The organism is Pontibacter ummariensis, assembly GCF_900188175.1.
Lineage (GTDB): Bacteria > Bacteroidota > Bacteroidia > Cytophagales > Hymenobacteraceae > Pontibacter > Pontibacter ummariensis.
Genome location: NZ_FZOQ01000014.1, coordinates 112,372 through 170,042, shown reverse-complemented (window position 1 = coordinate 170,042; position 57,671 = coordinate 112,372). Strand labels below are relative to the sequence as shown.

Annotated in this window: 45 protein-coding genes (2 of these 45 only partly in view); 18 read left to right on the top strand and 27 right to left on the bottom strand. The window is 50.4% G+C overall.

From position 1 onward, the window contains the following. Together CHB92_RS15790 and CHB92_RS15785 are read left to right on the top strand one after the other, a co-directional pair. Positions 1-2,721 carry the 3' portion of a hypothetical protein gene (locus CHB92_RS15790; RefSeq protein ID WP_089320188.1) on the top strand. Its footprint begins 477 nt before the window's first position, so only the last 2,721 of its 3,198 coding nucleotides appear in the window; the start codon falls outside the window, past its left edge; the stop codon is at positions 2,719-2,721. Positions 2,722-2,730: 9 nt separating this feature from the next. Beyond that, positions 2,731-3,879, top strand: a complete 1,149-nt coding sequence (locus CHB92_RS15785; RefSeq protein ID WP_089320187.1) for a serine hydrolase domain-containing protein — start codon at positions 2,731-2,733, stop codon at positions 3,877-3,879. Between the two features lie 87 nt (positions 3,880-3,966). On the opposite strand, the gene CHB92_RS15780 is transcribed toward CHB92_RS15785, so the two are convergent. Then, positions 3,967-5,511: a SulP family inorganic anion transporter gene (locus CHB92_RS15780; RefSeq protein WP_089320186.1), complete on the bottom strand. Its 1,545-nt coding sequence runs from the start codon at positions 5,509-5,511 to the stop codon at positions 3,967-3,969. A gap of 750 nt (positions 5,512-6,261) precedes the next feature. Between CHB92_RS15780 and CHB92_RS15770 the strand changes: the two genes are divergently transcribed. Further along, on the top strand, positions 6,262-7,140 hold the full coding sequence (locus tag CHB92_RS15770; RefSeq protein ID WP_089320184.1) for a YicC/YloC family endoribonuclease: 879 nt from the start codon (positions 6,262-6,264) through the stop codon (positions 7,138-7,140). 79 nt (positions 7,141-7,219) lie between these two features. On the opposite strand, the gene CHB92_RS15765 is transcribed toward CHB92_RS15770, so the two are convergent. The 17 genes from CHB92_RS15765 to CHB92_RS15685 all read right to left on the bottom strand — a co-directional run bounded on the left by CHB92_RS15765 (position 7,220) and on the right by CHB92_RS15685 (position 31,665). Continuing rightward, entirely contained in the window at positions 7,220-8,488 is a 1,269-nt protein-coding gene (locus CHB92_RS15765) for a M28 family metallopeptidase (RefSeq protein ID WP_089320183.1), read from the bottom strand. Positions 8,489-8,556: 68 nt separating this feature from the next. Continuing rightward, positions 8,557-8,934, bottom strand: a complete 378-nt coding sequence (locus tag CHB92_RS15760; protein ID WP_245842630.1) for a VanZ family protein — start codon at positions 8,932-8,934, stop codon at positions 8,557-8,559. Between the two features lie 21 nt (positions 8,935-8,955). Next, on the bottom strand, positions 8,956-9,336 hold the full coding sequence (gcvH, locus tag CHB92_RS15755) for a glycine cleavage system protein GcvH (RefSeq protein WP_089320182.1): 381 nt from the start codon (positions 9,334-9,336) through the stop codon (positions 8,956-8,958). A gap of 60 nt (positions 9,337-9,396) precedes the next feature. Further along, entirely contained in the window at positions 9,397-16,563 is a 7,167-nt protein-coding gene (gene sov, locus CHB92_RS15750; RefSeq protein WP_245842628.1) for a T9SS outer membrane translocon Sov/SprA, read from the bottom strand. A 15-nt stretch (positions 16,564-16,578) separates the two neighbouring features. Continuing rightward, positions 16,579-17,169, bottom strand: a complete 591-nt coding sequence (gene ruvA, locus CHB92_RS15745; RefSeq protein WP_089320181.1) for a Holliday junction branch migration protein RuvA — start codon at positions 17,167-17,169, stop codon at positions 16,579-16,581. Continuing rightward, positions 17,170-19,443, bottom strand: coding sequence for an NADP-dependent malic enzyme (locus CHB92_RS15740; protein WP_179223071.1), 2,274 nt, complete (start codon positions 19,441-19,443; stop codon positions 17,170-17,172). Between the two features lie 228 nt (positions 19,444-19,671). Beyond that, positions 19,672-21,171: a lytic transglycosylase domain-containing protein gene (locus CHB92_RS15735; RefSeq protein WP_089320180.1), complete on the bottom strand. Its 1,500-nt coding sequence runs from the start codon at positions 21,169-21,171 to the stop codon at positions 19,672-19,674. An 8-nt stretch (positions 21,172-21,179) separates the two neighbouring features. Then, positions 21,180-22,616, bottom strand: coding sequence for an Asp-tRNA(Asn)/Glu-tRNA(Gln) amidotransferase subunit GatA (gene gatA, locus CHB92_RS15730; RefSeq protein ID WP_089320179.1), 1,437 nt, complete (start codon positions 22,614-22,616; stop codon positions 21,180-21,182). A gap of 1 nt (position 22,617) precedes the next feature. After that, positions 22,618-22,830: a Sec-independent protein translocase subunit TatA/TatB gene (locus tag CHB92_RS15725; RefSeq protein ID WP_089320178.1), complete on the bottom strand. Its 213-nt coding sequence runs from the start codon at positions 22,828-22,830 to the stop codon at positions 22,618-22,620. Positions 22,831-22,863: 33 nt separating this feature from the next. Beyond that, the gene (locus CHB92_RS15720; RefSeq protein ID WP_089320177.1) at positions 22,864-23,079 is read right to left on the bottom strand and encodes a Sec-independent protein translocase subunit TatA/TatB; all 216 of its coding nucleotides are present in this window, start codon (positions 23,077-23,079) and stop codon (positions 22,864-22,866) included. 838 nt (positions 23,080-23,917) lie between these two features. Further along, a complete protein-coding gene (locus tag CHB92_RS15715; RefSeq protein ID WP_089320176.1) occupies positions 23,918-25,153 on the bottom strand; it encodes a murein hydrolase activator EnvC family protein in 1,236 nt (411 codons plus the stop codon). Positions 25,154-25,230: 77 nt separating this feature from the next. Then, the gene (locus tag CHB92_RS15710) at positions 25,231-25,983 is read right to left on the bottom strand and encodes a DUF4292 domain-containing protein (RefSeq protein WP_089320175.1); all 753 of its coding nucleotides are present in this window, start codon (positions 25,981-25,983) and stop codon (positions 25,231-25,233) included. Continuing rightward, positions 25,976-27,736: a tetratricopeptide repeat protein gene (locus CHB92_RS15705; RefSeq protein WP_245842626.1), complete on the bottom strand. Its 1,761-nt coding sequence runs from the start codon at positions 27,734-27,736 to the stop codon at positions 25,976-25,978. Before CHB92_RS15705 ends, CHB92_RS15710 begins: the two co-directional genes overlap by 8 nt. Before the next feature lie 4 nt (positions 27,737-27,740). Then, positions 27,741-28,748, bottom strand: coding sequence for a sugar phosphate nucleotidyltransferase (locus CHB92_RS15700; RefSeq protein WP_089320174.1), 1,008 nt, complete (start codon positions 28,746-28,748; stop codon positions 27,741-27,743). A gap of 134 nt (positions 28,749-28,882) precedes the next feature. Beyond that, positions 28,883-29,332: a dUTP diphosphatase gene (gene dut / locus CHB92_RS15695; RefSeq protein WP_179223070.1), complete on the bottom strand. Its 450-nt coding sequence runs from the start codon at positions 29,330-29,332 to the stop codon at positions 28,883-28,885. Between the two features lie 18 nt (positions 29,333-29,350). Next, complete coding sequence (locus tag CHB92_RS15690; protein WP_089320173.1) at positions 29,351-30,847, bottom strand: oligosaccharide flippase family protein; 1,497 nt, start codon at positions 30,845-30,847, stop codon at positions 29,351-29,353. Between the two features lie 35 nt (positions 30,848-30,882). Continuing rightward, positions 30,883-31,665 (bottom strand): enoyl-CoA hydratase/isomerase family protein, encoded by a 783-nt coding sequence (locus CHB92_RS15685; protein ID WP_089320172.1) that lies wholly within the window; start codon positions 31,663-31,665, stop codon positions 30,883-30,885. A 170-nt stretch (positions 31,666-31,835) separates the two neighbouring features. Between CHB92_RS15685 and mscL the strand changes: the two genes are divergently transcribed. From mscL to CHB92_RS15670, 3 genes are all read left to right on the top strand, one after another. Continuing rightward, entirely contained in the window at positions 31,836-32,285 is a 450-nt protein-coding gene (gene mscL, locus CHB92_RS15680; RefSeq protein WP_089320171.1) for a large-conductance mechanosensitive channel protein MscL, read from the top strand. A gap of 116 nt (positions 32,286-32,401) precedes the next feature. Then, positions 32,402-33,274 (top strand): DUF3078 domain-containing protein, encoded by an 873-nt coding sequence (locus CHB92_RS15675; RefSeq protein ID WP_245842625.1) that lies wholly within the window; start codon positions 32,402-32,404, stop codon positions 33,272-33,274. Positions 33,275-33,366: 92 nt separating this feature from the next. Further along, the gene (locus CHB92_RS15670; RefSeq protein ID WP_089320169.1) at positions 33,367-33,705 is read left to right on the top strand and encodes a hypothetical protein; all 339 of its coding nucleotides are present in this window, start codon (positions 33,367-33,369) and stop codon (positions 33,703-33,705) included. 143 nt (positions 33,706-33,848) lie between these two features. Here CHB92_RS15670 and infB read toward each other — a convergent pair whose 3' ends face one another. From infB to CHB92_RS15655, 3 genes are all read right to left on the bottom strand, one after another. Next, positions 33,849-36,878 carry a translation initiation factor IF-2 gene (infB, locus tag CHB92_RS15665; protein ID WP_089320168.1) on the bottom strand — a complete coding sequence of 1,010 codons (3,030 nt, stop codon included), beginning with the start codon at positions 36,876-36,878 and terminating at the stop codon, positions 33,849-33,851. Between the two features lie 120 nt (positions 36,879-36,998). After that, entirely contained in the window at positions 36,999-38,255 is a 1,257-nt protein-coding gene (gene nusA / locus CHB92_RS15660; protein ID WP_089320167.1) for a transcription termination factor NusA, read from the bottom strand. Positions 38,256-38,262: 7 nt separating this feature from the next. Next, positions 38,263-38,736 (bottom strand): ribosome maturation factor RimP, encoded by a 474-nt coding sequence (locus CHB92_RS15655; protein WP_245842623.1) that lies wholly within the window; start codon positions 38,734-38,736, stop codon positions 38,263-38,265. 378 nt (positions 38,737-39,114) lie between these two features. Here CHB92_RS15655 and CHB92_RS15650 point away from each other — a divergent pair, with 378 nt between their 5' ends. From CHB92_RS15650 to CHB92_RS15620, 7 genes are all read left to right on the top strand, one after another. Further along, positions 39,115-40,212, top strand: coding sequence for an endonuclease/exonuclease/phosphatase family protein (locus CHB92_RS15650; protein WP_245842620.1), 1,098 nt, complete (start codon positions 39,115-39,117; stop codon positions 40,210-40,212). Positions 40,213-40,316: 104 nt separating this feature from the next. Next, positions 40,317-41,810 carry a cysteine--tRNA ligase gene (gene cysS / locus CHB92_RS15645; protein ID WP_089320164.1) on the top strand — a complete coding sequence of 498 codons (1,494 nt, stop codon included), beginning with the start codon at positions 40,317-40,319 and terminating at the stop codon, positions 41,808-41,810. Continuing rightward, positions 41,800-42,804 carry a M28 family peptidase gene (locus CHB92_RS15640; RefSeq protein ID WP_089320163.1) on the top strand — a complete coding sequence of 335 codons (1,005 nt, stop codon included), beginning with the start codon at positions 41,800-41,802 and terminating at the stop codon, positions 42,802-42,804. Before cysS ends, CHB92_RS15640 begins: the two co-directional genes overlap by 11 nt. Before the next feature lie 379 nt (positions 42,805-43,183). Next, complete coding sequence (locus tag CHB92_RS15635) at positions 43,184-44,242, top strand: class I fructose-bisphosphate aldolase (RefSeq protein ID WP_089320162.1); 1,059 nt, start codon at positions 43,184-43,186, stop codon at positions 44,240-44,242. 162 nt (positions 44,243-44,404) lie between these two features. Continuing rightward, entirely contained in the window at positions 44,405-45,307 is a 903-nt protein-coding gene (gene accD / locus CHB92_RS15630) for an acetyl-CoA carboxylase, carboxyltransferase subunit beta (RefSeq protein ID WP_179223073.1), read from the top strand. A 233-nt stretch (positions 45,308-45,540) separates the two neighbouring features. Beyond that, the gene (locus CHB92_RS15625) at positions 45,541-46,287 is read left to right on the top strand and encodes an OmpA family protein (protein ID WP_245842618.1); all 747 of its coding nucleotides are present in this window, start codon (positions 45,541-45,543) and stop codon (positions 46,285-46,287) included. A gap of 311 nt (positions 46,288-46,598) precedes the next feature. Beyond that, positions 46,599-47,306, top strand: a complete 708-nt coding sequence (locus CHB92_RS15620; protein ID WP_179223069.1) for an OmpA family protein — start codon at positions 46,599-46,601, stop codon at positions 47,304-47,306. 80 nt (positions 47,307-47,386) lie between these two features. Here CHB92_RS15620 and CHB92_RS15615 read toward each other — a convergent pair whose 3' ends face one another. Continuing rightward, positions 47,387-48,076, bottom strand: a complete 690-nt coding sequence (locus CHB92_RS15615) for an MBL fold metallo-hydrolase (protein ID WP_089320159.1) — start codon at positions 48,074-48,076, stop codon at positions 47,387-47,389. 236 nt (positions 48,077-48,312) lie between these two features. Between CHB92_RS15615 and CHB92_RS15610 the strand changes: the two genes are divergently transcribed. Together CHB92_RS15610 and CHB92_RS15605 are read left to right on the top strand one after the other, a co-directional pair. Continuing rightward, a complete protein-coding gene (locus tag CHB92_RS15610; RefSeq protein WP_089320158.1) occupies positions 48,313-49,020 on the top strand; it encodes an endonuclease III domain-containing protein in 708 nt (235 codons plus the stop codon). A 413-nt stretch (positions 49,021-49,433) separates the two neighbouring features. Continuing rightward, on the top strand, positions 49,434-49,655 hold the full coding sequence (locus CHB92_RS15605) for a cold-shock protein (RefSeq protein ID WP_089320157.1): 222 nt from the start codon (positions 49,434-49,436) through the stop codon (positions 49,653-49,655). 235 nt (positions 49,656-49,890) lie between these two features. Here the strand turns inward: CHB92_RS15605 and CHB92_RS15600 are convergent, their stop codons facing one another. After that, positions 49,891-50,784 (bottom strand): S66 peptidase family protein, encoded by an 894-nt coding sequence (locus CHB92_RS15600; protein ID WP_089320156.1) that lies wholly within the window; start codon positions 50,782-50,784, stop codon positions 49,891-49,893. Between the two features lie 116 nt (positions 50,785-50,900). Next, positions 50,901-51,509, bottom strand: coding sequence for a porin family protein (locus CHB92_RS15595; protein ID WP_089320155.1), 609 nt, complete (start codon positions 51,507-51,509; stop codon positions 50,901-50,903). Between the two features lie 463 nt (positions 51,510-51,972). Between CHB92_RS15595 and CHB92_RS15590 the strand changes: the two genes are divergently transcribed. Then, positions 51,973-52,962: a radical SAM protein gene (locus CHB92_RS15590; RefSeq protein ID WP_089320154.1), complete on the top strand. Its 990-nt coding sequence runs from the start codon at positions 51,973-51,975 to the stop codon at positions 52,960-52,962. 102 nt (positions 52,963-53,064) lie between these two features. Beyond that, positions 53,065-53,583, top strand: a complete 519-nt coding sequence (locus CHB92_RS15585; RefSeq protein ID WP_089320153.1) for a gamma carbonic anhydrase family protein — start codon at positions 53,065-53,067, stop codon at positions 53,581-53,583. Here the strand turns inward: CHB92_RS15585 and CHB92_RS15580 are convergent, their stop codons facing one another. From CHB92_RS15580 to CHB92_RS15570, 3 genes are all read right to left on the bottom strand, one after another. Then, the gene (locus tag CHB92_RS15580; protein WP_089320152.1) at positions 53,584-54,039 is read right to left on the bottom strand and encodes a hemerythrin domain-containing protein; all 456 of its coding nucleotides are present in this window, start codon (positions 54,037-54,039) and stop codon (positions 53,584-53,586) included. Between the two features lie 9 nt (positions 54,040-54,048). Continuing rightward, a complete protein-coding gene (locus tag CHB92_RS15575; protein ID WP_089320151.1) occupies positions 54,049-55,362 on the bottom strand; it encodes a hemolysin family protein in 1,314 nt (437 codons plus the stop codon). Between the two features lie 213 nt (positions 55,363-55,575). Continuing rightward, positions 55,576-55,887 carry a hypothetical protein gene (locus tag CHB92_RS15570; protein ID WP_089320150.1) on the bottom strand — a complete coding sequence of 104 codons (312 nt, stop codon included), beginning with the start codon at positions 55,885-55,887 and terminating at the stop codon, positions 55,576-55,578. Positions 55,888-56,443: 556 nt separating this feature from the next. Here CHB92_RS15570 and CHB92_RS15565 point away from each other — a divergent pair. After that, positions 56,444-57,671: the 5' portion of a protein-disulfide reductase DsbD family protein gene (locus CHB92_RS15565; RefSeq protein ID WP_089320149.1), read on the top strand. Its footprint extends 965 nt past the window's final position; only the first 1,228 of its 2,193 coding nucleotides appear in the window; the start codon lies at positions 56,444-56,446; its stop codon lies beyond the right edge, outside the window.

Sequence of the window (57,671 nt, the reverse complement as noted above, 5' to 3'; positions counted from 1 at the left end):
GCCTTGCAAAGCAGCTACTTGCTGCGCCTGCCAGAGTGGTTTGTAAGTGGCGCGGCAGCATACACGGCAGAAGGCTGGAGCATTCGCATGGACAATTACATGCGCGACATGCTGCTGGATGAGGACAGACCGCGCCTGGAGAAGCTGTTTGCCAGAAACCCGGAACTTACCGGCCAGTCCGTGTGGAACTACATCGCAGAGCGTTATGGCTATACCGCTATCCAAAACATTCTGAACCTGACCCGCATTACCCGCGACGTGGAGATCGGCATTACCAGCAGTCTGAACATCCCGTACAAGCGCTTTTTGCAGGATTGGTACAATTACTATGTACAGATTAACAACAGTGAGTCTAACCCGCTCACTTCTTTACCGGAAGAGGCTAAGCTCTTTAAGCGGAATAAAGAAAATCACTACTATGGGCAAGCGGTGCTTAACCCGGCGGGTACCCTGTTAGCTTATGTAAAAAACGACAATGGCATCTACAAGATCTTTGTACAGGATGTGCGCCGCAAGAAAGACTGGGTCGTGTGGCGTGCAGGTTACAAGAACCTGGACCAGCAGATAGACTACGTAATGCCGGCCCTTGCCTGGAGGTCGAACAGCCAGCTGGGCTTTATCGAATCCCGGCGCGGGAAAATGATGCTACGGCAGGTAGATGCGCTGGATAACTACTCGTTTATTCCATTCTATGAGAACCTGTCTACAGCCGCCGCTGTGCTGCCGGATTTCGATGAGGTGCATAGCATGAGTTACTCCGAGGACGGGCAGAACATTGTGGTTAGTGCCGTGCGCGACGGGCAGTCGGACCTGTTCCTGCTTCGTGCCAACGGCCGCCTGCAAAAGCAGCTGACGAATGATATCTTTGATGATATACAGCCCGCCTTTTTGAAGGACCAGGGGGGAATTGTCTTTAGTTCTAACAGGTGGTTAGATACCGTCGGGACAGAGGCCCCAGCTTTTAGCAGCATTGTCAACAACTATGATATCTTCCTGTTGCAGGAGGAGGGACCTAATGTAAACTTGCGCCAGCTAACTGAGTCTATTGCGAGTGAACTGATGCCAAGGGCGACGGAAGACGGTAACTTTGTTTACCTCAGTGAAGAAAGCGGTATCCGGAGCCTTTACCGCTATGATCTTAGCACCGGGGCCAGCGTGCCGCTTACAAATTTTGCGCAGGGCATAGAGTTTTATGATTATGTGCCCTCGGCTAATGTGCTGGCACTAGTGGCAAAGGATGCATCATACAACTTCGTGTATTTGCTGCCAAACTTCACGCCGACCACCTTAAGTACGCTTCCTAAGACATCGCGCCAGATTATTTTAGAGACACGTGCCCGAACAACGCAGGCGGCCGTTAACAACAGCAGAAAACTCCTGCAGAACGAGACGAAGAAAACAAACAGGAAGCCCGCCCGAAAAGAAGGGGAGGTTGACATAGAGAACTACGAGTTCTCTGACGAGGGAATAGCAGAGCAGGAGGCGACCCCGAAAGTGCCTGCCGCTACCCGTAGGGCCGATGCCAGTTCTATACAGGTGTTGGGCCCACTGGATTACGACCTGCGCTTTAGCGTGGAGGAAATCATGACCTCTGTAGAGGCAGACCCTTTACTGGGCTTTGGCATCGTGGCGGGGGTAAGCATGACTGACCTCTTCGAGAACCACCAGATACAGGGCAAAGCTTTTGTGCATACAAACTTTGAGACTAGCAACTTCTGGGCAGAGTACATGAACCTGAAAAGTAGGGTAGACATGGGGCTGCAGTTCGAGCGGCAGACACTGCTCGGCAGCCTGCTGAATGCTCCGGGATCTGTGGTGCGCTTCACGAAAAACGAGTTAAGCCCTGTGCTGGTGTACCCGTTCACCCATAGCACTAGTATTCGCGCTATGCCAAAGTTTGTCACGACCCGCTTCACTTACATCAACGACTTCTTTATCCCGGACACGGTGGCAAGCTTCTACGGCGGTAACGTGGAGTTAGTGTATGACAACAGCGTGACAACAGGCATCAACCAACTGGAAGGAACGCGTTTCAGAGCCGGATTACTCTCATTAAAAGGCTTTGAGGGATCGGCGGGTAACTTCAGCAAGTTTTACGTTGACTTCAGAAATTACCTGAAAATACACCGCGAAATAATCCTGGCTACCCGCATCAGCTATGGTGCTTTCTTTGGCAACTCAAAAAAGCAGTTCCTGATAGGGGGGATGGATAACTGGCTGTTAGCTGACGAGGCCGATGATGCTGAACTGAATGACGTGGAAATAGCATCGCCAGCCGACCTGTTCTACCTGGAGTATGTAACGCCACTAAGAGGCTTTAACTATAACGTGCGTAGCGGTAACCGCCACTTGCTGGCCAATGCCGAACTTCGCATCCCCGTTGTTCAGTACCTGTATAACGGGCCGATCGCTTCCGGCTTCTTCCGTAACCTGCAGCTCACAGCCTTTGCTGATGCAGGCTCCGCCTACAACGGGGCCAACCCTTTCAGTGGGAACAACTCCATTAACACCCGGGTAATTGGAGGCGTAGTGAGTCCGACGGAGCGCGACAACTTCGAGATTACGGTTGTGAACTACCGCAATCCTTTCCTGGTAGGCTACGGCTTTGGTGCCCGCACCACGTTGTTGGGCGTATACGGCAAGCTAGACGTAGCCTGGGGCGAGGAAGACAGCAGACGTACAGGGCCTAAGTTCTACGTAACGCTGGGCTACGACTTCTAAACGACAAACATGAGGAAAGCCAGACGCTTTGGCTTCGGAGCATTACTGGTACTGGGGCTGATAGCGGCTTGGATACACACGTTCGAAAAGGACTATGTGTACAAGGCGCTGTTCTACAACTTTGCTGATATTGACGATAACGAGATCTTTGCGCAGCGCGAAATAGAAGCGCCCGCTGTACCGCAGCCCTGGCCTTTGGCCGAAAACTATAATGAGCTGCAGATGCCACAGGAACTGGCACAGCTGCATGAGGAGTTAGAGTCTGTCGCTTTCCTGGTTATCAAAGACGACTCTATCCTTTACGAACAGTACTGGGATGGCTACTCCGATGAGTCCCTGAGCAACTCCTTCTCTATGGCCAAAAGCGTAGTGAGCATGCTGGTTGGCGCGGCAATAAAAGAGGGTAAGATCAAGAGCGTAGAACAGCCGGTAGGCGACTTCCTGCCAGATTTCAGAGAAGGCGATAAGGCTAAGATAAAGATTAAGCATTTGCTTTGGATGAGTTCCGGCCTGAATTGGGATGAGTCGTACAGCAGCCCTTTCTCGATGACAACCGAAGCCTATTACGGTACAGACCTGAAGCGCTTAATTGGTAGGTTAGAGGCTGTGGAAGAGCCCGGAAAAGAGTTTAGCTATAAGAGTGGCGACACACAGGTACTAGGCTTTGTAGTGGAGGCTGCCACCGGCGAGAGCCTGAGCGCCTATGCTGAAGAAAAGCTTTGGAAGCCGCTGGGGGCTGTTCATGATGCGGAGTGGAGCGTAGACCGGCCTGATGGAATCGAGAAAGCTTATTGCTGTTTTTTCTCCAACGCACGCGACTTTGCCCGGTTAGGAAAACTGTATCTGCAGCACGGCATTTGGAATGGGGACACTATTGTGCCGCCAGCCTACGTGGAGGTCTCACTTACGCCCAGTGGCTTAGTAAAAGAGTCGGACGGAGAGGAAGTGGATTTCTACGGGTACCAATGGTGGTTGCTGCCCGATTATAGAGGCCAAAACGTCTTTTACGCCAGAGGCATTTTAGGGCAGTACGTTATCGTAGTGCCAGAGGAAGACCTGATTATCGTGCGCTTGGGGAAGCAGCGGGGGGAGCGTGTAGGCGAGCATCCAGGGGAGGTGCTGGCGATGCTGGATGCCGTAACCGAAATGATAGAGTAAGTAATAAAAATAACTTCAAGAGCTACAAGTGTAAGCAAAGAGGGCCTGTACGTTCAAGTACAGGCCCTCTTTGCTTACATCATATTCTTATTGAGACAACTCATCTGTAGCCACAGCATAATGCGGGTCTTCCATTACATTTACCTCGATAACCTGTTCAGCGTTTTTGAGCAGTATTCTACAATCCTGGCTTAAGTGCTTTAAGAGTAGCTTCTTACCCGCTTTGTGATACCGCTCAGTTAGTTTATTAAGAGCATCAATGCCAGACATGTCCGCAACCCTGCTTTCCTTAAAGTCAATAATTACTTCTTCCGGATCATTCTGGACATCAAACTTCTCAGAGAAAGCAGTAGTGGAGCCAAAGAAAAGTGGGCCGTAAATTTCATAGTGCTTTACGCCTTTTGCGTCAATGTACTTTCTGGCCCTGATGCGTTTGGCACTCTCCCAGGCAAAAACTAAGGCAGAAATGATAACGCCAATTAGTACAGCGAGTGCCAAATTATGAAGCCACACCGTTATTACAGCCACGAGAATACCTACGAACACATCCTGTTTCGGCATCTTATTGATGATCCTGAAACTAATCCATTCGAAAGTTCCAATGGCTACCATGATCATGACACCTACCAAAGCTGCCATAGGTACTTTTTCAATAATGGGGGCTCCCAGAAGGATGACTGCCAGAATAGCTAGAGCGGCTATAATGCCCGCCAGACGGGTTCTGGCGCCAGCAGAAAGGTTAACCAAGGTCTGCGCGATCATGGCGCAGCCACCCATTCCGAAGAAAAAGCCATTTAAAAGGTTCGCTCCACCCTGGGCCAGACACTCTCTGTTTCCCTGGCCTCTGGTGCCCGTAATTTCATCAACCAAGTTTAGTGTCAACAAGCTTTCCGTTAAACCCACGCCGGCCATAATCAGGGCATAGGGGAATATTACCTGCAGCGTTTCCAGGGTAAAGGGTACATCCGGAACATTAAAAGGAGGGAAGCCGCCACTTACCGAAGCAATGTCTGCGACTGTTTTGGTGTCTATGCCAAAGCCAAGCACCACCAGGAAAACAACAATAATGGCTACTAATGAGGGGGGAACAGCCTTGGTTAACCGTGGCAGCAGGATTATAATTGTTAAGGTCAGAGCCACCAGGGCGACCATGATATAAAGCGCACTGCCTGCGAGCCAGGAAACCTCACCGTCCGATACAACTTTAAACTGTTCTATCTGAGACATGAAAATGATGACAGCAAGGCCGTTCACGAAGCCATACATGACAGGCTGTGGCACCAGGCGAATGAACTTTCCTAGTTTAAAGACCCCTACCAGTATCTCCAAAATACCGGCCAGCGCTACAGCGGCAAACACATAGTCGAGCCCGTGCGATTGCATGAGGGCTATCAGTACGACCACGGTGGCCCCGGCGCCCCCTGAGATCATGCCAGGCCTGCCGCCAATTATAGCTGTAACCAGCCCCATGATAAAGGCGGCATACAAGCCTACTAAAGGCGGAAACCCTGCCAGTATAGCAAAGGAAAGGGACTCGGGAATCATGGTCATGGCTACAGTAAGGCCAGCCAGTATTTCTACTTTATAATCGATCTTTTGGCTAAAACTGAAGAGCCTGAGATATTGCTTCATTGCAAGTAAAATAGTTAAATCCGTGTCTGTACTCCAGACATCGCTTTTAGGATATATACACGAGTAGTAACGGAGACCTGCAGCTGCTTAATCACAAAAGGTAGCTGTATCAGCCGCTTTTTAAAGAGGCATCACGAAAGGCCGAAGTACATATACCGCCACACAGACGCTTTATAAACGTTTGGCGTCATTGTGTTTATAGTACTGAATAAGAGTAAGTGCTTGTGCAGTAAGCATAAGTAGAGTGCATACTGAAGCGAAGTGACCAGGAAGTTGTGGACATGTTGAAAGCAACCTGCCTCTTGCAGCATCAAGGTGGAGTAAGCGATATGAAGGGAGTTGCTTTTCTCATGAAGCTGCAAAAGTACAACTTTTCTCTTAAAATGAGAAATAACCTGTGAAACTGCTTGCTGAAAGCGACAGTGCGGTAGGCATGTGGCTACCAGAAAGCCGGACAAGAAAAACTCTGACATTGTCCGGCGCCCGGGTTTTCTTTGGGAAAAGAGTTAAAGCCCCTGCCTTAAGCGTACACAGAATCAAGATCGACTTGAGAGCGCTATACAACTAGGAGGCCCTGACCTTTAGAGATGAACTGTGAGAAACGGTTACACCGAACTTCATAGTGCAGGTTGCACAAATTAGGAATGGTTTACAGCACAAAAAGCTGCTTTGAAGAGCTTTCATAGCCTTGGCTGGGCAAAAGTGAATAATTATCCCTAATTTGCCAAAGTATCATTTTATAAAGAGCTTATGTTGCAGTCAATGACAGGCTTTGGCAGTGCCCGCCTCGATGCCGACCAGTACTCAATTTCGGTGGAGATCCGCTCACTGAACTCCAAAAGCATGGACCTGAGTGTGCGCGTACCCAAGTTTCTTTCCGACAAAGAATATGACATTCGGAATATGGTGCAGAAGGCACTGGTGCGTGGGAAAGTAGGGGTTAACGTAGAGTTTACCAGAAATAAAGCGCAGAAGGCGAAGAGCACGATCAACAAAGAGTTGCTGCAGGCATACTTCCGGGAACTAAACCAGGTAGCCGATGTGGTAGGTGCCGAAAAGGGAGAGTTGTTCCGCCTCGCGCTTCATATGCCGGACGTGCTGCAGCAGGAGCAGGAAGAAGAAGCTGAAGAGGCTGATTGGGATGTAGTGCAGCCCTTGCTAGAAGAGGCCCTGCAAAACCTGAATTCCTTTCGGGCAGACGAAGGCAAGGCTTTGGCAACTGAGATCATGTCGTACATCGACAGGATCCGGATTCTGCTGGCCGAGGTGGACAAGCAGGACCCCGTGCGCATGGAGCATATCCGCAACCGAATCAGAGGACACATTACAGAACTCTCTTCAGCTGAGCATTTCGACCAGAACCGTTTTGAGCAGGAGATGGTCTACTACATGGAGAAGCTGGATATAGCAGAGGAGAAAGTACGCCTGGTAAACCACCTGCACTATTTCACAGAGACCGTGTACCTGCCCGAGCCGACGGGCAAGAAGCTCGGTTTTATTTCACAGGAAATAGGTCGGGAAATTAACACCATTGGCTCTAAGGCAAATGATTCTACCATCCAGCATCACGTTGTGGAGATGAAGGAGGAACTGGAGAAGATTAAAGAGCAGATCAACAACATCCTGTAGAAAGCACAACTTAAACAGATGAAAAGGCGCAGCCGCTATTGCACAATAGCGGCTGCGCCTTTTTTACGAGCTAGGGTACTTACTGTAAAGTTTCGACGAAGTCTGTTAGCAGCTTGAACACTTCCGGGTACTTTGTAAGGGGCAGCTGAGAGGCATCGTCTTTCGTGTTATGGTAGGCGGCAGTGCCACCCAGGGTGTAAAAAAAGAAAGCAGGCACGCCTTTTTCAGAGAAAGGGTAGTGGTCGGAGTTAGCTGCCTTTCCACGGCTTTTGATCTGGGGCAGGTACTGTTGTTGCTGGTTGAGCTGGCGCAGTTGCTCAAACGCCTGCTCGTGCACTTTCCCGTTTACCACCATCAACCCTTCGCTTCCGGTACCCAGCAAATCCAGGTTAAGCAAAAAGCGAATCTGCTCCAGGGGGAACAAAGGGTGCTGGGTATAGTAAAAAGAGCCAAGCAGGCCTGCCTCTTCGGCAGCAAAGGCGATAAAAGCCATGCTGTATGTAGGCTTGTGCTGTGGCTGACTGTAATAGCTTGCCAACTCCAGTAACATAGAAGTGCCACTGGCGTTGTCGTTAGCTCCCGGAAAGTACACATCCTTCCCCTGCCCGCCGAGATGGTCATAATGGGCAGAAAAGACGATAACGGAATCAGGCTGTTCTGAGCCCCGGATAAAGGCAATAACGTTTTGCGTCTGGTGATTTGGATTCAGAGAGGCCTTTACCTCGAAAGAGAGTTTGCGAGCGTCCTGTGGCCAGGCGCTCTCCAGTACTTCCAGCACAGGTACCTCTGCCTGTTGCCGGGCCACGGAAGTAAGCAAGGCCTTAGGCTGGAGCACCACGTTTACCTTTGCCTGTTGCAGTTTCTGAGCGTAAGGAGCCGGTAGCTGGCCAAGCTTTTGCTGGTCCTGTTGGCGGATGACAAGTGCTTTGTCTTTAAAGTTTTGAGAGAAGAAGCCGCGGGCGACAGCGGCATCTGTAAAAACAAGCGTGTCGAGTGGAAGAACGCTTGCCTTTCCACCACCTGAAGAGGAGGCTGCGTTAGCCACAAAGTCTGTGCCTGCTATGAGCTTTTTACCATTTACCTGTAATTGTGGCGTTTCTACTATACGGTTTACCGGAAAGCTGAACGGTTGAAAGTAAGAGTTCCCTAAAGGCTGCAGCCCTAGTGTCCGGAACCTGTCACGAAGGTAGTTCGCTGCTTTTTTATCCCCATCAAAAACATACCCGCGGCCATGCATGGCAGGAGATGTCAGCGTATCAATGGTATGGCGCACGCGCTGCATGTCCTGCGCCTGTAAAGCGGGCACCAGCAAAGTAAACAGCAGCAGAAGGGTAGGAAATCTGTTCATCTCCCTAAGATACAAATCTTGAGGAAGAGCTCGTAATTGAAGTAATGAGGGGCCGAGTTGTGGCAGCCTTACCAGACGTAAATCCACTTGAACACGACCAGGCCAAACAGGCAACCGATGGTGTTCGCCAGCACATCAAAGATATCGCCGTGCCGGCCATAGATGAGAAAGTGCTGAAGCAGCTCCACTAATATGCCGAACCCGGTGCTGATAAGCAGGGAGGCCCGTACGGCATAATGCCGGAGCCAGGGTGAAGTGTACTGTTTGGTGAGACCCACGATCATCAGAAAGACGAGCACGCAAAACAGGAAGGCGTGGGCAAAGGTATCAACCGAGAAAAAAAACTCCCAGCCAGAGAAGGTGGGCAGGGAAGAAGAGGGCAGCAGTGTCGATAGCAGGATCACTGCTGCCCAAAGTATAGTAAATAGGTTATAACGTAGTATCAAACCTACTTGTGTTTGGTTGTGTTACTGTCCGATTACTTCACGGTATCCGTCAGCTGTCAGCAGGCCTTCTACCTGGCTGGCATCATCGATCGACATTTTTATGATCCAGCCTTCGCCGTACGGATCAGAGTTTACCAGTTCAGGGCTTCCCTCAAGGTTCTCGTTAAACTCCAGTACAGTACCGCTCAGTGGGCTGAAGAGGTCAGAAACTGTCTTCACAGCCTCTACTGTTCCGAACACGTCGTCCTGGTTGATCTGCTTATCTACTGTGTCAATATCTACATAAACGATGTCACCCAACTCGCTTTGGGCAAAATCAGTGATGCCTACATAGGCTATATCGCCTTCGATACGTACCCACTCGTGGTCTTTGGTATACTTTAGGTTTTCAGGTAGGTTCATTTGTTTTGTCTGTTAATGATTATGCCCCAAAAGTACGGCCTTTTTCGCAACAGGAAAATTTTATTGTAAACTAACCCGTAGCTGAATACCTCCTTCGGTAACACTGTTGCGGAACGAAGTCGAGATTTTAGGCTCTGATACAGTACGTAGCACATAGAACTGCAGGTTCAGGCGCTGGCTCAGTACATAGTCGATAGTCGGGCGCAGCTGTAGCTGGCGCGAACCATTGATAATCTGGTTCTGGCTTCTTTCCACGCCCGCATCGTCCCTTGAGATGGCCCGCTGCACGGTCTGGTTATCCCGTACCGAGAAGTCCAGTCGCATGGTCAGTTCATTATCCAGTACGATTCGTTCTCCGCCAAACTTAAACGGCAGCTTAAAGTTACTGGTGCTGTAGCCGAATCCTACGACGTAGTCCTTTACGCTTGTTTCCGTTACCTGCGCATTCGTCAGGTTCAGCGACAAGTTACGCTCCATCTTATACTCTATACGACCTGTAAAGTTTGAGATCGTACGGAAGTTAACGCCCAGCAAGGGGGCCAGTCGCTCTACTACCGTCAGCTGGTTCACAATGTAATAAGGCTCTATCTGGCCGAACTCGTTGCGTGCCGTCGGGAAGCCCGTTGGCTCCTGGTTATAGGCAAGCGAAGTGGAGAAGCTCGTGATGTTGTAAGAAGAGTTATAGCCGTGCGACAAGCTGATCTGGCTGAACCATTTCTGGAAGACTGGCAGACGCTCCAAGCCGTTGTAATCGATACGCCAGTTCGGTATCGGCAGGCGGCTGAACGGGTTGTCGTTCTTCGCCTGGTATCCGTTTATGTCGCGGCCCTGGTAAGCGTACAAGAACGACTTCATCAACACCTCCTGTGAGTTCAGACTATAACCTGAGTCAGCTGCCGCAGGATTAGCCAAAGAAAGCTTCTCCCGCACGTTGTGGCGGTAGCGAACAAAGTGCTCAAAGGCATCAGAAATACCGGACTCAGTAGACTCGAACATAGTGCCCAGGGCTAAGAAAGAGGTACTGAAAGAGCCTGAGGTAAATGGGTTCTGGCGCTCGTCTCTCATGCCTACTTCTCCGAAATCGTCATACTCTTTACGGTAGAACACCTCGTCGATAATGGATGTCGTACGGCGGGCATCCACTTGTATGTTCAGGTTGCGTACCGGCTCCAGGTTGGCTCTGGCTGTAAACGTTTTTGTGTTAAGTGCGCTGAACGGGTTGTTTAAGTACTGGCTGCTGTCTGTGTACCACCCGTTGAGGTAGGCGCTGGCATACAGCTGATCCAGGTCATATTGCTTGCCTAGTATAAAGGGCAGGCCAGGGGCATCAAACGCATCGTCGAAGCCGAAGAAGGATGGCGTTGGCAGATAGCCCGGTAACATGGTGCCGCGGTTCTCCAGGTATGTTACGTTAATAGAGCGCGTCATCATCAGCAACCTTGCCAGTGACTTCAGGAACTTCATGTCTGGCTTCTTGGCAGTCGTGTCGTTGGCTGCTGCCGGCCTTACAGGGGCAGGGGAGTTTACGTCTTTCAGGAACCGCACCTTGTTGTAAAGCTTCACCATGTCTATCCTACCATTCGCACTGATCTCCGTGCTGTTCTCAGCCGTGTTCCCCAGTTTAAAGTCTGCTGCCTGGTTCAGGGCGGTGGATCCTGCTGTCCAGGTATAAGTAGCAGCATAACGCGCCTCTGTCGAGATCCAGTCAGTTAGCGGGAACTTGTCGAACGGTAACTGGTAGTTTAAGGCCACGATCTGGTTAAAGCTAGTGGTACGGCCTCCTTGCTTCAGGTTATTCCAAATCTCTTTGTTTTTGTAGGCCAGCGAGTCTATTTCTTTGTCGATGCGTGCATTCGGTTCGTCTATGACCGCACGCGTGTTGGCGGTATAATCCAGCGAGAGGCTCTTGGTCAGGTCCCAGCGCATGTCGTAGATGCGGTTAAAGTAGAAGTTCTTCTGGAACGTAGGGTTAATGCCGCGGGTGGTCACAAACCTTGTTTCCGGATCCGGACGCTGCAGGAATGTTTCGTTGTAGAAGCGGTTCAGGTCAGCGCGGAAAGCAAAGCGGCTTGGCACCAGCGAGAAGTTAAAGTCCTTCACCAGGCGCAGGTACGGCGAGTTTAGTCCCTCTGCGTTCGCGAAAGGGGTATAGTTCTTGGGCGTGTTGTTATAGGTATAAGCCAGCGAGCCCATGTAGGTCTTGCTGTAATCGCGGTCTGTCTCGATGTTAGAGAACAGGCGCTCGGCGTATGAGTAGGAGAGGGAGAAGTTCTCGATATCGTAAATCTGGGCTTTAGCCTCTGGGTTCGTGCGCTCTTTCCGTACGTTCAGCAGGCTGATACTTCTTCTCGTTTCCTGGGTTGTTACCTCTTTTCTATAGGCTGCCCGTTGCTCGTCGTTGTCGAACTTGGTAAGCGACTGTTTGAGCGGCACGTCTTTGTCCAGCGGGTCGTACTGGGGCTCGCTGTTCATCACGCCGTACTGTACGGTTAGCGGCACCTTCACGCCCCACGTCTCTGGCAGTAATTTATCCAGCACTACGTTGGCATTTACGTCGAACAGGGCAGTATTCTCCCGGGCACGCTGTGCGATCTTCTGCTGTAAGCCACCGAAACCAACCGTTGTATAAGCGCCTGTCGCAGTTACGTTGGCAAAGTCAGCCAGCTTGGCATTTAGCCTGGCGTTTGAGGCCCAGCCGGTCTGGTTGCGGAAGTCTGTTACGCGCAGCTCATCGGCCCACATACATACTGAGTGCGGACGAGCATCATCGTTTGTAACACGAGGGTTACGGAGACCGATCATCACGCCTTCTACCTCACTGAAATCCGGGTTACCTATCACGCGGATGATCTTGCCATTGCCCAGCTGGCGCTCATAGGCCTGGTACAGCGGATAGCCTGGTTTTAGGTTACGCTCCATTTTGGTGTCAACGAAATCCTGCAGGGCAATCGCTATCTCGTTCTCAGCAGGCCACACATCATAGGGAGAGTTGCTGCCTTTAGGCGTTAGCTTCAGTGGCACTACATACTCATAATAGTTCTGTGTGAAGTCGGTGCCGATACGGATAAAGGCCTGTACATCGCCATCACGAGTTGCCGGATCACTAGACTCTGCATGGATGTACATTTTCAGCTGCTTGTAGATCAGCATGTCCAGCGAGATGTTCTTGTACACAGCTTTCGAGAAAGTGTCTTTCAGGTCCTCTACACACAGCTGCAGCGACTGTTCATTCTGGCGGCGATTGTTGGTAGAAGAGTAATCACGAAGGCGCTCAATGCCTGGCGGCACCCTGTAGGGTGTCGTACCATCTATGGCCTGGCTGTTCTCCTCCACGTTTACGGTAGACACCGTAAAGCTTTTGGCGTCATCCGTACAGGTAAGACAAGGGCTGCCGTCTGTGATCGGCTGCTCGTACTTGCGCCACTGGTTGGCTACAAACTGAAACTGTACAAAGCGCAGCACAACCGGGTCAGCAAACTGGGTCAGGTACATCCGCATAAACCGGACAGACTTGAACCCGCTGATATTACCCACTGTGTTCGTGGGCTGGCGCACCGGGATGCGGAACTGGTACCAGGTGGCACCATTCTTTTCGTTCTTTACGGCATCCACAATATAGTTCTGGCCTATTTCCAGTTGTCCCGGCTTCAGGTTGATCTTGTACTCATAATACTGCTCCAGGTCGCTGATCACGTTGTCGCGGTTCAGGTCTTCCTTGTCCGGGAAGGCATAGCTGGAGAAACGGCTGCTTTCGGGGGAGTTACCCTCCATGCCGTTGAAGTTCTTGTAACGGGCCAGGATACCTGCACTGCGCTGGTCATACACCGGGTCCAGGTGGTGCAGGAAGTTGTCTGCAGAGGGGTCATCTAGCACAACTTGTGGCGGTGTACCCGGTATCTGGTTCAGGAAGCTGTTCTGAAAGTAGGTAACCTCACTAGCGTTATCCAAGCCGTCCAGACCAATGTCCTGGAGCTTGCGTGCACCCGGAATGCCGGTAAAGGCATCTGTCAGGAACTGCTGAGAGGTCACACGGCCCCACAGCGTCTCTTCCAGGTCTTGCATGTCGTTAGAGGAGGTAGGCAGACCGTTTTCGAAAGCATACTGGTTGTCCCGCAGGATATCCTCTGAAACGCTACCCAAGTTCAGTACCAGCTCTCCTCCCTCGTTGCGCGTGATCTCATTGCCTTCCGCGTCTTTTCTACCGTTCTTACCTGTAATAAAGGGGTCCATAAGCCAGAACTCGACATATTCAATGTTGGCATTGTCGAAGTCGGTGTCAAAGGAGATATCCCGGCTGATACCGCCCCAATTCTTGCGCGGGTCACCTGCCAGAAGGCCTTTAGACGTTAGTTCAGGATTGTAGTTGTACTGCCCGCGCTCGCTGGGGTAGTAAGCAATGTCAAAGGTGTACTCATAGGAGTTTGTTATCTCTGCATCACGCCCCGGAAAGACTTCGTTGCGCCATACGCCCCGCACATAGTGGTTCTGCAGTTCCTCTTTCGTGATGTTCTTTGGGCGGAGGTTATCCGCATCGCGGTAGAAGATCTGGTCGATGGTGTACCAGGCAATCTTAGCTCGGTTGTAGGAATAAGCCAGGCCGGGCCCGGGGACAAGCGGTGCAGGCGTAGCTGCCAGGCGCCAGCTGGTATTGTTAAATCCACCCAGGCTGTACGGCGTTTCCGACCCTTCGAAGTCATCAATATAAGAGGCACCGTCTTCATTGGCGTTGGACTTGGTCGTGCCAGGGACCAGCTGTGCTATCTCACCACTGAACGTAACAAAGGAAGGTACCTTGGTTTCCACAAACGGAAGGGCGTCTGTCATCTTCGTCAGGAAGCGCGACTCCTTCTGCATGTTCACATCAAAGCCGTAGATGGTGTTGTTGGTTGGCTCATCGCCGATGCTTACCCGGTTGATGTACGCCTGCTCGTTTATATGCAACATGGTTGCACCGAGGTTCACGTCGTCGTTCAGGCGGTAATCAAAACGGGCGCCGAGCATAGAGCGGGGCTGTATGTTCATGAGCTCCGCCTTTTCATAGGTCACGCGCAGGTCATTGGCGGCATTCAGGTAACTGGGGTTCAGTATTTTGATACGCCCCATGTCGTAAAACACCTGGTAGTCCGTGCCCTCTACCAAGCGGGTACCACCGGAATACACCACTACCGAGCCCTCCGCAATCTGGAAGCCCGGCAACATGATCTCATCAGCGGAGGTCGCCTGGAAGCGGCCCTGCAGGTAAAACTTAGCCTTGATGTTGTTCTGCTGTGCGTCTGTCTGCGTTTGATCGTACAGTTCCTGAAACACGTATTTCTCGATCAGGTCAGGGCGCCCCTCCAGCTTCTGGGCCAGGTAATCGCCAAACGGCTCTACCTGCGGAAAGAAGATACGGCCTGTTTCCGGATCGATGGTGGTACCGGGTATAAAGTCAAAGTTACCGTCGCTGGGCTTGTCGTTGTTAGAGTTAACGTTATCCAGGTTCAGCACTTCCACCAGCGGGATGTTCTGTATCGGGCTAGGCTCTTTGATGCTCGTAATGTCCACGCCGGTCTCATCGTCCTTGTAAATGATCTGCAGCTTAAAGTCCTCTCGGTTCAACTGCGTGGCATCCAGGCTGTAGACGTTCTTCATCATCAGGTCCCAGGTAGGGAGCTGCAGCGAAGGATTGGTAGCTCGTAGGAGCTTCATGTGGATAACCTTCTCATCGTCCAGGTTCTGGTAGTCGTCTATCAACTCACCTACCTGGTAGGTCTTGCCGTTGTAGGTATACTCAAAGGCCACACCTAGCACCTGATCCGGCAATAAGGCGGTGTTCAGGGAGATGTAACCCAGCTGTTGGTTAAACTTATACTCGCGTGGGTCCAGCTTACGGGCACGTACGTGCTCAAAGTCCACGCCTTTTTCCAGGCCCTGGCTGCGCAGGTACTCATCTACCTGTGCGTTACTGCGAGCCCTGTTGTTTCGGGCTACCTGGCTGTAAAGCGTATTGGCAGCATTGTCGGCTGGGGCGCTGGCGGGTTTGTTGCCAAACTGGTCGCGGTAAGGATCCGGCTCTGCCAAGTCCATGTAAGCTACCATGTTGCGCAGGTTCTCTGTAGAGCGGTTGCTGTTGGTTACGTACAGTTCCAGGCGACGTATTACGATGCCTGAGTTTATCAGTGGCAGGTTTTTAAGGGCATTGTTGTAGCGCCCTCTGAAGAACTGCGACAGGAAGAAGTGGCGGTCTTTGTCGTATTGGTCTACCCGAATGGAAAAAGGCCTGTTCTGGGCCCCATTCTGGATGATCACCTCATCATTCGTGCCCCGCACACTGGAGGCAATGGTCGTAACAGCCAGGCGGCCAAACTGCAGCTGGGTTTTAACACCGAACAGGTTTTGTGCTCCCGTGATAAGGGAGTTATTAAGCGGGAGGCTTACGTTACCGGCCTCTACTTTGCGTATAATTTCTTCTTCGTAACCGGTATAGTCCAACTTCATGTTGTTCTCGAAGTCGAAGTTGGCATTGTTATCCCAGTTAAAGTTCAGGCGCATCTTTTCGCCGATCTTGCCTACTAAGTTAAGCGAGATGTTCTGCTCAAAGTCAAAATCACCGGTGCTTTGCTGCCGGAGCGGGATGGTCGGGTTCTGGTTGCGGTTAAAGCGGGCCCCGAATTTTAGCGCGATGTTACCATTCGGCTGGATATCGACGTAGTTACCCCCGAAGATGCGGTCAAACACAGGGCTGATGTAGAGCTTTGGGATCAGACGGTTGCTGCTCATCACGCTCTCACCGTCTAGGCCGGCTGACTTGGCCCGCCAGTACTCCCGTACGGCCTGGCGTTGTTGCCACTCCGAAAACTCGCGCATGGTCATAGACGAAGGCGGACGGTAATGGATACCCCCTATCGTCTCGGTAATATTGTACTGCTGCAGGCTGTCGTCCAGCTCTACGTTTAGCTGCACATTGCTGGGCTGCCCTAACAGCAGGGGAGAGGAGCTGCTGCCGCCACTAAAAGGTGTGCCGTAGCGGTCGGAAGGTTCAAACGTAGGCCTGCGACTCGGAATGTACTTCTGGGTTTTAGACGTATCTGTCTTGGTTGTGTCCTGTGGATGCAGGAGGTCTTTAAGAATCGTAAACCTATACCGGCCGGCAGTACGCAGGTCTTCTGCCTGCGACCACCAGGCCAGCAAGGATATAGTAGCAACCGTTGCGAAAAGCAGGCTGTTCTTTTTACTTTTCCGAATCAAAATTGGGTATATCTCTTAAGAAGACTTCAACGCAAACTTAATCAACTCTTCAACGCTTAAGTTCCCTCCTTCGCGTTTGATTATAGAGTCTAACGTTTTCTCGGCCACATTTTTAGCAAAGCCAAGCGTAACTAAAGCAGATAACGCCTCGGCTCGGTTTGTATTGTGCGATGCAGCAGGCATTACAGCATCAGACAACAAGGCCTCTTTTTTCATTTTGTCCTTCAGTTCCAGAATGATGCGTTGCGCTGTTTTAGCCCCGATTCCTTTTACATGCTGAATGGTCCGGACGTCCTCCCGAACGATCGCCTGCTGTACTTCCTCTACAGATAAAGAGGACAGAATCATGAGCCCCGTATTGGGGCCCACGCCTGAAATAGATATCAGATGAAGAAACAAGTCCTTTTCTGCCGCCGTGGTGAAACCGTACAGCGTATGTGCGTCTTCCTTAATATGCAGGTACGTGTGCAATTTGCAGCGCTCGCCGCCAGGCAGAGAGGAGTAGGTGCTTAACGAGATTTTGATCTGGTAGCCTACGCCATTCACGTCTATGATGACGTAGGTTGGGTCTTTGTGCGCTAGCTTGCCATCAATATAGGCTATCATTTATATATGCTGGTTATTATGGTTTTGGGCGTCTACTACGGCTATGGTCACGATATTCACGATATCGCGGATAGAGCTACCTAGCTGCAGGATGTGCACCGGCTTACGCATCCCCATCAGTACCGGGCCTATTACCTCAGCTCCTCCCATCTCCTGCAGTATCTTATAGGCGATATTACCTGAGGCCAGGTTAGGGAAGACCAATGTATTGGCTCCTGTCTCAGCTAACTCACTAAACGGATAATGCTCGCGAAGCAAGTTGCGGTTCAGGGCTGTGTTAGCCTGCATCTCCCCATCCAGGAGAAGCTCCGGGTAACGCTGCTTCGCTTTACGTACCGCCTCGGCTGCTTTGTCAGGCACCTCGCCGCGCACTGATCCGAAGTTGGAGTAGGAAAGCATGGCCACACGCGGTTCCGTGTCGAAAAAGCGAACGGTACGAGCCGTAAGGCCGATGATATCAACCAATTCATCAGCGCTTGGGTTCACATTTACAGTGGTATCGGCAAAGAAATAAGGCTCCTTCTGGCTCAGCACGATGTACATGCCGGCTACCTTGTTCACGCCTTCTTCCACGCCCACCACCTGCAGTGCCGGGGAGATGGTTTTAGAGTAATCACGGGTCAGGCCGGAGATAAGGGCATCCGCCTCGCCATTGCTCAGCATCATGCTGCCGTAGTAGTTGCGGTCGCGCATCAGGCGGCGGGCATCAAACAGGGTTAGTCCCTTACGGTGCCGCTTTTCGAATAGCTGCTGTGCAAATTCCTCGCGTTTTTCATCCTCTTCATAAGGGTTGATGATCTGCACGCCAGCCAGGTCCATGTTGTTCTCCGCGATGATCGCCTCGATGGTCTCGCGGTTGCCCAGCAGGATAGGGTTGGCAATGCGCTGCTCTTTCACAATCTGCGCCGCCTTCAGGATCTTGTAGTGGTCTGCCTCGGCAAATACGACTGTCTTAGGCTCCTTCTTCGCCTGATTCGTCAGGCGCGTCATCAGCTTCTGGTCGATGCCGATGCGCTCTTTGAGCTCCTGCTCATAAGCCTCCCAGTCTGTGATCGGGCTTCTGGCTACACCACTGTCTATGGCCGCCTTCGCCACTGCCGGTGATATCGTGGTGATCAGACGTGGGTCCAGGGGCTTTGGGATAAGGTAGAAGCGTCCGAAGTTAATGGTGGTGTCGCTGTAAGCCTTGTGCACGATTTCCGGTACCGGCTCTTTGGCCAAAGCTGCCAAAGCGTGTACAGCAGCCAGTTTCATCTCCTCGTTGATCTCAGTGGCACGCACGTCCAGCGCCCCTCTGAAGATGTAAGGGAAGCCCAACACGTTGTTCACCTGGTTCGGATGGTCGGAACGACCGGTGGCCATGATCAGATCATCACGGGTGGCCATGGCGGTGCTGTAGGCAATTTCAGGATCTGGGTTAGCCAGGGCAAAGATGATGGGGTTAGGGGCCATCAGTTTCACGTACTCCGGTGCCAGCACATTTCCTGCTGAAAGGCCTATGAACACATCGGCACTCTGCATGGCCTCCTCCAATGTATTGATCTTACGGGTGGTGACAAACTGGGCTCTGTAAATATCCAAGTCGTTACGCTCCGGACGGATGATGCCGTCCTTGTCGAACATTACGATGTTGTCAAGCTTCACGCCGAGCGACACGTACAGTTTAGCGCAGGCGATGGCCGCGGCTCCTGCACCGTTTATCACCATTTGGATCTCGCCGATCTGTTTACCTGTCAGTTCAAGGGCATTTAGAAGAGCTGCCGCTGAGATGATGGCTGTGCCGTGCTGGTCATCGTGCATCAGCGGGATGTTCATCTGCTGCTTCAGCGCCATCTCGATCTTAAAGCTTTCAGGGGCTTTGATGTCCTCCAGGTTGATGCCCCCAAACGTAGGCTCCAGTGCCTTTACGATGCGGATGAATTCTTCCGGGTCCTGGCTGTCAATCTCAATGTCGAAGACGTCAATCCCCGCAAACTTCTTGAACAGTACGCCTTTCCCTTCCATTACCGGCTTAGAGGCATCGGGACCTATGTTGCCCAAGCCTAACACAGCCGTACCATTCGATATCACGCCTACCAGATTACCCTTAGCCGTGTACTTGTAAACATTATCTTTATCCGCATAGATTTCTTTACAGGGTTCAGCAACGCCAGGAGAGTAAGCCAGCGCTAAGTCGTGCTGGGTGCTCACCATTTTGGTAGGCACTACCTCTATCTTCCCTGGCCTTCCCTCCATGTGGTAGTTAAGAGCATCCTCTTTGTTTACTTTGATCATAAATTGAGTTATGGTTGTGTTGTTTTATTCTCAGCCTAGCTGAGGCTAAGTACAGCTAGGCAAATGCTAATTTTAAAAGTACTTGCTGCTTATCTTAAATCATTTTTCAAAGATAAGATGCTCACAGTTATCTGTATAGATCTTGCTGCTCTTTAGCACCACAAAGCTTGTTAAACAAAAAGCACCCTCTTGTTTAGAAGGTGCCTTGTTAAGATATGGGAGTGCTTGTTAGCTTAGAATCAGTTTCTGGCCTGGCTTAATGGCATTAGATTTCAGCTTGTTCAGTTTCTTTATTTGCTCCACCGAAATGCCATTGTATCGCTGTGAGATGTTCCAGAGGGTATCGCCTGGCTGCACGTGGTGAATTAGCTGTTCTGTTACGTCCTGTGCCTGTTTTGCAGCAGTCCTGGATTCTTTCTGAGAAGCCAGGACAACAGGAGTTTCCTTAGCCGTAGATTGCTGTAGCACGAGTAGCTTTTGCTCTGGCCAGATAGTGTTGTTCTTTAGGTTATTCCACTCTTTCAGTTCCTCGACTGATACATCGTGCTGTTGGGCGATCTGAATCAGGTTATCGCCTCGCTGAACAACGTAAGTCACTTTCTGCTGAACGCTTTTCTGCGCTACGGCAGGCTTTTCTTCTTTTGCAGTCTTAGCCGCGGCTAAAAGAACAGGGCTCTCCTCCGGTTCATGTGATTTCGCAGCAGGAGAGGCAGCTAAGAGAATACAGTTCTTATCTTCCGCCGAGGCGAACAATACCGCGCGTTGTGCGGGAATCCGCAGCTTGTAATTACGAGGGAGCTCAGGCTTCTTCAGCTCCGGGTTCAGGGCCATGAGTTCCTGCTGTGTCATGTGCAGTTCTTCGGCCAGTTTCTCCAGATTTAAAGCCTGCTGTACCTCTAAGTGTGCTATCTGCGGTTCATATAAAATAGAGTCAGAGAAGATGTTATGCTCTGCCGCATAATTCATGGAATAGATAACGGCTGTCATAGACGGCACATAGCCCCTGGTCTCTTTTGGCAGATAGGGGAAGATCTCCCAGAAGGTTTTCTTGCCGCCACCCGCTTTCCGGATCGCTTTGTTCACATTTCCCTGCCCGCAGTTATAGGCGGCGAGGGCCAGTTCCCAATCGTCGTAGTAGTTGTACAGGCGACGCAGGAACTTAAGCGCTGCCTCTGTCGACTTTACAGGGTCCATGCGCTCATCTATATACGCTGTTTGCTCCAGCCCGTACTCCCGGCCAGTGGCCTGCATAAACTGCCAAAGCCCTACCGCGCCAGCGTGCGATTTGGCCCTTGGGTTAAGGCCAGACTCTACAATGGACAGGTACTTAAGCTCCTGCGGCATGTCGTTCTTCTTCAGAAACCTTTCGAACAGCGGGAAGTACACATTTTCCCGCGTCAGCATGGTGCGGGTGTACTTCCTGTTGCGGATGGTGAAATAGTCTATGAAGTTGCGGACAAAATCGTTGAAAACAAGCGGGATGTCTGACTCGATACAGCTAAGCCTATCTGCGATCACGTCGTTCGGCACGTTCGGAATAAACTCCACAAGCAGAGCGAGCTCTTCCGGGGATAGCACGGCTACAGAATCAGCCCGTAGTTTTAGCTTAACGGAGTCACCGGGGACGGACGGATCAAGCGAACGGCTATGGCCGAGAGCACTGGCAGTAACTGACCAGATGCTGCCGGCCATAGCCGCGAGCAAGGTAAAGAATTTGCTGTAAGTCATATTAGGTGTTATGCTTCAACGGTTATCTTGTCCAGGATGTAATTCGAGAAAGCTAGCAAAGCTGGCTCTTCGAACGAGCGCGTCATGAGCTGCAACCCGATGGACAATCCGTTAGCATCGCGACCAACCGGGATAGAAATGGCTGGTACACCTGCAAGTGAGGCCTGAACCGTAAAGATGTCGGCCAGGTACATTGCCAGCGGGTTAGCTGTGTTCTCTCCTATCTTAAATGCAGTAGAAGGAGCAGTAGGCAATATAAGAAAATCATATGCCTGTAGCAACTCGTCGGTCTTCTCCTTAATAAGGCGTCTCACTTTCTGTGCCTTTGTATAGTAGGCATCATAATAATCGGCGCTAAGCACGAAAGTACCCAACATGATGCGTCGCTGTACCTCATGCCCAAAGCCTTCGGCCCTTGTCTTTTTATACAAGGAGGTCAGGTCGGTTACATTATCAGAGCGGTAGCCATAACGCACACCGTCGTAGCGGCCTAAGTTAGAACTTGCCTCAGCCGTGGTCAGAATGTAGTAGGTAGGTACCATGTAGTCCAGGTATGGGAACTCCACGGCCTCTACCTCATGGCCCGCATCTCTTAGCATGTCTTTCACTCCAAGGATGGCGTCCTTCACTTCTGTGTCCAGGCCTTCGCGCTCAAAGCAGTCCCGGATGTAGCCGATCTTATACTTCTTGTCAGAGGTCAGCAGTTGGCTGTACGGAGGTACTTCCCGTTGGCTGGCCGTGCTGTCCATTTCGTCCTTTCCGGCAACAACTTCCAGCAACAGGGCCGCATCCTCTACACTCTTTGTGATAAAACCTATTTGGTCGAATGAAGAGGCATAGGCGATCAGGCCGAAGCGGGAAATGCGGGAGTATGTCGGCTTCATGCCGATCACACCGCAGAAAGCCGCCGGCTGCCGCACGGAGCCACCGGTGTCGGAGCCAATAGAGGCAAGGCAGAGATCTGCCTGTACGGCAACGGCAGAACCTCCGGAAGAACCTCCCGGCACACGCGTATGATCATCTGCGTTTAGCACATTCCCGAAGGCTGAACTCTCGTTAGAGGCGCCCATCGCGAATTCATCGCAGTTCTGGCGACCGATAATAATGGCGTCTTCGTCCAGCAGGCGCTGTACGGCAGACGCATTGTAAAGGGATTTAAAGTTGTTCAGGATTTGGCTGGAGGCCTGCAGGCTGTGCCCTTTGTAGGCAAGCACGTCCTTGATGCCTATAACCATCCCTGCTAACTTACCGGCGGTGCCGTTGGCAAGCTTCTGGTCTACAGCATCAGCCTGGGCCAATGCCTCTTCCTCAAAAACTTCCAGGAAAGCATTTAACTCAGCCCTCTCCTTGATGTTCCGGAGATACTGCTCTACCAGTTGCTTGCACGAAACCTGCCCGTTAGCAATATCTGCGCGGATATCTCGTAGCGAATTATACTGTCTCAATCTATTTTGACTTAGGGTCGTCTTTGATGGATTGTTCTAGCTCTTGTTTTATTTCGTTTGTAGCATCTTTAAACTCCCGGATACCACGGCCAAACGAGCGGGCAATGCCAGGGATTTTGTCAGCACCAAACAGTAACAGCACAGCTGTTAAAATAACAAACATTTCTCCTCCTCCCAGGTCCCCCAGGAAAAGGAAAAGCGTGCTAAAATACATGTAGCTTTAAAAGCTTAAGCTTATTGGTGAGGGTTACTTTGTAACGCTTTGGTCGTCTTTCACAGAGCTTTCAATATCGCTCTTGATTTCCTTTGTCGCGTCTTTGAACTCGCGGATGCCACGGCCCATGCCTCTGGCTAGCTCAGGAATGCGCTTGGCACCGAAAAGTAACAAGATGGCGAACAGAATCAAGACAACTTCTGTGCCTCCAAGGCCTCCAATGAACAGGAAAATGTTAGTGATACCCATGTCTTTAGTGTTTAAATGGTGCTACAAAATTAAAGGTTATATTTTAATTAAACTCATAAGAGACAAGATTAGTTTAATCTGTAGCATTTGCTTCTTATGGTTTGTTGTTACACGCTGTAGCTGAGGTAACTAGCGCTAATGTAAGCAGATAACTACACAAGGGCAACTTATTCGGGGAGTTTGTTAAGAAGAAAGCCGTGAGAGGTTTTTAAAGAAAAGTAAACTCCCTGTTTGGGGATTATTGCCCTTGTTTGTCCTGTTTTGGGAACTTATGCTCCGGTGCTGCGAATGTTTGCTATTAATTATCAGATATTTGCGGAAAATTAGTCGGTTGGCATAACAATTGCATTGTGTATTGCGTAAGCAGGCGGCCGTTCAAAAGGTTGTAGTAACCTTAGCGCGCTGTGGAAGGAGCGGGGTTGCCGCTAACTGCTAACAGAGATGGCATTAAGGCTAGTACTTAAAGAAAAGCTTCTTCATCTAAAACCTTTTCTTTGAATATAAGTATAGCTATAAGTAAATGACAGTATGCTTCACATATTTGCATTAATGTTGCATTTGTGATGAAGGTGTTGTAAATTTAGATTTAAGAATCATAACGCCCCTTGAAGGGTTGTTTAGATAAAATATTAAGTTTGTTTTCATAGCTTGGAAAGGCACCCTGCACTGTAGGGTGTTTTTTTATTTCTAGCACGCCCTACTTTAATTCTGCCTACACAGAATAGTTTCCAGCTTGCTTGTTGCTAGTTGTTTCCGAACAGGGGAGGGGAAGACATGAAAAAGCCACGGCCGCCGCCGTGGCTTTTTGTTTTAACAAAGACTTATTGCCGTATGTGGCTTACTTATGGCTGATCCAGGTTTCCGGGTTCAGGTTCTGCTGGTTTTTCCAAATTTGGAACTGCAGTTCTGTTGTGCCGTCGCTGTCTGTATAGATAGTACCAATCGTATCGTTCAGCTTTACTGTCTGTCCTGTGCTGACGCTGACTGACTTAAGCTTGGCGTAAACCGTAAAATACTCCCCGTGTTGCACCATGACGATGTTGTTCATGCCGGGCACGGAGGCCACTGTGAGTACTTTTCCTTCAAAAATAGCCCGTGCGGCAGCGCCTTGGGAGGTTTGAATGTCGATTCCCCGGTTCTCCACGACTACCCCTTTTAAAACAGGGTGGTTATGGCGGCCGAACTTTTGTGAGACAAAGCCTCGCTCCACCGGCCAACCCAGACGCCCTTTGTTACCTGCAAAAGAAGAGGAGATAAGCGCTGCCTCTGGTGTTAGGGTTACTTTGCCCGCACTGGCACTCGACGCTTTCCCCGCAGCGCGGGCAGCCCTTGCCGCACGGGCTATCTCTTCCCGCACGATATCGGCAATCAGTTTGTCCAACTTCTTTACAGCCTGCTGGCGCGCTGCCACTTCCTGCTTCAGGTCAGCTTCCTGCTTGCTCAGGGTTGTGATAACGCTATCCTGTTGCTGCTTCAGGTTGTGCAAGTTCTTGCTTTCCTGTACTTGCTTTGCCAGCAGGTTTTCCTTTTGCTTTTTCTTGGACTCGAGCAAGGCTAACTGTCCTGTAAGTGCTGCCTGCACTTTGTTGATCTGCTCTACCTGTTTTTTGCGGGCCTCCGAATACTGTTGCAGGTAGCGCAGCCGCCTTACCAGTTGGTTAAAGGAGTCGGAGGCGAACAGGAACATGAGTTTGTTATAGCTATTGGCTGTTTTAGAGGCGGCATACACCATGGTGGCGTATTCTGCCTTTAGCTTCTCGAGGTCATTCTGCAGGGCCCCTACAATGCCTTCCGTCTCCTGCACGTCCGATTCGATGAAGTTGATCTCCCGTGAGATGTTGTTGATAACGCCTTTCTGTACCGTGATCTTCTCTTTGATGGCATTCAGCTGCCCAATAGAAACTTCCTTCTGCTTTTTAGTTTGCTGCAGAATGCGGTTTGCTTCTTTAATACGGGAAAGGTTTTCCTTCTTTTCTTTTTCGAGCTGTGCCTTGGACTTTTTTTTCTGGCCTTGGGAAACCAGCGGTAAACACAGCAGAAGCAGAAAGAAGGTGCATTTGTAAAGGGCCTTCATCAAAATGGTTCTTCTACACTAAGCTAAGTTTACAAATATGGCGAAACTATAAATGAAGAACCAACAGCCTCAGAGATTTAATTCATGGTGAGGCGCTTGTACTCGGTGGGCACACTGAATGGAAAACTTAGCTGTTCGTCTGTTATAGATACCCGGCTATGGTTAAGGGTAAAGGCGCTTACTTCTCCTTTTTGCAGCACCTGAGCGGCAAAGTTATGTGCAAAGGGAACCGCGCCTATATTTTGGAAGCTGTCGTACTTCACGGCAATGGTGTTGCCGGTGTTTTTATCCTGCACGTTTAGTCGCTGCAGTTTGCTGTTGGCATTACCGATAAAGTAATCGAAGATGAGGTTTCCCCGGAGCTGCTGCACGTGCTTTAAGTCACCCTCATTCAATATCTTCTCGGCGCCTTTAGCCTGATAGTTCCCGAGTAGGATGGCTTGGAGCACGTCAAAGCTGATATCCGCATTCAGTTTATTCCGGAGATACGAGTAATCGGTAGCAATATACTCTTTGCGCAGGCGATCCATTACAAACACAGAGTCCTGTGTTAGCTTTAGCCTGGCTGCCTCAATGCCTAGTCCCGGTTGTACCGATGCCCAGATGACGCTATCCTTTTTGATGCGGAGAGAGATGCCGGAAGAAAGGTTCTCGCTCTTGCTGTTAAGCGAGAGCTGACTCTTCGTACTCAGGTAATTAAAGTCGAGGTTGTTAACGTTTACGCTGCCAACGGTTTCTGTGGTGGTAGACGCAGTGGTGGGGGCCGTCTCTTTTTTGCAACCTGCCAGCAACAGTATTCCGAGCAGGCACAGCAAAAGGGGTTTACTCATACAGCTTTCTGTCTTTTATTTTTTGGTCTATAAAGGCGGAGGCTTCGCCCTTAAGTTTCGCCTTTTGCCACTGGCTGACGGCTTCTTCTTTTTTTCCTAGCTTAAACAACACGTCTCCGTAGTGCTCCACTACTGTGGCATCATCGGAAATTGCAACGGCTTGTTCCAGGTACTGTCGTGCTTCTGTGTACTTGCCCATTTTGTAGAGGACCCAAGCGTAGGTATCCAGGTAGTTGGGGTTGTTGGGGTGCAGCTTCACAAGGCGGGCGGCCATTTCTTTGGCTCTTTCCAGCTTCTCGTTGCGCAGCGACAGGAAATAGCTGTAGTTATTGAGAACGTGCTCATTTTTGGGATCCTGCGCCAGCACTGCCTCATAGGCCTCATCTGACTTCTTGTACTCTTTCAGGGCGTTGTAGCCATCCCCTAACTGCATGTTAAACTGCACGGCAAGCTGAGGTTCGCCTGCTGCCAGGCGCTTCCCGAACTCCAATGATTTTACGGCCTTGTCATAATTCTTCTCGATCAGGTGGCCGGTGCCATTGTAAAACCAAAACACGGCCTGGTTCGGGAAAAGCTCCAGGGCCTGCTCGGAGTGCACGACCATAGAATCTGCCTGCCCCAACTCAGCATCCAGTAATACGATCTGCTGCCAGATCTTGAAATGGGAATCATCCAGCCCCACTGCTTTTATATAATTATTCCGGGCAAGCTCCTTTTTGCCCACGATCGTTTGCAAATCGCCTGCTACGGCATAGGCTTTGGCCTCTTCAGGGTGCGTCTGTATGGTTAGGTCTACCAGTTCCAGCGACACATCTTCTATATCCGGATTAGGTAACTGCCGGATAAAATCCACAAGGATGCGCACCTTCGTGTCGATGTCCAACTCAGGGCTGGCAAAAGCGATCTTTACCTGCTTCTCCGATTCGTTCAGCTTTCCTTTCTGCCTGTTAAGGTCAGACAGCATGAGGTGGGCAAAGGGATTGTTGGGTTCTAGCTTCAGTGCTCTGCTAAGTGTGGCAATGGCCTCGTCTGTCTTTTTGGAGGCATTGTATAGCTCTGCCTGGGCCAAAAAGTAGCGGATTTCATTAGGATTCAGGCGCAGTAGCTTCTCGCCCTCTTCAATGGCCCTTACCACGTCCTTTTGCCGCAGGTAAATCTGCTGGCGGCTCACATAGATCTGCTCCAGCTCGCCGAACTGTTTTTCGATGCGGTCATAGGTTTTCAGGGCATCGTCAAAGCGCGACTGGGACAGATACAGGTCTGCTAGATTAAAGAGGTACTCCTCTGAGTTAGGGACGTTGCGGAGCAGGGCATTAAATGTTTGTGCTGCCTGGTCGTACTGTTTCTGGCCTGTTTGCAGCTGGGCCAGCAAAAGGTAGTAGTAGGCATTTTTGCTTTCCAAGGCTATGGCAGCCTGGGCAAAGGGCATCGCTGATTTTGTATCCTGCAGTTGCAGGTAGGTTTCGCCGATCTTGTAATTAATCGTGGCGTTGTTGGGGGTAATGGCGTAGGCTTTTTGAAAAAGCTGGAGGGCTTGTTGGTAGTCCTCCAGCATAAAGTATTTCATCCCATCCAGAAAAAGGGCCTCGCTTATCTGCCTGTCGCGCTCAGAGGGCTGTTGTGCCTGTGTGACAGGGGCAGCAACCTCTGCTCCTGTTTTGGCTTTTTTCTTTACAGACTGAGCGTTGCTTTCTCCTGCACCTATCAGGGCCAGGCAACATGTTGCAAGGACATATTTTCTGAATGTTTTCATGTTATTACTCTGTAAGCGTATTGTAGTCGCCGAGGCTGAGGTCAGATGGGCGCCCTTCATACACAACAAAGTTGCCAAGCATTGAGTTTGCAACGTTGCCGTTTTTAAGGGAAGTGTCCTTCTGAATGATGGAGTTACTTACCACAGAGTTATACACGCTCGTATTGTTTCCGATCGAAACGTGAGGCCCTACTACCGAATTGGTAATTTGGACGTTCTCTCCGATGTATACAGGCGGGATAATGACTGTGTTCTCCAGCTTCGCCGATGAGGCCACCAGGCCTTTCTCATCCTTTATATACTCCAAATAGCGTTGGTTAGTATATACTGTTGCGTTTTTATTTCCGCAATCGAGCCATTCGGAGATAACAGCAGGGATAAACTTAGTCCCTTTGTTCTTCATGTTCTCGAGCGCGTTGGTCAGCTGAAACTCCCCTTTATCCTTGATATTGTTGTCCAGCAGGTACTGTAGCTCTTTTTTCAGGTACTCACCGTCGCGGAAGTAATAAATACCAATAATGGCCAGGTCAGAGACAAATTCTTCCGGTTTCTCCACGAAGTCGGTGATCTCGTTGTCCTCGTTCAGCTTAACCACCCCATAAGGCCGCGGGTCTTCCACACGCTGTACCCAAATAGTGCCATCGGCATTGGTGTCTAGTTCAAAGTCGGCTTTAAAGAGCGTGTCGGCAAAGGCTACCACTACTTTCCCCTCCAGCGAGTCCTGTGCGCAAAGTATGGCATGGGCGGTGCCAAGGGCTTCCTCCTGATGATAAATGCTGCCTTTCGCGCCGATTGACTCAGCGACGCCTTTCAGGTCTTTTTCCACCTGCGCACCAAAGTCTCCAATGATGAAGGCCACTTCCTCGATCGGTTCGCGGCAGACTTTCGCGATGTCCTCTACCAGGCGCTGCACAATCGGCTTGCCAGCGATAGGGATCAGGGGTTTTGGAACAGTTAAAGTGTGCGGGCGCATACGCTTGCCCATACCTGCCATTGGTACTATTATCCTCATAGCTATTTATTTGGTTTATGCATGAAAGGCTGCAGCATTCGCTGCAGCCGCTTTTATTTTTAAATTTTAGTGCGAAGCTTGTGCTTCATGTATCGTTTTTATGCCCATAAAGTTATAAAGGGGCTCTGATTGCGTTATTTCGTGCCCGTGCTGCCGTAACCGCCAGTGCCGCGCACTGTGTCGCTTAGGCTTGCCGCCTCCTGCCATTCAATCCGTTCATAACGTGCTACCACCATTTGGGCGATACGCTCCCCATCCTCTACAGTAAACTCCTGGTCAGAGAGGTTCACGAGCAAGACCTTGATCTCGCCCCGGTAATCTGCATCTATGGTTCCCGGGCTGTTCACGATCGAGATACCGTGCTTATAGGCAAGGCCACTTCGTGGACGGATTTGCGCCTCATGGCCTTCCGGAAGCTCTATAAACAAGCCGGTTGGAACCAGGGCGCGCTGTAGTGGCTTCAGGACAAAAGGTGTCTCCAGGTTCGCACGCAGGTCCATGCCTGCAGCGTGCTCTGTCTGGTAAGAAGGGAGGGCGTGCCTGGACTGATTGATGACGTTAACAGGTAGTATTTTGTTGTTCATTATCTATAAATATAATGATTAAAATTTAAGGAAACGAGGATGCTCCCGCAGCCACACCACCACCACAAAGGCCGCACAAAGAGCCAGTCGGAAGGCGTGGCGCAGCCAGAAGTTCTCTAAGTCAGCCTCCAAGGCGATCCATGCTAACCCTGCCGCTAGCAGTATGTACCCCACTATTGTTTTAACAGGGTAGGGGATGGGGTAATGCTTGTTGCCGAGCAGGTAACTGGCCAGCGCCATGCTGAAGTAGCAGATAAAAGTAGCAATGGCAGAGCCCATATAACCCAGCACAGGTATAAGCAGGAGGTTAAACGCAATGGTAACAGCAGCCCCGCCAAAGCTGATGTAGGTGCCGTACTTCGTTTTGTCGGTTAGCTTAAACCACACAGACAAGTTATAGTATACGCCCAGGAAAAGATTGGCCAGGAGCAGCACCGGCACGACCAGAATTCCCTCCCGGTAGGCAGGATTTCGGAGCAGTAGGGCAAAGTCCTCGAGGTTGGCCGAGACAAAGAGAAAGATAAACGCGCAGGCGATCACAAACCACTTCATTACTAAAGCAAAGGTCTGCGGCGAGTTCTTGTCTTCTGCCTGTGAAAAGAAGAAAGGCTCTGCGGCGTAGCGAAACGCCTGAATGGCCAGGGTCATGAAGATGGAAAGCTTATAGCAGGCATTGTAAATACCCACCGCCGCCAAATTGCTTATGTTAGGATAGAAACTTTCAGGAAGCCACTCCTCTAACAGGATACGGTCCAGTAACTCATTGATAGCTCCCGCAATGCCCATAAACAAAAGCGGATAGGCGTACACCAGCATGGGGCGCAGCAACTCTTTGTTCAGTTCGAACCGAAAGATGCTGAATTCGCGCCAGAGCATGGGAATGAGCAGTGCGTTAGCCACCAGGTTTATAAGGAAGATATAACCAATTCCGAACGTCGGGCTATAGATGTCCTCCACGAGGGGCCGGAGCGTTTGCAGGTACTCCCCCTGGTAAATATCACGGCACAGCACCAGAAAGAACATGTTGGCTCCCACCGTGATCAGGATGTTAATGAACTTGATGGAGGCAAACTTAATGGCTTTGTTCTTTAAGCGGAGCCAGGCAAAGGGAATCGCCACAATCGCATCAATCGCTAGCACCAAAGCGAGCCAATTGATATAGCTCTTGAACTCAGCAGCATAGCCCTTAAACTCGACAACAGACCCGGAGGTCAGCAAGAGTACAGTCGTGAACGCAAGACTGCTGCAGATAATCAGGCTTAGAACCTGGTTGTAGAGCTTCTTTTGGTCAGCGCCGGGCTTGCTGGCGAACCGGAAGAAGGCGGTTTCCATCCCGTAGGTGTACAGGATGTTAAAAAAACCGGCAAGTGCATAAAGGTAACCAACCACACCATACTCCGCTGGTACAAAGATAGCGGTGTAAATGGGTACGAGAAGGTAATTAAGGGCGCGCCCAACAATGCTGCTTATGCCATAGGCAGCAGTTTGCCCGACCAATTTCTTGGCTATACTCATGTGTTTTGTTACGGGGCCGGGGGTGGCAGGAAAAATTAGATGCCCTTGAAGTTAGGCTTGCGCTTTTCCAGGAAAGCACCTGTGCCTTCTATAAAATCTTCTGACGTACAGCAGCGGGCAAAAGCGTTTGCCTCTGTCTGATAGCCGTTCTCATCTTTATTGGAGGCGGCATTTACGCACTCGATCACTAAACCAATGGCAAGCGGGGCTTTGGCGGTGATTTTAGACAGTATCTCCAGGCACTTTGCCATTAAGTCTTCCTGTGCCACTACGTGGTTTACCAGGCCGAGTGCGCGGGCTTCTTCAGCCCCGATCATATCGGCTGTCATCATCAGTTCCATCGCCTTTCCTTTGCCGATCAGTTGGGTCAGGCGCTGCGTGCCGCCGTACCCGGGGATAATGCCCAGGTTCACCTCCGGCTGGCCAAAGCGGGCGTTCTCACTGGCTACACGCATGTGGCAGGCCATAGCGAGCTCACAGCCGCCACCCAGGGCAAAACCGTTCACGGCCGCGATCACCGGCTTGTTGCAGCGTTCCACCATGCTGAAGACCTCCTGGCCATGCTCAGCAAAGCTGCGGGCTGTCACCTCGTTCAAGTCAGCTATCTCGGTAATGTCAGCACCCGCTACAAAAGCCTTTGTACCTGCCCCCGTAAATATAGCCCCCTTAATGTCTTGGTTGTCATACACTTCCTGAATGGCGTTTTTTATTTCCTTAATAGTGCCTATATTCAAGGCATTAAGCTTATCTGCCCTGTTAATAGTTATCGTCAGAATGCCGTTATTCAGGTCAAGCAACAGGTTTTCGTACGTAGCCATAGGTTGGTTCAACTCTGGTTTATTCCTTGTTTCTTTGTTCACAAATATAACGATTTAGTTCAATCCTTAAACAGCTATTTAAGGAGGGGGATTGCTCACCTTGTACTAAACAAACGGAGGCGACTTAAGTTAGTACCTCGTCTGATTATCAATTTTAACTAACAACATAAATGAGTTTTTTTTCAGAGTTTAAGAAGTTTGCCGTTAAAGGGAATGTAATTGACCTAGCTGTTGGTGTCGTAATCGGTGCCGCTTTTGGCGGTATCACCAAGTCGCTTGTAGATGATATCATTATGCCTCCCTTGGGCTTACTTATTAGCAATGTTGATTTTACACGTTTAAAGTTGGAGTTAAGGGAGGCAGTGGTAGAGAACGGAGAGGTCTTAGAGCCAGCTGTGGCCATTAACTACGGCAACTTTCTGCAGACGGTTGTGAACTTTCTGATCATTGCCTTTGCTATTTTTCTGCTGGTGCGCAGTATTAACCGACTACGTGAGAAAGAAGCGGCAAAGCCTGCCCCGCCCGTTAACAAGCAGGAAGTGCTGCTTGCTGAGATACGCGACCTGCTGAAAGGGCAGAGCGAGGCCACAGCCACAGCGCCCGACAACAAAGTTGTATAACCTATTAAAACACGATGTTTACGCTTTCACCCCGATTTCTTTTTACTACTCTTTGCCTGTTCTTTCTTTTCTTGTTTAGTGCGAACGCCCAGCGGCTTTATGTAAAGCCGCCTGTTTTGGAAGACCCCGATACCGTTGGTGTGTGGGACTTTAGCGGTACCGGTTCCCTGAACCTTAACCAGATAAGCCTGAGTAATTGGTCGGCGGGTGGGCAAAATTCTTTTTCTGTGCTTGGGGCCGGTACGATTTATGCGAACTACAAGAAAGGGAAAGGGACTTGGAACAATGCGCTGGATATAACTTATGGCCTGATAAAGTTGGAAGGACGTCGCATGCAGAAGAGCGACGACAGGGTGGAGTTGAACCTGAAGTACGGCTACCGGGCCTCTAAGGAGTGGTACTACACGGGGCAGTTAAACGTACGATCGCAGCTCACCCCAACTTATACCGTTACCCGCGACACGCTGGTGTCAAACTTATTTTCCCCCATGTACGTACTTACCTCGCTTGGTATGGATTTCAAGCCGAACGATAAGCTTTCAGTCTTCCTGTCGCCCCTGACCGGTAAGTTTACCATTGTGGAGAGCCAGATGCTCGCAGACCGCGGGGCTTTTGGCGTGGAGAGGGCCGAGAAGGATCCGGAAGGCAACCTGATACCGGGTACCGGAAAACACCTTCGGAAAGAGTTCGGTGGTTACATAAACGTACGCTATAAGAACGAGATACTCGAAAACGTACTGTTGCAGTCTAAGCTCGACCTGTTCTCCAATTACCTGAAGGACCCGGAGAACATAGACTTGAACTTTGAAAATCAGGTAAGCTTTAAGTTTAATGAGTTTATCTCGGCCAACTTTTTCCTGCACATGATTTACGACGATGACGTGAAGGTGGATGTGGACCGTGACGGGGATGGAAAGGATGAAAGCAAAGGGCCACGGCTGCAGGTAAAGCAGATGCTCGGAATTGGACTATCTTATAAGTTTGAGTAGCTGAACTTTTGCCCTTCTTCTTGGCGTTAGCAGAAAAATGTATACTTTTAGCGTGTGCTTTCGTTGTGTATAATAAACAATAACGCAGAATTATGAAGAAAATAGCTCTAACGATATTTACACTTGGGATTGTACTTTTATGCACGGAAGCAAAGGCCCAGACTTCGCAGAGTAGTTCGCTGTCTTCCAAAGATGAGTTTTGGGGAACTGCAAAAACACAAGTAAAAGGAGCCTCAGTGGATGCCGCTGAAAGACGTGCACAAGGGCTTGATCCCCGGTTTAATGACTATGAAGACGGACGCAAAGGGAATTTTGCCAAGAAAAGCATTATGAACAGTAAACGGATGAAGGAAATCCTGAAGATGGAGAAAAAGATGCAGAAGAAGCACAAACGCGACCTGCGCCGCCTTCGCCGTTCCAGAAACAATTAAGAAAGATTACAAATAGGAAAAGCTACCATTTTGGTAGCTTTTTTTGTGCTTGTGCTGTTTAGCATAAGGCTGATTTTGTAAAAGAGAAGCCCCTGCAACGAGCGTTGCAGGGGCTTCTCTTTTAACTTGTAATACATTCTATTTTAGAGCGTACGCTTCACTTCCTTCTCTACGTAAGCTTCGATCACGTCACCAACCTGAATGTCGTTGTAACCCTTCAAGCTGATACCGCACTCATAGCCCTGCTTCACTTCCGCTACATCGTCTTTGAAACGCTTTAGAGCAAGAATTTCACCGTCCAGCACTACAATACCCTCACGTACCAGGCGAACTTTCGCATTACGCTGTATGCTGCCATCTGTCACCATACAACCGGCAATCGTACCCACCTTGCTGATGCGGAATACCTCACGCACTTCTGCGTTACCGGTAATCTCTTCTTTCAGCGTAGGGGCCAGCATGCCTTCCATCGCGTCTTTCACTTCGTTGATCGCGTCATAGATGATAGAGTACAGGCGCACATCGATTTGCTCCTGCTCAGCCAGCTTACGTGCATTCTGCGAAGGACGAACCTGGAAACCAATGATGATCGCATCAGAGGCAGAAGCCAGCAATACGTCAGATTCCGAGATAGCACCTACGCCCTTATTGATGATGCTTACCTGCACCTCCGGCGTAGACAGCTTTAACAGGGAGTCGGAAAGGGCTTCTACGGAACCGTCCACGTCACCTTTTACAATCACGTTAAGCTCTTTGAATGATCCGATCGCTAAACGACGTCCGATCTCATCCAGTGTAATGTGCTTACGGGTACGCAGGCTTTGCTCACGCTGCACTTGCGAACGGTTAGTGGCGATTTCACGCGCTTCACGCTCTGATTCCATCACCAGGAACTTATCCCCAGCCTGTGGTGCTCCGTCTAAGCCCAGCAACTGCACAGGGGTAGACGGACCAGCTTCTTTCATCTTCTTGCCCAGATGGTTGGTCATGGCTTTCACCCTACCGTAGTGTGAACCTGCCAGTACCACGTCCCCGATCTTAAGCTTACCTGTCTGCACCAGCACTGTGGCTACGTAGCCTCGGCCTTTGTCCAGGGAGGCTTCGATAACGGTACCTATCGCTGCACGGTCCGGGTTGGCTTTGAGTTCAAGGATTTCAGCCTCAAGAAGCACTTTCTCCAACAGGTCTGGAACTCCCTGGCCTGTTTTAGCCGATACTTCCTGCGACTGGTATTTACCACCCCACTCTTCTACCAGAATGTTCATCTGGGCGAGCTCTTCTCTAACCTTATCCGGGTTAGCGTTTGGCTTATCTACTTTGTTCAGCGCGATGATGATGGGTACGCCAGCTGCCTGTGCGTGGTTGATGGCCTCTTTTGTCTGAGGCATCACCGAGTCGTCAGCGGCAACCACGATGATAACAACGTCTGTTATCTTGGCACCACGGGCACGCATGGCCGTAAAGGCTTCGTGACCTGGTGTATCGAGGAAGGTAATCGTACGGCCGCTCTCAGTTTTAACCTTGTAGGCACCGATGTGCTGCGTAATACCTCCGGCCTCACCGGCTGTTACATTAGCGTTACGGATGTAGTCGAGCAAGGAAGTTTTACCGTGGTCTACGTGTCCCATGATCGTTACGATTGGGGCGCGCTCTTCTAGGTCCTCCTCATTCTCCTCAACAATGTCCTCCAGGGCTTGCTCATCTTCTGTCGTGATAAAGTCGACGTTATAGCCGAATTCGTCAGCAACAATGGTGATGGCTTCGGCATCGAGGCGCTGGTTGATGGACACGAACATGCCCAGCTGCATACACACCTTAATGACATCATTGACGCTCACGTCCATCAGGGCTGCCAGGTCGTTGGCAGACACGAACTCTGTAACACGCAGTGTCTTAGACTCTGCCTGCTCTGCCATGCGGCGCTCTTCGTTGGCATCGGCAATTGCGGAGCGTTTCTCACGGCGATACTTTGCCCTGTTTCCGCCACCGCCTTTGCCACCGCTTAGCTTGGCAAGCGTTGCTTTAATCTGTTCCTGAATTTCCTTATCAGTAACCTCCGCTTTCTGTGGTTTTCCGGCAGGTGCAGTAGCATTGCGGTTACCGCCTTTGCCTCCTTTAGGAGGTCGCTGGTTCGTATTACCACGTTGCTGCGCGGGCTGTATTGGGCGCTGATTGCCCTGGCCTGGTCCCTGCTGGCCTTGTTGGCCTTCGGTGGACACCATGATGCGCTTGCGCTTTTTCTTCTTGCCTCCCCGTTTCTCGTCTGATGAGGCAACAGGCTTAGAGCCCTTTCTGCGGGACTCCGTTGGCAATTCTATTTTGCCAAGTACTGTAAGACCTTTTAACTGGTCTGCTTTTCCTGTAATCGTTTCTATCTTTTCTTTCTTTTCTTGGCCTTGTTGTTCGGCGTCTTTGCCTTTAGGTGCCTCTGGAGTGGCCGGTTGCTGCGGCGCCTCTTCCTTGGCAGGCTGTGGTTTTTCTGCGGCTGGCTTCTCAGCAGCCGGTTTAGCAGGCGTAGCAGGAGTAGCTGCTTGCTGTGGTGCTTTTGGTTGCTCTGGCTCAGCCGGTGCAGGGGCTTCAGGGGCCTGTGCTGCTGGCTGTGCCGGAGCTTCCGGAGCTTTTGGTTCTACCGGTGCCTGTGCTTTTGGCTGCTCAGGAGCAGGCGCTGGCTTTGGCGCCTCCACTACAGGCTTTTCTTCTGCGGCCGGGGCGGCTTTCGGCTCTGGCTGTTTGGGCACGGGTCTGCCTTTGGCATCCAGGTCTATTTTACCCAGTACTTTAATGCCAGGTAGCTTAGACGCTGGTTGCTCTGCGGGTGCTTCTTTCTGAGGCTCCGGTGCAGGAGCAGGACTTGGCCGGTTCGCCGCGCCTTTTATAAGGATCTCCTGCTCAGGCTCGCTTTGCTTCTTTGGCTCCTGATGAAGAGGCTCCGACTCAACTACCTGGTTGCTCTGCGGCTTTTTACCAATATTAATTTCCTCCGCCTCTATCTTGTCCTGCATAGACGAAGCGAACTCTTTAGCCAGCATATTGAACTGCTCTGCTGTGATTTTGGTGGTGGGTTTATTGTCCACGTCAAAACCTTTAGCAGAGAGGTAGTCTACAATTGTAGATGTACCAATGTTTAAAGTAGTCGCAACCTGTTTAAGCCTCCTTGTTTTTTCTTCTGCCATTTTGTTCTATATGCTGTCTTTTAATTCTGTTGTTTACTGTTAGTTGCCTTGCAAAAGGTACAAGTTGCGCTCCGGCGCAAAAGATGTATCAAAATTACACCAACGGAGCGCAACTCACAACTATTGATTATCTTCTTCTTCCTCCAACTCCTCACGAAGGATAGAGAACACATCATCTATGGTCTCTTCTTCCAGGTCAGTGCGGCGCAGCAGGTCTTCTTTGCTCACAGCCAGTACACTTTTCGCAGTGTCCAGACCAATGCGTCTTAACTCTGCGATTACCCAATCTTCTATCTCGTCTGTAAATTCTTCCAGGCTGATGTCTTCCTCATAAGTCTCCGACTCACGGAATACGTCAATTTCGAGGCCAACCAGCCGGCTTGCCAGTTTAATGTTCTGGCCCCCTTTCCCGATGGCTAAAGATACCTGGTCAGGCTTCAGGAACACGGACACGCGTCCCGCTTCCTCGTCCACTTTCATGCTGCTGATTTTAGCCGGACTAAGGGCACGCTGAATGTAAAGCTCCAGGTTATCGGTGTAGTTAATTACGTCGATGTTCTCGTTTTCCAGTTCGCGCACAATGCTGTGGATCCGGGAACCTTTCATACCTACGCAGGCGCCCACCGGATCGATACGATCGTCGAAGGACTCCACGGCTACCTTGGCGCGCTCACCGGGCTCACGCACAATCTTCTTGATAGCAATCAGGCCGTCGTAAATCTCCGGCACCTCATTCTCGAACAGGCGCTCCAGGAAAGTAGGAGACGTACGGGACAGGATGATCTTTGGATTACCGTTCACAATCTCTACCCGCTGCACTACCGCGCGTACTACATCGCCCTTGCGGTAACGGTCTTTCGGGATCTGCTCACCTTTCGGGATCAACAGTTCGTTTTCTTCCTGATCCAACAGTAACACTTCGCGGTTCCACACCTGGTACACCTCGCCCGAGATAATTTCGCCTACCAGGTCCTTGTATTTCTGGAACAGCAGTTCCTTCTCCATGTCCTTGATGCGCTGGATCAGCGTCTGGCGGGCAGTAAGCACAGCACGACGACCGAAGTCCTCCAGCTGAATCTCTTCCGATACTTCCTCGCCGATCTCAAAGTCAGGCTCTATCTTGCGGGCCTCTGACAGGCTGATCTTGTCATGGTCCCAGATGTCCTCGGAGTTGTCGTCTACGATCTCGCGGTTACGCCAGATCTCAAGGTCGCCCTTCTCCACGTTCAGGATAATATCAAAGTTCTCGTCGGTGCCCCACTTTTTGCGGATCATGGTACGGAATACATCCTCCAGGATGCGCATCATGGTCGGGCGGTCTATGTTCTTGAATTTCGCAAATTCAGCGAACGACTCGATCAGGACTGAACTGTTCATTATTTTATCATTTAAAAGATATTACAACATTTGCTTTCACAATTTCCCCAAAGGGTATTTGCACAGGCACGTACGTTGCCTTCTTGCCCTTTTGTTTGATTTCCTCCAGCAGGTTAATGCCGGTATCGGTCACCTCTTCCAGTTTTCCTGTTTTCTCAGAGCCGTCCTGTAGCTTTATCTTCAGGTTGCGGCCCGTGTGGCGCTTAAACTGCTGCGGCTGCGTGAGTGGGAAATCCACACCCGGCGAGCTTACCTCCAGCACGTAGGCCATGTCAGGCCCGAACTCCTCCTCAATCCTTTTGTTGATGCGCCGGCTGATGGTGGCGCACTGATCGATGCTAATGCCGTTTTCGCCATCAGCCAGCACCGTTACTTTCGGGCGCACCGGTGTGTCCGACACGGCTACATCCACGATAAACAAGTCGCTCTCCGGCAGGCTTGCCTCCGCCATCGTTCTTATGGTTTTTGCAGTAAGTGCCATTGCTATCAGTTAAGAAATAAAGAAGGGGACCTCGTGTCCCCTCATCTCATTGGAAATATTGCCACAAATTTACTACAAAATCCTTATATAAACAATACTATGTAAGTATAGGTGCCTGTATAAATTATTGCAAACATCTTACCATAAGCGAGACGAGCAGGACTTCTGGTACAAAGAGCGTGTACCCGGAGCCGAAAAATGTAACAAAAGGAAGAGCCGATAAGTTCGGCAGAAGAAAAGGGCGATTCCTGTTGTTGTGCCGCGCTGCCAGGCAACGCCAGATATTCTGCCGGGTGGCATGATATAGATAGGGGCATAATTCGTAAGTTTGCTCCTATGGCAGGTACGTTTAAAAAAATAAGGCGGCGCTTATGGCTTTTGCTCAACATAGTCGTAGTACTGTGGCTGCTAGCAGGGGTGTTGTGCTTGCAGGTGCCGCCAGATGAGTTCTGGCCTGCTGCCTTTGTGGCCTTCTCCCTGCCCGGCGCGCTGGTGCTGAATTTCCTGTTTCTCCTCTACTGGGCTATGCGTCGCTCCTGGTTGGTGGTGCTGCCGCTTGCCACCTTCCTGCTGGGCTGGAGTTACTATAGCCGCTTGGTTGCCGTAAACCTGGTGCGGGAGGTGCCTCAGGGGGCGAAGACACTGCAGGTGCTAAGCTTTAACACACACGTTTTTAACGCCTACGACAAACGGGTAAAAGGGGTACCCCAGATATCTGACGAAATGGTGGACTGGGTGGCGACGCACCCGGCGGATGTGTTTTGCCTGCAGGAATTCTACAGCTATGTTAACTCTAATGAGTTTAATAACTTAAACCGGATAGGGACCCGGTATGATAAGTATAAGTTTACCTCTACCTACGAAACCGGCCGCGTAAAGGCAGAGTACGGTATCGCTATTTTCTCGAAGTACCCTATTATCCGGGGCAGCACCATTTATTTCCCGAACACCCAGAAGTACACGACAAACCGGGTTGCCTGGGCAGACATAGACGTGCAAGGCGACACGGTTCGGGTGTACGGCGTGCATCTGCAATCCATGAGCATCCGCTCGGAGGACATTGAAAACACGTACACGGCCATCGGCGACGAGGAGAGCTTTAAAAAGGAGGGGCTTAACCTGGCCCGACGCCTGAAGCGCGGATTCATAGCCCGGACGCTGCAGGTGCAGTTGTTGCTGGAGCACATCCGGGAATCGCCTTATCCGGTTATTGTTTGCGGCGATTTTAATGATATTCCTTTTAGCTATACGTATGACCAGCTCGCAAGAGAACTGGAGAATGCCTTTGTAGAGGCAGGATCCGGTGTGGGCGCAACCTATAATGGACCTATTCCTTTCCTGCGCATCGACAACCAGTTTTATAGCGAAGGGCTGGAGGCCATCGATTATGAAACGCACTACGAGATGGGCCTCTCCGATCACTTCCCTGTTTCAGCTACCTATGTACTGGAGCCAAAGGTAGCGGCGGATCGTTAGGAGAAAGGAGGCAATATGTTTAGTTTTGAACAAATTTAGCCGGTTAAACAGAGCTGCTGAACATAGCGAGTGCGACACCGGGAGGTGTTTTTACTTAAGAAACCATGCAACAGAAACTGAACCTGTACAATACGCTGACGCGAAAGAAAGAAGCCTTTGAGCCACTCCACGCTCCCTTTGTGGGGATGTATGTGTGCGGGCCAACTGTATACGGTGAGCCGCACCTGGGCCATGCCCGCAGTGCCGTTACCTTTGACGTACTGTACCGCTACCTGAAGTACCAGGGTTATAAAGTGCGCTACGTGCGCAACATCACTGATGTGGGCCACCTGGAGAACGATGCGGATGAGGGAGAGGACAAAATTCAGAAAAGAGCCAAGCTGGAGCACCTGGAGCCGATGGAGGTAGTGCAGCACTATACGAACATCTACCATGTGGAGATGGAAAAGCTGAATGTGCTGCCGCCGGACATCGAGCCGCGCGCCTCCGGCCACATCATAGAGCAGATCCAGATGACACAGGAGATACTGGACAATGGTTTGGCGTATGAGGTGAATGGTTCTGTGTACTTTAACGTGGAAGCCTACAACAAGAACCACAACTACGGAAAGCTTTCCGGGCGGAACATAGAAGACCTGCTTGGCAACACCCGCACCCTGGACGGGCAGGAGGAGAAGCGCTCTCCGTTTGACTTTGCCCTTTGGAAAAAAGCCTCGGTCACGCACATCATGCGCTGGCCTTCGCCCTGGAGCGACGGCTTTCCCGGTTGGCACCTCGAGTGCTCTGCCATGAGCCGCAAGTACCTGGGCGATACCTTTGACATACATGGCGGCGGCCTCGACCTGATGTTCCCGCACCATGAGTGCGAGATCGCGCAGAACCAGGCCAGCTGCAACCACAGTGACGGCCCCCGCTACTGGGTGCACAATAACATGATCACGGTGAATGGCCAGAAAATGGGCAAGTCCTTGGGCAACTTCATCAACCTGAGCGAATTGTTCAGCGGAAAGCATGACATGCTGGAGCAGGCTTATAGCCCGATGACCATCCGTTTCTTTATCCTGCAGGCACATTACCGCAGTACCCTCGATTTTAGTAACGAGGCACTGCAGGCGGCCCGGAAAGGCTATACCAAGCTGATGAACGGGCTGAACGTGCTGAAGAAACTGAAGTACCCAGAAGAGGGCATCGCGGAGCCGGATCAGAAGCTGAACGAGGATTTGCTGAAACTGGCAGAGGACTGCTACCGGGGCATGAACGACGACCTGAACACGGCTCGTACCATTGCTTCGCTCTTTAACCTGCTGAAGAAAATTAACAGCCTCTACCTGGGCCAGCTGAAGATCGAAACGGTGTCGAGAGGTACCTTTGACACCGTCCGCAATACCTACCAGGAACTGGTGCTGAATGTGCTGGGCCTGGAAGAGGAGGAGACCGGAAACAGAGATGAGATGCTGGGCATGGTGCTGGCTTTCTACAAGGAGGCCAAAGAAGCCAAAGACTACGATAAAGTGGATGCTATCCGGGCCGGCTTAAAGCGGCAGGGGATCGTGATAAAAGACCTGAAGACAGGCGTGGACTGGGCCTATGAGGAATAAGCCTGGAGCGTTGGCGCTGCTATTGGTGGCTTTGGTTACCTGTTACAGCTGTACATCCCTGCAGACAAGAGAAGCTAAACAGGCAGAGGAGCAACTTTCAGGCGTAGCAGTGCCCGCTTTCAATGCTGACTCCGCTTACGCTTTTGTGGCCAGGCAGGTAGCTTTTGGCCCTCGCGTGCCTAACACCGTAGCCCACAAAGCTACCGGTGATTGGATCGCAAGCAAACTGACGTCTTACGGGGGCAAGGTGCAGGAACAGCGGTTCCGGATGGCTGCTTTTGATGGCACGGAGCTTAACCTGCGCAACATTATCGCCTCCTATAACCCAGCAGCTACCCACCGGGTAATGCTGGCAGCCCATTGGGACACACGCCCTTTTGCCGATAAAGACGAGGTATCCCCTGATGTCCCCATTGCCGGTGCCAACGATGGGGGCAGTGGCGTGGGAGTGCTGCTGGAGATTGCCAGGGTACTACACGAGGCAAACCCAAAGCCGGGGATAGGCATAGACCTCATGTTTTTTGACGGCGAGGACTACGGTCAGCCTGCTAATAGTGAGTTGCCTTACAAAGAGCATACCTGGGCCCTTGGCTCACAGCACTGGAGCAAGAATAAACATGTTCCGGACTACCAGGCGGAGTACGGCATCTTACTGGACATGGTAGGGGCGGCGAACGCCCGCTTTGCCCGCGAAGGCTACTCTATGCAGTATGCCAGGCAGGTTGTAAACAAAGTGTGGAAAGCTGGAAAGGAGGCCGGTTTTGCCGATTACTTTAAGCGCCTTCGAGCGCCCGCTATCACAGATGACCACTACTATGTGAACAAGTGGGGCGGTATTCCCATGATTGATATTGTGGAGTATAACACGAAGGCGAGAAATGGAGATTCTTTTGGCCCTTATCATCACCGCCATAAGGACAACATGGCTATTATAAGCCGCAACACGCTAAAAGCCGTGGGCCAGACCGTACTCCAGGTACTTTATCATGAGTAACAGGACTTCGGCAAAGCGAGGGCATCCTTCAACAGGATGCCCTCGCTTTTTTTTCATATGTTTTGTTGGAGTGACAAGATGGTTTCCAGGCACTGCAGGGATCGAAAGTTGAGAACGAGCAAGGCTCTACAGTTCGTCCCTGTCCTTTGTTGTAGCTTGCCTAAATGGTAGAACGCACTGGCTTATTATTAAGCAACCTTTTCTAAAGGCGTAAGTATAGGAGTGCAGCTATAACATACATAGCCATGCCTATTGGTGCCAACCAAGCTATAAAACGGATAGTGGAGGGCGATAGCCCTCCACGCCCTTATCTTCCGGGCATGTTCCCCTTTGCTGTGTCCAAATTGTTCCTGAGATGTCTACCTTAAATGCAAAGCCGATGACGTACGATGATATTGTTTCTTTACTTGGGGCTGATGCCGAGAGTCTGTTGCAGTACCAGAGCAAGACCATCCCAAAAGAGCAACTGCATGTACCTGGTCCTGATTTTGTCGACAGGATCTTTGTTCAGACGAACCGGAGCCCGCAGGTGCTGCGCAGCCTGCAGCAGCTTTTTAACCACGGGCGCTTGGGCGGCTCTGGTTATATCTCCATTCTGCCAATTGACCAGGGCCTTGAGCACACGGCTGGTGCCTCCTTTGCCCCTAACCCCATCTACTTTGACCCCGAAAGTATCATGAAGCTAGCAGTAGAAGCCGGTTGTAATGGTGTGGCAACCACTTTTGGAAACTTGGCGATGATGTCGCGGAAGTATGCGCACAAAATACCTTTCATTGTTAAGATTAACCATAATGAGCTGCTCACCTACCCGACCAAGTACAATCAGATCATGTTTGGGTCGGTGGAGGAAGCCTGGAACCTGGGGGCTACCGCAGTGGGGGCTACCATTTATTTCGGTTCAGAGGAGTCATCCCGCCAGATCATAGAAGTGTCGGAGGCTTTTGAACGGGCACATCAGCTGGGGATGGCCACCATTCTGTGGTGCTATACCCGTAACAACGCCTTCAAAAAGGACGGGGTGGATTACCATACGGCCGCTGATATCACAGGACAGGCGAACCACGTTGGCGTAACCATTCAGGCAGACATCATCAAACAAAAGCTACCCACGAACAACGGAGGCTTTACGACCATTGGTTTTTCGAAGTCTGATAAGCGGATGTACACGGAGCTAAGCAGCGATAACCCCATAGACCTGTGCCGTTACCAGGTGGCGAACTGCTATATGGGGCGTGCCGGTTTGATTAACTCCGGAGGCGAGTCGAAAGGGGAGTCTGATTTGCAGGAGTCGGTACGGACGGCGGTTATTAACAAACGTGCCGGGGGCATGGGGCTGATTCTGGGGCGAAAAGCATTCCAGCGGGAGTTTAAGGAAGGGGTAGAATTGTTGAATGCTGTACAGGACGTTTATTTGGCGCAAGAGATTACACTCGCGTAATTTGTAGCAGAACTCCTGATTATTACATACTTTTGTGGCCGACCTTTTTCTTATGCTTCCTTTGAAGCAGGAGAAGGCCGGCCACAGTTTTTGTGTCATTCGTTACCTGGTAAAGTAAAACACCTATATATTTAAAGTGCGGTAAGCACGCTTTTGACTATGATGCCTTGGTTTAAAAGAGTAGATAAAGGAATTCATACACCCACAGAGGAGAAGAAAGAGACGCCGGACGGGTTATGGTATAAATGTCCGGAGTGCAAAACCGTGACCAGCATGGCAGAGCATCGCAAGAACCTGAATACCTGTGTGAAGTGCGATTACCATGATCGTATCGGGTCTAAGGAGTATTTTGCCATCCTGTTTGATAACAACAAGTTTACGGAGCTGGACGAAAACCTGACCTCAGGCGACCCGCTTAACTTTGTGGATACCAAGCCTTACCCACAGCGCATTGCCGCTACCCAAAAGAACACAGGCCTTAAGGATGCTGTGCGAACAGCTTATGGTAAAATAAACGGCCAGGAGATTACCATCGCCTGTATGGACTTTGCTTTTATCGGTGGCTCGATGGGTTCTGTGGTAGGTGAGAAAATTGCCCGTGCCATAGACCATGCCCGGAAGACACGCACTCCTTTCCTGATGATCTCAAAGTCAGGCGGTGCGCGTATGATGGAAGCCGGCTTCTCTTTAATGCAGATGGCAAAGACATCTGCCAAGCTAGCCCTGCTTTCAGAGGAAGGACTGCCTTACATATCACTGCTCACTGATCCTACCACAGGTGGAGTAACCGCCTCCTTTGCCATGCTCGGCGACTTTAACATTGCGGAGCCAGGGGCATTAATTGGCTTTGCCGGTCCTCGTGTGATCAAAGAGACAATTGGCAGGGACTTGCCGAAAGGCTTCCAGAGCGCGGAGTTTGTACTGGAGCACGGCTTCCTAGACTTTATTGTAGACCGCAAGGAGCTGAAGCAGCGCTTAACGGACTTGCTCGCTATGGTGATGCCCACTGAGGAAGAGAATGGCAACAAGAAACAAGTACGTAAAACGACAGAGAAGGTATCCTAACGCAATCCCTGTAAGCTTTATACTAACAGCGAGGCCTGTCTCTGTGCACGGAGACAGGCCTCGCTGTTTAGAAGTGCTTCATACTTAAGGTAATATACACTATATAAAATATACTGAGGGTCGGCAATAATTCTGGCACAGGAGTTGCGTTTGTAGTAGTAAGTATGGAAACCCATGCAGAAGTAAAAACAAGAACCCTAATTAGTATTTGTAAGAACTTTACACACAAGACCATGAAATTTTTAAAACTCTCCTTAAGCTCCCTGTTAGCCGCTACTATGCTTTTCAGCTCTTGCCAGTCGACAGCTCCACTGGCTGGCTCAGGTAATACAGAGAGAACAACACAGGCGAAAACAGCGGAAGGCGATAAACAGGGAATGAACAAAACAACCAAAGGCGGTCTGATCGGGGCTGGCGGTGGCGCCGTGATCGGTGGCCTGATTGGTAACAGGCTGGGCAATACTGCTGCCGGTGCTATTGTTGGTGCTGCCGTAGGTGGTGCTACGGGTGCCGTAATCGGTCGTCGCATGGACAAGCAGGCCGAAGAGTTGGAGCGCAGCATGGAAAGCGCCAAAGTAGAGCGTGTAGGTGAGGCTATCCGCGTTAACTTTGATTCTGGCATCCTGTTTAACATCAACTCTGCCGAACTGAGCGCCGGTGCGAAGCGTGACATCGAGAAGCTGGCTAAGACCCTGCAAGAGTACCAGGGGACCGATGTGATTATAGAAGGGCACACCGATAACACCGGCTCTTATGAGTTAAACAAGCGTCTTTCTGAGCGTCGTGCCGAAGCTGTGGCTGCTTACGCCCGTAGCCTTGGCGTAGACGGATCGCGTTTGCAGGCAAAAGGCTATAGCTATGATCAGCCAATTGCCGACAACACGACAGCAGAAGGCCGCGCACAGAACCGCCGCGTAGAGATCATTATCGTTGCAAACGAAGAACTGAAGGAAGCCGCAGAGAGCGGCCAGGTAAGATAAGCTACTGCATAACCTAACCAAAAAACAATGCCTGCCAGCGTAAGTTGGCAGGCATTGTTTTTTGGTGGCTAATGTGCTCCCGTTTGTAACATATCAAGAGAAGTTATAAAGGCATCTTGCATTAAAAACCCGGTAAATACTGGTGCGTTTAAGGATAAAAGGTGTCATACGAGGTGCTGAAAGCCAGTGCCTGTTGCCTCAAACCAGTAAAGTAACAGGAGCTCGTATGGTACAAATGGAATGCTTAAAAACTTAAGTAGAAGTATGGGCCACTGGATTAAAAGGCCTGATTTGGACTAAAGATGAGAACTATGAAGAACCTGAGAAACTTTTTATCAATTTTTGCTATACTCGCCGTACTGCTAAGTTCCTGCAATACGAGCCAGGTAGGCGCAGACAGCACAGATGATGACCGTGGCATGAGCAAAACAGCTAAAGGCGGTATCATTGGTGCCGGCTCCGGTGCTGTGGTCGGCGGTGTAGTAGGTAGAGTGGCCGGTAATACTGCTGCCGGTGCTATTATCGGTGCTGCCGTGGGGGGGGCCACTGGAGCAATTATCGGGCGGCAAATGGACAAGCAGGCAGAGGAGCTGGAGCGAGACCTGGAGAATGCTGAGGTAGAGCGCGTTGGCGAAGGTATCAAGCTTACCTTTGATTCAGGCATCCTGTTTGAAACGAACTCTGCTGAACTGCAGCCCAAGGCCCGCACCGAGATTGCGGAGCTTGCCGAGACACTGAAAAAGTACCCGGACACGAACATCCTGATAGAGGGCCATACAGATAACACGGGTACCCGGGAGTATAACCAGCGCCTGTCAGAGCGTCGGGCACAGGCGGTAGCCGATTATGCGGCCTCTTTGGGTGTAGACCGTAGCCGCCTGCAAACCCAAGGCTACTCCTTCGACCAGCCAGTGGCTGATAACACGACAGCGGCAGGCCGTGCTCAGAACCGCCGGGTGGAGATTGCGATCTTTGCCAATGAGAAAATGAAAAGAGCCGCAGAGCGAGGCGAACTATAATTTCAGATCAAAGCGTTTTACAAGCCGGCCGTGCCTTTGTGCGGCCGGCTTTTTTGTGCATAGCCGCTAAACTCTAACTTTTAAGCCATCAAGTGTGGCTGAAAGAAAACCAGACGAATGGGGTTATCGGGAGGGCTTTGTGTCGGGTCGCAATGGTAGCCGTACATTTCCTTGCCGTTCAAATACGGTAACAGCTTCTTGTAATAGGTGTGGCCGGTATTTTCCGGGTTAAAGGTAATATCATGAAAAACGCAGGTCTCCTTTGCTGGCAGGCGTTCTAGTTTCTCAAAGAGGACATCGGGTTTACCCAAATCGCCGGAATAGACGATACGGGAATCGTTATCAAAAATGTAAGAGTACGTTTGCAGGCCCTCGGAGTGCTGGCCATAGGTATCTACAGCAATGACTCCCTCAAACTGATCCAGGGGCACGAATTCGGCATATTTTTCAGGTTCTTTCAGCTGTATTCTCAGGAAGGAAGTTAATTGTTGCTTAAACTGTTCCGACGGATAGAGGATAACAGGCTTTTTGCTTTTTTCCACAATGCTTTTGTAGAGCAGAAAAGTAGCCAGGCTACCGCAGTGGTCATTGTGCAGGTGTGTTAAGATAACATGGTCTACCTTCTGCACCAGGTTCTTGCTCACTAGTGTCGGGAAAACAGTAAATCCACAGTCTATCAGGAGGGTTATGCCCCGGAACTCCAAAAGAGCAGCAGAGTTCAGGTAGTCTGTGTCGAAGGCGCCACCTGTTCCTAAAAACTTAATTCGCATACGCATATACCAGTGTGCAAACACCGGATGTTAAGGTTAGATTAACACATATATCGATTCGTGGTTAAAATAGTTGTGTGTATAATTATATTTATGCCGCTGCGCCCGCTGTCAGCCATACTGATAACAGCACTTTGAAAGCTATTGCCATTCAAAAAGTTAGCCTCTCTAAAGGAACTTGGCTAACAGATGCAGGAGGAAGGCCGTACAGATAGAACCCACCGAAACACCTGCTTATGGATGCAAAAGAACTGCCTGTCGAGGAAAAGACGCTGCTGACACATGACATGCTAAACGAGGCCTACAAGCGGCTGGAGTTGAAGAACCGCCGCGACCCTATGCATGAGCTTATCTCCACTATGCTCTCGCACCGGACAAACCACAAAGATGAAGAAAAGGCCTACTATACCATGCTGGAGCGCTTCGGCGACTGGGAAGGGGTGATGCAGGCACCGTTTGAGGAGTTAGCCGATGCAATTGCTACTACCCGCTACCCGGGGCAGAAAGCACCGCAAATTCAGGAGACACTGAAAATTATAAAGGATAAAAGAGGGGAGATAAGCATCGACTTTTTAGAGGAAATGCCTGTGGAGGAAGCAATGGAGTGGCTGACAAGCCTGCCAGGTGTCGGGCTGAAAACGGCTTCCTTGCTGCTGCTCTTTAACTTTAAGAAGCCCATCCTTCCGGTGGACACGCACGTGCACAGGGTAAGCCAACGGGTGGGGCTTATCGGGGCCAAGGTAACACCCAATAAAGCCCATGAGGTACTTCTGCAGCTGCTACCAAAAGATCCTGTGGAATTGTACAACTTTCACATACACTTACTGTGGCATGGCCAAAGGATCTGTACATGGCGCAGTCCCAAATGTGAAAAATGTGTACTTAACAGCATTTGTAATTATTACCATGATGTGCGGGAAGAGGGCATCGATAAGGTAGCCTGAAGGCCTACTGAGGGGCTACAGTACTGACCGGGAATTGGATTGAAGCGTAAAAATTCCTATCTTCGTAGTGGAAACAGTCAATACTTGATCCCGTAATTTCGCTTCGCCGTTAATCGGGCCTTATTTTTTTCCAATTACCCTTAAGGGAGGTACAGTTTTTGCAAAACCTTAAGGGTGTCTGAAAAGTCAAACCGGCTTTACACATCAGGAATGCAGCGGAGAAGGTTTGCGTAACAGCCTCCAGTGCCCAGTACACTTGCCGTTACAGCCCTTGACCGCCTTAGCCAGGATGACTGTCATCCTGGTGCTATATATCAATTGTAAGCCCCTGCCTTATGCCCTTTTCCTTTTCAGGTTAAGATATCATAAGTAAGCCAAGACCGGGGCAAATGTATCACTTAAACAAACTAACTATGGGTAGATCGCAGAACACGTTCATGAAGAAGCAACGCGAGAAGAAGAAAGCGAAAAAGAAAGAAGCAAAACTGGAGCGTAAGTTAGAGCGTCAGGAAAACTCTACGGGAGGAAGCCTGGCTGAGATGATAGCTTATGTGGATGAATTCGGGAACATTACAGATACTCCGCCTGAAGAACGAAAGAAAGAATCGTCAGAAGATGAGGAGGAGAATTCATAGACCCAGAGAAGCCCGAGCATTTCCATCGCCGTGGCCTTCTGAAAAGCCCCGGTGACGGAAGTGCTCGGATACTAAAGCCTTTACTGTTCTTCTTTTTGTTAGTAAAACTTTTACCTGCCGCAGTAATGTGGCTTTTTGTTTTTATAGGGGCAGTAGTCAGGGAAGATGCTGGTGTAACAGGTAACTAACCCCTCTGAACGCCTTAAAAGAAAAAGCGCTCGCGTTTAAAGCTTTTTTAGCAATAGGTTAACTGCACTCCGCTCTCACTTACAGCCAGTGCTGTTTCCCTGCCGCAAATTAATGCCAGGTTCAGTGGCTCGTGCCCAACCGGGAACCCATAGGCAACAGGATAGTTGTATTTGCCTGTGTGCTCTAATATGATCTCGTAAGCGGTTTTACCAAAAGGAACGGGGGTATCATTCATATCACTCATATCGCCGATCACAAGGCCTGCCAGGTTTTCCAGTTTACCGCTGCGGTCCATGTGTACCATCATGCGGTCCACATGGTACAGGTATTCACACAAGTCTTCGAGAAACAGGATTTTGCCCTCTGTGCTAATGTCGGAGCGGGTGCCTGTAAGGGTGTGTAGCATGGATAGGTTGCCACCTACCAACTGTCCAATGGCTGTTCCTGTGCGGTTAAAGGCATGTGGAGCGGCCGTATAAACCACATCTTCTCCAAACAGTACACGGCGCAGCGTTTCGATCGAATCTGCAGTGCCTTCTTTGGGGAAGAGTAGCGGCATAATAGCATGTATGCTCTCTAAGCCCAGGTTGTGAATGTGGCTGTGCAGTGCGGTTACATCACTAAAGCCTACCAGCCATTTGGGGTGTTGCTGAAATATAGTAAAGTCTACCTGGTCAATGATGCGGGTTGTGCCATAACCACCACGGGCGCAGATAATGGCCTTGATGCTGTCATTATCCAGCATCTGCTGCAGGTCCTGCAGGCGCAAGGCATCATTCCCGGCAAAGTAATTGTAGCTGGCCCCGATGCTCTCTCCTAATATTACCTGCAGTCCCCAGTCCTTGAAGGTCCGGATAGCTAATTCTATCTCAGGAAGGGTAATTTTTCGGGCAGTGGCAACAATGGCGATTTTATCACCGGGACGAAGGGCAGGGATCATGCTTTTAGACTTTGACTATCGGCTAAGATATGGCTTTTACGCCATATTTGCGAAACCACCCACCAGGACTGGTCCGGAATTAGGGTAAACACACCTTGTTTGCGGCAACTCCCCGCCTATTTAATCAGCTTATAGCCAAGGCTCACGACAAACTGGTCGTTTTGCAGTTTCATGCCACTCTGCTGCGGGGTGTTTGTATAGTCACGGTTTATGCGTTCGTAGCGCACGTCGGCAGTCAGATTCCACACATCAATCCCTATGCCCGCCTGGTAGCCCCAATCGGAGTTGTTTAGAAACTCTTCTATGTCCTGATTTTCCTGTTCGGCGCTTATGAGCTGGGAGATAACAGGGCCGGCCTGCACACGCAGTACCTTAAAGAAGTTATACCCTACCATGATAGGTACATCCAGCCGGTCGAACTCAAACTCCTCTACCTGCACATTCTGGATGTTAAAGTTGTCAGTCACTTCTATGGTGCCTCCTGTAGAGGTAAAGAGAGCCTCTGGCTGCACAAAGATACCGGCAACCTGTAAGCGGGCAAAGAAGCCGGCATGGTAACCGGTCACATTCTCCGGGTTTTTATACTGTAAAGGATTGTTGCGGACTTCGCTTACCTTAACGTTCGTTGTACTAAGGCCAGCCTTAACACCGGCCTGAAAAAACTGGGCCTTGGCAGCCACACCTGTCGACAGCACAATTGCTGCCACGATCATCAACGTTTTCATAGTCTTCCTACAGTTTTGTTTTCACACCCAAGCTATTGCTTACGCATAACGGACAGCTTTGCACGTTAGTATAGCTAAAACAGCAGAAGCCACACGAGGTGCGGCTTCTGCGTTTGGTAGTAGATAGAATAATAGGAACGGTAACTTACTTACATCTCACCTTAAACAAGTTATACCTTTACTCTAGCCCTGCTTTAACAGAGCGGTGCAAAAGTAATGCTTTCAGCGAACTCTGAAAGCTATTTTAGACGAAGCCCCAGGTTTTCTTCATAACATCCTTAAAAGCGTAGACAAACTCCTTTTTATTAGGTTGGGCAGACGTTTTTTAGTTTAAAGCACCAGAACAAGGGGGAGGGGGCTTGTGCTTTTAGGTGCTGTTACACGTCCTGCCTGGGAGCCAGGCCGACATTTCGCTTTGCTTCCCGTACATAATTCCTAATTTTGATGTTACATGCTCCCTACTATGCGCCTTACCTCCAGACCTGTGCTTTGCAACTACTATGTTACCTACCGCTGCAATGCCAAGTGCTCGTTCTGCGATATTTGGGAGAAACCGTCGCCTTACATTACGTTAGAGGATGTGGCGCAGAACCTGCGGGATCTGAAACGCTTGGGGGTACAGGTGATAGATTTCACAGGCGGAGAGCCGCTGTTGCACCGGCAGATAGACGCCATGCTGGGTATGGCGCATGACATGGGGTTTATTACCACGCTTACCACCAACGGCATGCTCTATCCTAAGCTGGCAGAGCGGCTGAAGGGAAAAGTAGACATGCTGCATTTTTCGCTGGACTCTGCTGACAGGGAGGAACACGACACCGGCCGTGGGGTACCTTGCTATGACTTAGTGATGAAGTCTATAGAGGTAGCCAAGGAGTTGCGGGAGCGGCCAGACATCCTGTTTACCGTGTTCCGGAAGAACCTGCACCAGTTGGAGGAGGTGTACCAGAAAATCATCCTGCCGAATAAGCTGTTGCTCATTATAAACCCTGCCTTCGAGTACAACGAGGTGGAGACTGGCGAAAACCTGACCCCTGAGGAGTTGGATTACCTGGCAGCCTTTGGCCGGCGCCCGCAAGTGTACCTCAACGAGGGCTTTGTGGAATTGCGACGCGACGGGGGCAACCATGTGGAGAAGCCTGTTTGTAAGGCGGCGAGTACGACACTGGTTATATCGCCGGAGAATGAACTGGTGTTGCCCTGTTATCATTTAGGGACCAAGCGCTTTCCTATTAAAGGGAACTTGCTTGCGCTGTACAGGAGCCAGGAGGTAGCTGAGTTAAAGCGGCAGGAGGGGCGGCTGCCCGCCTGTGAGGGCTGTACGATTAATTGCTACATGCAGCCCAGTTTTGCCGTGGAGGTGAACAAATACTTCTGGAAAGCACTGCCGAGTACCCTTAAGTACAATTACATGAAGGGTACCTGGAAACGCCTGCTTCCCTTTAGCAAGTAGTGAAGGGACCAGTCCAGGGCTTGGTTTAGGTACACAAGTTCGTGTACTTCACGCGGAGTGATGACCAATTATTCAAAATTCAGTCAATCAAAATTAAAAGAGATGCCAGTAATACTTCCTGTTAAAGGTATAAGGCCCCAGATGGGCGAGGGATGTTTTATAGCCGACAACGCTACCATTGTAGGCGATGTGGTGTTGGGCAGTGAGTGCTCGATATGGTTTAACGCCGTGATTCGGGGCGACGTGAACAGCATCCGTATTGGGGATAAGTCAAACATCCAGGATGGGGCTGTGATTCACTGTACCTATCAGAAAGCAGCTACAACTATCGGAAACAATGTATCCATCGGGCACAGAGCCATCGTGCACGGCTGTACGGTGGAGGATAACGTGCTGATCGGGATGGGGGCTATTGTGATGGACAATGCCCGTGTGCAGAAAAACTGTATTGTGGCGGCAGGGGCCATCGTGTTGGAGAATACCTTGTGCGAATCGGGCTGGATTTATGCGGGTATCCCGGCCAGGAAGGTAAAACAGCTGAGCCAGGAGCAGGTAGAAGGCCTGGAGAAAGTAGCTAACAACTATGTGATGTACAGTGGTTGGTTTACGGGAAGGGACTGATTAGCCCAGGTGCCCTGCTACCTGCTCCTGCAACAAGCGTAGCTCGGCTTCCGGTAACTCCTGTTGCAGTTGCTCAAAGAACACGCGCTCTTCCTGCCGGATATGCTGTTCCAGGAGTTGCCCTATCTCATGGAGCTTTTGCGACAAGTTTTCTTCCTTCACCTCTGGTAATGCCAGCATCAGGCCTTCCAGTTGCTTGTGTTCTGAGCATAACTTAACAACCTGTTTTGCCAGGTGCTCTGAAAAAGCGGTAGCCATGGTAAAAACCGTAGCCTCCTCCAACGCAAAATGCGGCTGCAGGTGCTCCTGCCAGAAAGCTAGTGCATAATCACGCTTACCCGAGGCTGTGGTTGGCATTCCTTTGTAAGGGGGCGCATCCTGTTGTAACAGGCGGGAAGTTAACAGGCCTCCATGGTGCTGACGAGAGATAGGAACAAGGCTTTCATGGCGTTTCATAGGCTGCTGTTATGCGTTAGGCTGCAGTATTTCGTCCCGTACTTTCAGGAGCACCCACTCTACCCGCCGGTCTGATTTCTCCAGCACGCGCACTTCGTACTCATTAAAGGTGGCAATTTCGTTCAGGTTCTCCGGAATCTGCCCGTAGATCACGTTCATCAGACCACCTACTGTTTCATAGTCTTCGCCTTCGGGAAGGGGGTAGGGCAGGAAATCATTGGCGTCAGGGATAGGGGCAGCCCCGTTTACCTTGAACTCAAAGTCACTGACCTGCTCCACGATAGGGACCTCCTCATCATATTCGTCCTGTATCTCGCCTACCAACTCTTCAATAATATCCTCTATCGTAACAATACCCGATACTCCTCCAAACTCATCCGTCGCTACGGCCATGTGCATATGGCGGCGCTGAAACTGCTTTAACAGGAGGTTGATTTTTTTCGTCTCAGGTACAAAATAAGCCGGGCGCATGAGTTTCTCTATGGCGATCGCTTCTCCAAGGCGTATGATGCTCAGGATGTCTTTTACATACAGGATACCCACTATGTTGTCGATGTTACCGCTATAAACAGGCAGGCGGGAGTAGCCCTCGTTAAAGATCACCTCCATCAACTCCTGCTCGCTGATACTCACGTCCACAGCTACTACTTTTGTGCGCGGCACCAGGATCTGCTTTACCATGCGCTCGTTAAAGTGGAAGACATTCTCGATCAGTTCATGGTGCGCGTCCTGAATGGCACCGCTTTCCACGCTTTGCTCAAACAGGAGGCGCAGTTCTTCTGCCGTGTGTACCTCAGCGCCATGCACAGGCTGTATGCCCATTGAGCGGAGAACCAGGTTAGCCAGGCCATTCAGTAACCAGATAAAAGGGCTGAACAGGATATAGAAGAAACGCAGGGGGTAAGAAACAGCCAGGGTGGTAGACTCTGACCGCTGTATTGCCAGGGATTTAGGGGCCAGCTCGCCAAACACAATGTGTAGCACGGTAATGATGGCAAAGGATATAGGCAGAGCGATTGTGTGGGCCAGCTCTTCGCTCCCTCTGAAGCCAAAGAACTCCATAACGTCGATCACGATTCGGGCCACCACACTCTCGCCGATCCAACCCAAGCCCAGCGAGGCCAGCGTAATTCCCAGCTGGGTGGCCGACAGGTAAGCATCCAGGTGGGTGAGCATGTTCTGCGCGAGCTTGGCCATCGCGCTGCCTGCCTGTGCCCGTAGCTCTATCTGCGAAGCCCGCACTTTTACAATGGCGAACTCTGCGGCAACAAAGAAGCCATTTAGGAGGACAAGAAGTATGGTCAGCAGTATGTCTAGAAGCATTGGGGATCCGGGCTGTTAAATTCAGCAAGCTGTAAAATTAAATAAAATACGTGCATCTGCTATAAGGGTATGTCTAAGCACGGCTCAAATAAGAGCTTTGCGGCTCTCGCTAACCTAAGCTTTATCTTAATATATAGGTTTTTATGCATTAATAAAAAGAAAAAGGTACCCGGAGGGGTACCTTTTTCTTTTCGAAGGCCTGAAGAAGACCGGTTAGGAGTGCAACTGCACAGCGGTGGCCTCGGCGGTTTGAAACAACTCGCGGGCATTATCCTCGGAGAGGCGGTGCAGAAATATGCGCCTGGCCTCTGACTCTGATATCAGTTTGTAAGTATTATCCTCGAACTCTTCCTGAAAAGGATTGCAGGAGGAGTAGATGTACTCTCCGGTAAAGGTATGGTACACTACATGGAAGTTATATTTCTCATCCCGCACTAGTTTGATAGCTTTAAAAACATTCCCGAACTCTTTGCCGCAAACTGTCCGCAAAGAGAACTGGATGTGGTCATTAAAGTGCTGCTCCATACCGTGTAGTGATTTATTAATATTTGTTCTTGTATTTGATATACAATCTGAAAGGCTTTTAAATTCCGGTTAGTCTGTAGTTTGTGCTGTCTTTGGGTAAACGTTGCCGGAGGGGCGGTATACACGCTTAAACAGGCAGGGAATGAGGATGGGGATGGCGCTTTGTGTCTTATAGTTTCATTATGCTTTTTGTTGAATATATTTATCCCCTGTTTTTATAATGTTTTTCCTTTGGAGGGGCGGACGGAACGAACAAAGTGTGCCCGCATGAGCTCAGGTACAGTTTATCGGTAGGGCGTGTGGCCGTTTTGTACAGGTTATCCTCCAGGTCTTTTTAAGCAGCGGGTTTGAGTTAACCAGGCAGCGTTGTTTTAAGGGAGGAATGGTTTTTGGGGTGGACTGTGTAACATTAAGACGTTCTGGAATGTTGTCTGTCCGGAGTAGTATGGCAGGGACACGGCATCCAATCAAAAATGCATACTTTTGTAGTACAATGCTGATATGAAAGAGCAAGGGGCAGCCAGTGCTGGCCTGGCTCTAAAAGGAAAATGATTTCATGAACAGACACAGATTGCTGAAGCAGCTAATTGCTACCTGGCTGCTCTTTGTAGTGGCACTAACAACAGGGCAGGCACAGGTACTGAAGCCCGCTACCTGGAGCTACGACGTATCTAAAAAGCAGGTGGCAGTAGGGGAGGAAGTAGAGCTTCTCTTTAACGTGCGTATCGATAAGGATTGGTACTTATACTCCTCAGACTTTGACCCGGACCTGGGGCCTATGGTAACAGAGTTCAAGTTTCAGAAGCACCCCTCTTACGAATTGGTGGGCGACATAAAGCCCGTTAACCCAAAGAAGAAGTACGATGATATCTGGGAAGGGGAGTATACCTATTTCACCGGAACAGCCCAGTTCCGGCAGAAAATACGCGTATTGCAGCCAGACCTGTTGGTAAAAGGGGGCTATGAGTACCAGGTGTGTACGGACGTAGATGGCCGCTGCATTCCATTCGATGATACGTTTACCTTCACAAATAAGCAGCTAAAGGTAACAGGGGCTGCCCCGGTAAAAGAGAAAGCTCAGCAACCTACGGGCAGCCAGGAACAGTTAAAGGCTGAAACAGAGGAAGCGCAGGCAGCTCTAACAGAGGCACCGGCGCTAACAAAGGGTACAGTTCCGGTGGACAGTGCCGTGTTGAGCAAAACCGCTGCCACTGCTGATTCAGCTGTAGCCCTTGTCTCTGCCTCGGCTGTACCGCAGCCTATTGCCGGAACTGATGCTGATGGGCTATGGGCCTTCATGCTGGTGGCCTTTGGCTCAGGCCTAGTGGCCTTGCTTACCCCTTGTGTGTTCCCGATGGTGCCCATGACGGTGAGCTTTTTTACAGGAAGCAGTGCCAGTCGTGCGCAGGGCATCTTTAAAGCTGTGATCTATGGTCTTTCCATCATTGCCATTTACACCATTATTGGTACCGTGGTAGCCAAGCTTTTTGGGGCAGATGGCGCTAATTTTATCAGTACACACTGGTTGCCGAACGTGCTGTTTTTTGTGGTGTTCCTGCTGTTTGCCATGTCCTTTTTCGGCATGTTCGAGATCACCCTGCCAAGCTCCTGGTTAACGAAGGTGGATGCCCAGGCAGATAAGGGCGGCTGGATTGGCGTGTTTTTTATGGCATTTACGCTTGCCCTTGTTTCTTTCTCCTGTACGGGCCCTATTGTAGGCAGTATCTTGGTGGCCTCTGCAGGCGGCGAAACGCTGCGCCCGGTAGTGGGCATGTTCGGTTTTT

Coding starts and splice junctions, on each gene's coding strand:
- CHB92_RS15615 (WP_089320159.1), bottom strand. CDS start 48,076: ATGCGAATTAAGTTTTTAGGAACAGGTGGCGCCTTCGACACAGACTAC.
- CHB92_RS15765 (WP_089320183.1), bottom strand. CDS start 8,488: ATGAACAGATTTCCTACCCTTCTGCTGCTGTTTACTTTGCTGGTGCCC.
- dut (WP_179223070.1), bottom strand. CDS start 29,332: ATGAACAACAAAATACTACCTGTTAACGTCATCAATCAGTCCAGGCAC.
- CHB92_RS15710 (WP_089320175.1), bottom strand. CDS start 25,983: ATGAGTAAACCCCTTTTGCTGTGCCTGCTCGGAATACTGTTGCTGGCA.
- CHB92_RS15690 (WP_089320173.1), bottom strand. CDS start 30,847: ATGAGTATAGCCAAGAAATTGGTCGGGCAAACTGCTGCCTATGGCATA.
- CHB92_RS15740 (WP_179223071.1), bottom strand. CDS start 19,443: ATGATCAAAGTAAACAAAGAGGATGCTCTTAACTACCACATGGAGGGA.
- CHB92_RS15700 (WP_089320174.1), bottom strand. CDS start 28,748: ATGAGGATAATAGTACCAATGGCAGGTATGGGCAAGCGTATGCGCCCG.
- CHB92_RS15625 (WP_245842618.1), top strand. CDS start 45,541: ATGAAATTTTTAAAACTCTCCTTAAGCTCCCTGTTAGCCGCTACTATG.
- CHB92_RS15590 (WP_089320154.1), top strand. CDS start 51,973: ATGCGCCTTACCTCCAGACCTGTGCTTTGCAACTACTATGTTACCTAC.
- CHB92_RS15585 (WP_089320153.1), top strand. CDS start 53,065: ATGCCAGTAATACTTCCTGTTAAAGGTATAAGGCCCCAGATGGGCGAG.
- CHB92_RS15715 (WP_089320176.1), bottom strand. CDS start 25,153: ATGAAGGCCCTTTACAAATGCACCTTCTTTCTGCTTCTGCTGTGTTTA.
- CHB92_RS15780 (WP_089320186.1), bottom strand. CDS start 5,511: ATGAAGCAATATCTCAGGCTCTTCAGTTTTAGCCAAAAGATCGATTAT.
- nusA (WP_089320167.1), bottom strand. CDS start 38,255: ATGAACAGTTCAGTCCTGATCGAGTCGTTCGCTGAATTTGCGAAATTC.
- CHB92_RS15705 (WP_245842626.1), bottom strand. CDS start 27,736: ATGAAAACATTCAGAAAATATGTCCTTGCAACATGTTGCCTGGCCCTG.
- CHB92_RS15720 (WP_089320177.1), bottom strand. CDS start 23,079: ATGGGTATCACTAACATTTTCCTGTTCATTGGAGGCCTTGGAGGCACA.
- CHB92_RS15655 (WP_245842623.1), bottom strand. CDS start 38,736: ATGGCACTTACTGCAAAAACCATAAGAACGATGGCGGAGGCAAGCCTG.
- accD (WP_179223073.1), top strand. CDS start 44,405: ATGCCTTGGTTTAAAAGAGTAGATAAAGGAATTCATACACCCACAGAG.
- CHB92_RS15595 (WP_089320155.1), bottom strand. CDS start 51,509: ATGAAAACGTTGATGATCGTGGCAGCAATTGTGCTGTCGACAGGTGTG.
- CHB92_RS15575 (WP_089320151.1), bottom strand. CDS start 55,362: ATGCTTCTAGACATACTGCTGACCATACTTCTTGTCCTCCTAAATGGC.
- CHB92_RS15770 (WP_089320184.1), top strand. CDS start 6,262: ATGTTGCAGTCAATGACAGGCTTTGGCAGTGCCCGCCTCGATGCCGAC.
- CHB92_RS15600 (WP_089320156.1), bottom strand. CDS start 50,784: ATGATCCCTGCCCTTCGTCCCGGTGATAAAATCGCCATTGTTGCCACT.
- CHB92_RS15670 (WP_089320169.1), top strand. CDS start 33,367: ATGAAGAAAATAGCTCTAACGATATTTACACTTGGGATTGTACTTTTA.
- CHB92_RS15570 (WP_089320150.1), bottom strand. CDS start 55,887: ATGGAGCAGCACTTTAATGACCACATCCAGTTCTCTTTGCGGACAGTT.
- CHB92_RS15610 (WP_089320158.1), top strand. CDS start 48,313: ATGGATGCAAAAGAACTGCCTGTCGAGGAAAAGACGCTGCTGACACAT.
- CHB92_RS15725 (WP_089320178.1), bottom strand. CDS start 22,830: ATGTATTTTAGCACGCTTTTCCTTTTCCTGGGGGACCTGGGAGGAGGA.
- CHB92_RS15640 (WP_089320163.1), top strand. CDS start 41,800: ATGAGGAATAAGCCTGGAGCGTTGGCGCTGCTATTGGTGGCTTTGGTT.
- infB (WP_089320168.1), bottom strand. CDS start 36,878: ATGGCAGAAGAAAAAACAAGGAGGCTTAAACAGGTTGCGACTACTTTA.
- ruvA (WP_089320181.1), bottom strand. CDS start 17,169: ATGATAGCCTATATTGATGGCAAGCTAGCGCACAAAGACCCAACCTAC.
- CHB92_RS15605 (WP_089320157.1), top strand. CDS start 49,434: ATGGGTAGATCGCAGAACACGTTCATGAAGAAGCAACGCGAGAAGAAG.
- gcvH (WP_089320182.1), bottom strand. CDS start 9,336: ATGAACCTACCTGAAAACCTAAAGTATACCAAAGACCACGAGTGGGTA.
- CHB92_RS15785 (WP_089320187.1), top strand. CDS start 2,731: ATGAGGAAAGCCAGACGCTTTGGCTTCGGAGCATTACTGGTACTGGGG.
- mscL (WP_089320171.1), top strand. CDS start 31,836: ATGAGTTTTTTTTCAGAGTTTAAGAAGTTTGCCGTTAAAGGGAATGTA.
- CHB92_RS15620 (WP_179223069.1), top strand. CDS start 46,599: ATGAAGAACCTGAGAAACTTTTTATCAATTTTTGCTATACTCGCCGTA.
- CHB92_RS15580 (WP_089320152.1), bottom strand. CDS start 54,039: ATGAAACGCCATGAAAGCCTTGTTCCTATCTCTCGTCAGCACCATGGA.
- CHB92_RS15735 (WP_089320180.1), bottom strand. CDS start 21,171: ATGACTTACAGCAAATTCTTTACCTTGCTCGCGGCTATGGCCGGCAGC.
- cysS (WP_089320164.1), top strand. CDS start 40,317: ATGCAACAGAAACTGAACCTGTACAATACGCTGACGCGAAAGAAAGAA.
- CHB92_RS15685 (WP_089320172.1), bottom strand. CDS start 31,665: ATGGCTACGTACGAAAACCTGTTGCTTGACCTGAATAACGGCATTCTG.
- CHB92_RS15635 (WP_089320162.1), top strand. CDS start 43,184: ATGACGTACGATGATATTGTTTCTTTACTTGGGGCTGATGCCGAGAGT.